The sequence below is a fragment of the Hominimerdicola aceti genome (genome assembly GCF_025567495.1).
GTDB classification, from domain to species: domain Bacteria; phylum Bacillota; class Clostridia; order Oscillospirales; family Ruminococcaceae; genus Hominimerdicola; species Hominimerdicola aceti.
In genome coordinates, this window is the sequence record NZ_JAOQJZ010000001.1 from 403701 (window position 1) to 447747 (window position 44047).

A 44047-nucleotide genomic window follows, 5' to 3' on the forward strand; every position below is an offset into this window, starting at 1 on the left:
TCAAACACATATACTTATATTTTCTATGATAAGACAACAGTTTCAAGTTCAAAAACATACAGTGTAAAGTTTATCTACTCTGCAAGCGACCCTGAACCAACGCTTCGTGGTAAACAGATAGATACTAAGTCTGTCAAGGCGGGTACAGTTTATAAAGCTCCACCTTCTATGTCATCAAGAACAGGTTATGGCACGCCTTATTGGGTAGACAGCAAGAATAACGTTGCTGATTTTACAACAGGCGTAACAATAAATAAGGATATGGTATTCTCCTGTGTTTATCCGCCTGTTGCACCGAAAGCCCAATTTAATGTAACGTTTGAGAATATCAACGGTTCTACATTTACAACAACAAAAGTCTATGATGGCGACTTTGCAAATGACCCGGGAATTCCAACTGACATGGATACTATAAAACAGGATTTTGTTAAGTGGGTATACAAATCAGATAACTCAAAGGGTCTTACTGATGTTTCTATTACAGATAGCTCAGTTGTTTTCGTTCCAGTTGTACAGAACAAGCATAAGGTTGAGTTTAAATTAAATGGTTCTTTAATAAATGCCTCAACTATTTATGTTTCTGATGGACAGTATGCAACTTATCCAGGTGCTATCCCTGTTCCGTCAGATACAACAAAAATATTTGATAAGTGGGTTGTAGAGGGTAAGAGTGATGATATCAGTTCTACCCCTATAACATCTGACACTGTTTTTGTAGCACAATTCAAGGATAAACCAACATTGCCTAGTGGTTCATCGAGAATAAAGGTTCATATTCTCACCAAGCCTTCAAATGGTAATCATATTGTATGCAGTGGTAATCCTGTTGATTTCGAGGTGACAGGTCAGGTTATTCGTACTTCAACATATTGGGGCAGTTATATGAATGATCAGTTAAAGGTTGGTACGGATTTGGAAATACTTTTCTACAGTGATACTATTAATCTTCAGATAGGTTGGACCAGTGCTACTGTAAATTTAACCAATAATGGTGGAGAATATGAATACTGGTTTAAAGATGATAAGCTTTATACTAGTGATCCATCATAAATTTTAGTTTTCAGCGGCTGTATATTATTGTACAGCCTTGCTGAAAAAATCCCCTTAACAGAAAACTTCTATTAAGAGGATTTTTTGAGCAAAAAAATTCCGCAGTATCAAACTGCGGAATTTGTGCAATTATCTTATTATCAGCATTGCTTCGTTCATCATCTCGTTAAGACCAGTAAAGTCCATGTACCATGAACCGATCTGCTCTGAGTACAAAGCTGCAACAGCAATTCCTATGGAGAGATATGGACCAAATGCAAATACTGAATCACCGCTGCGGTGCTTCTGGATAAGTCCACCGATCGAGCCTGTTATCAGTCCGATAAGAAGCGCTACCAAAGCACCCTGCATTCCGAGAAACAACCCTGCTGCTGCCATGAGATATACATCTCCCATGCCCATTGCTTTCTCATGTGTGATAAGACAAATAATAAGCAAAGGCACGCTCACAATGAAAAATCCGATCAAGTGTGACTTAAGCGTAAGTCCCGTCTGATCTTTGCAGAAGATGTATTCCGCAACACCAAGCAAACCTATGAATATCACAACATATGTGTTGATAAGCTGAGTGTCCCAGTCCATGAAGAATACAACGATAAGAGCAGAGAATAACAGACAGACAAGTGCTGCACGAAGCGGATTGAAAATTCCATTAAAATGGTAGAATACCCATAAGTAGAGCAGTGCGTTCAGCGTTTCAACTATAGTGTATCTTGCCGATATCTTTGCACCGCAGCTTCGACACTTTCCACGAAGTATGCACCAGCTTACTATCGGTATCAGGTCACGCCGTTTGATCGGCTCACCGCAGGTCATACAGTGAGAATTTCGCTTGATAAGACTTTCATTTTTCGGCAATCGGTATATGCAGACGTTAAGAAAACTGCCTATGCACGCTCCGAAGATGAACACAAATACATAAATGATTATGTATGATAAGGTTAAATTATCCACAGTGATCCTCCTTTGGATTCATTAGTTAATATATTAATTTTATCATACTTTCATGAAGATTACAATAGATAATATGATTTTTTTGCGGTTTTTGCACCGCAGCAGACGTTTCCGCAGCGTCGGATCCCTAAATCAATGCGGAGGATTGGAGTAATATATATGAGAAACGGCCCTATCGGTCAGTATCTGGTACAGAAAGGTCTTATAACTGAAGAACAGCTTCAGGAAGTTCTTGCCAAACAGAAGGAGCAAAAGGGAAGACTTTTTGGTGATGTCATTATTGACATGAAGCTCGTTACCGATGTTCAGTTCTGTCAGGTCCTTGCCGAGCGACTTAATGTGTCTTATATCGACCTTGATAATACTGAGCTTATGCCTGATATCGTCAAGAAGATACCGGAGGCAACTGCAAGAAAGTATAACGTCATCGCAGTTAGCAAAATAGGCAAGCGTATGACCGTTGCAACTAATGACCCTATCAACTTCTATATCTTTGAGGATCTTCGTGTTATCACAGGCTGCAGCATAACACCTGTCCTTGCCACAAAGTCATCTATCAACCGTGCAATCGGTAAGATGTACTCAGAAGGTCAGGTTAACTCCGTTGTTGACGAAGCTACAAAGCAAAAAGAGGAAGAGCTTAACCTTGAAGAACTCAAGGATATCTCCGAGGAGAGAATCGAGAACGCTCCTATCGTTAAACTTGCTACCGCTATCGTCGAGAACGCCCAGCGTCAGGACGCAACGGATATACATATCGAGCCATTCAAGGATAAAACCGTTATCCGTATCCGTGTAAACGGCGACCTTATTGAGCTTATGACCCTTTCCGCCGCACTTCATACTTCGCTTGTTACCCGTTTCAAGATCTTGAGCGGCATGAATATCGCCGAAAAGCGTATCCCACAGGACGGTCGTATGTCACAGGTCGTTGACGGCACAACTCTCGACCTCCGTGTATCTAACCTTCCAATGGTGTACGGTGAGAAAGTCGTTCTCCGTATCCTCGCAACAGGCGATATGTCCCTTAGAAAAATTACCGACCTCGGTATGACAGATTATAACTATAAGAGATTTGAGGCGTGCCTGAAAGTGCCGCAGGGTGTTGTACTTGTAACAGGCCCTACAGGTTCAGGTAAATCTACCACACTTTACGCCGCACTTGGCGAAATATCTAAACCAAGCAACAACGTTATCACTGTCGAAGACCCAGTCGAGAAGAAGATAGAGGGCGTAAATCAGTGCCAGATAAACGAAAAGGCAGGCATGACATTCGGTGCAGCCCTTCGTTCTATCCTCCGTCAGGACCCTGACATCATAATGGTCGGAGAAATGCGTGATACCGAAACTGCTGAGATTGCTATCCGTGCCGCTATTACAGGACACCTTGTTCTGTCAACACTTCATACCAATGACGCCGCTTCTACTGTAACAAGACTTGTGGATATGGGCGTTGAGGCATACATGGTCGCAACCTCACTTATCGGTATCGTTGCTCAGCGTCTTACAAAGGTGCTTTGCCCTGAGTGCAAAAAGCCTAGAATGTCAACTGAGGAAGAAAATGAGCTTATGGGTCTTGACCATTCAGTACAGGTGTACGACCCATGTGGCTGTCCAAAGTGCAATAACACAGGATATAAGGGAAGAACCGCTATCCATGAGATACTTCTCGCAACACCGTCTATGCAGGCTCTTATCACAAGGGGAGCAAAAGCTGACGAAATTCAGGAGCTTGCAAAGAAAGAGGGCTGTCACCTGCTTCGTGACAACGTTTCAGAGCTTGTTCAGCAAGGCAAGACCTCAATGGACGAACTTATCCGTGTAACATATGCTGTATAAAAAAGAAATATATGGAGGTAAATTCTAATGGCAATCGACATTAACAAAATTCTTGATGAAGCAAGAGCCCTTGGCTGTTCCGACCTGCACTTCACCGTAGGTATTCCGCCGATAGTTAGACAGGGCGGTAACCTGAGAAAGCTTTCCTCATATCCTGATATGACCGAGATCGAAATTCTCAAAATATGCGAGGATATGTGTACAGATAAGCAGCGTCAGTCTATCAAAGACCATATTGATACCGACTTTACATATGTATCTTCAAGAGGTTTCCGTCACCGTGTAAACGTGTATCGTCAGAGAGGAAACACGGCCATCGCTCTCCGTCTTTTGAGAAACGATATCCCGACCCTTACCGACCTTGACCTGCCACCTATCCTTGCAGAGTTCTCAATGAGACCTCGTGGACTTGTGCTTGTAACAGGCCCTACCGGTTCAGGTAAGTCAACAACTCTTGCCGCAATGATCGACCATGTAAATATCCATAAATCAGCTCATATCATCACTATTGAGGACCCTATCGAGTATATGCACGCTCATAAGAGATGTATGGTAAACCAGAGAGAGATCGGACCTGACGTACCGAGCTTCTCACTTGCTCTCCGTGCTGCTCTCCGTGAGGACCCGGACATTATCCTCGTAGGAGAAATGCGTGACTTCGAGACTATCGAAGCTGCTGTTACCGCCGCTGAAACAGGACATCTTGTTATGAGTACACTTCATACAACGTCCGCACCGTCAACTATCGACCGTATCATCGACGTTTTCCCTGCTCACCAGCAGCATCAGATCAGAACTCAGCTTGCTTCCGTTCTTGTAGGTATCTGTACTCAGACACTTTGCCGTACATTCGACGGCACAAGCCGTGTAGCTTGCTGTGAGATACTCAACGCAACAGACTCTATCAAAGCTATGATCCGTGACGATAAGGTGCATCTTATCGGTTCAGCTATGCAGACAGGTAAAGCAACAGGAATGCAGACCATGGATCAGGAGCTTGCAAAGCTCGTTCGTTCGAGAACGATCTCCATGGACGTTGCGCTTGAAAAGTGCGTAAACCCACAGGATCTCAAGAGATTTATCGCAGGCGGAGCTTAAACTACAATATTAATAATAAAGAGCGTTTTTACTTTCTCGGTAAAAACGCTCTTTTTGTATGTTTTTTCAGCCCTTGACCTCACTGTCCTTGTGCCATACGTTGTTGTAAAGAAAAACAAGCACAGCCATTGCAATGATAATGAAATATCCAAGAAAGCTCCAGCCATCAGGAATATCTCCAAAAAGGAAATATCCCAAAATCGTGGTAAAAATCAACTGCGAGTAATCATAAACCGATATCTCCCTTGCAGGAGCGTGAGTGTAAGCCGCAGTTATAGCGAACTGTCCGCCTGCCGCACCTGCGCCAGCTCCCAATAAACAAAGTATTTGGAAAATCGTCATAGGGTGGAAATCTAATATTAGAAATGGCAGGGTGAACAAGCAGGAAAATCCCGAGAAGTATGCAACTATCACCGCACCATTTACTCCATGCTGTCCTAAGTATCTTACGCAAGCGTAAGCAAGTCCCGCTCCCATTCCTCCTAGAAAACCGATAAGGGCAGGGAAGAAGTCCACATTCTGAAAACTCGGCTTGATGATAAACAAGCTTCCTATAAATGCACAAATTACAGTGAAGCCCTGAAAGAAAGTCAGCCGCTCTTTAAGGAAAATAAAAGAGAAAATGATAACGAAAAATGGTGACATTTTGTTTAGCATGGAAGCGTCAGACAGCACAAGATGATCTATGGCATAGAAGTTTCCAAGCATTCCTAGCGTGCCAGCAAGCGCCCTCACAAAAATGACCGCATTGTTCTTTTTGCCCTCAATGTGAAAGCGTATGTGATTTTTCTTTAGCACTCCGATAGCGAAAAACAACGCCACAAAGTTTCTGAAAAAGGTCTTTTGCACCGTCGGTAAGTTTCCTGAAAGCCGCACAAATGCGAACATGAATGCAAACGAAAAAGCCGACAGAATAATGTAAATAATAGCCTTGTATTTACTTTTCATCTCTGTCACCTCCGTTCATGTAAATGTGTTCACGCCTCAGCTCTTTTATAAGCTCGCCAACGTTCCAGCTTTGATTGTGTGCCGTGACAATGGCTTTTAACTTCACCGTAGCTTCTTTTTCCCTAAGCTTTTTCAGTATAGGGTCAAGGCTCCTGCCGTCAATGCCCGAAAAAATAAGGCATTCGTCCATGATGTCTTCGCCCTCTTTTTCAGACCTGACAAAGCCCTTGAAACCGCAAAGATATCCAACCTGCTGTCCCATTATCTCATTGTCAAAGAAAACAGCATCCGCATTTTCGCTTTTAGCAATATCTTCAATGATATCACGCTTTTGTGAACTGATATTTATGCCGATTATCTTTTTCGGTATAGCACTTCGTATTCTTGACTTCATAAAATTACTCCTCAAATCGTACTATCTATATTATACCCCGATCTCATATTTTCTTCAAGAGCAAATATACAGAATTTTCACCCTCATTTGCCCCAATTTTATGTGTGAACGCAAAAAAACGCCCCGATCTCTCGGAGCGATGATTTTATTTAGCAATCAAAGTTCAATAATTACCTTGCCGCTGAAGTTAGGAGCAATTTCAACAGTCTTGTCTGTGTTAGCCACAGCGATCTTGAAGCTTGCCTTTGTGTCAGTGTATTCGCACTCGATCTTGTTGCCGTGTCTTGTAGCAGTCAGCTCGAATACCTTGTTTGCCTCAGTGTCATAGATAGGGCAAACTGCACTCTTGCCGTCTTCAAGCTCGTAGATAGTGAATGTTGTACCCTCAAGATAATCATACTCTATCTGTCTTTCAAAGTTGCCGTATGCAATAATGCTGTTTGGCTTAGCAAGAGCAGGTATCTCAAAGTATGAGCATTTGTGCTTATACCACTTGCCGCCCTCAAGAACCTTGCCGGTGATAATATCTGTCCACTTGCCCTCTGGAACATAGTATTCAGCGATACCCTCGTCATTAAGAATAGGAGCAACAAGAATGTTGTCGCCGAACATATACTGTCTGTCAAGCGTCAGGCAAGTTGGGTCGTCCGCAAAGTCGATGACCATTGCTCTCATTACAGGTACGCCGACCTCGTGTGTCTTGATAGCCTGAGCCCACAGATAAGGCATGAGCTTGCCCTTGAGCTTTGTGAAGAAGCGCAGAACGTCGCAGGACTCCTCGTCGAAGAGCCATGGCACTCTGTATGACTGGTTACCATGCAGTCTTGAATGTGATGAGAACATACCGAACGCAGCCCATCTCTTGTAAATGTCAGGTGTAGCAGTAGCTTCAAAGCCTGCCATGTCATGTGAAGTGTAGCCGAAGCCTGAGATACAAAGTGACAGACAGCCTCTTACAACCTCGGCCATTGAGTTGTAGTTGCCTGAGCAATCTCCGCCCCAGTGAACAGGGAACTTCTGACCGCCTGCTGTAGCAGAACGTGCGAACAGACAAGCCTTGTTCTCTCCAAAATATTCTTTCAGTACGTTGAATACGCACTCATTATAAAGATATGTGTAGAAGTTGTGCATCTTGATAGGGTCAGAGCCGTCATAGTAAACAACATCTCTTGTAGGTATTCTCTCACCAAAGTCTGTCTTGAATGTGTCAACACCCATTTCGCAGAGCTTTCTAAGATATCCTGCATACCACTTGCAAGCCTCAGGATTAGTGAAGTCAACAATAGCCATACCAGGCTGCCACTCATCGCACTGGAATACAGAGCCGTCAGTTTTCTTGATGAAGTAGCCGTTCTTCATACCCTCGTCAAAGAGCTTTGAACGCTGACCAACATATGGGTTGATCCATACGCAAGTTTTCAGACCCTTGTTTTCGTGAAGTCTCTTGAGCATTGCAGGTGGGTCAGGGAATTGTGACTTGTCCCACTCAAAGTTACACCACTCAAAGCCCTTCATCCAGAAGCAGTCAAAGTGGAATACCTGAAGAGGAATATCTCTCTCAGCCATGCCATCGATAAATGATGTGATAGTCTCCTCATCATATGTTGTTGTAAATGAAGTTGTGAGCCACAAACCAAATGAGAATGCAGGCGGCAGTGAAGGCTTGCCTGTAAGGTCAGTGTAGCCCTTGAGTACGTCAGTGAGGTTAGCACCGCCGAATACATAGTATTCAAGGCTCTCACCTGGAACTGTCATGGATACCTTAGAAACAGTGTCAGAGCAAACCTCATATGAAACCTTGTCAGTGCTGTTTACAAATACACCATAGCCCTTTGAAGAAAGATAGAATGGGATAGACTTGTAAGACTGATCGGAACAAGTGCCTCCGTCAGCGTTCCATATCTCAACGTTCTGACCGTTCTTAGTGAATGTTGTGAATTTCTCGCCGAAACCGTAGAAATATTCGCCAACAGAAGTGTCGAACTGCTCTCTGATGTATGTTCTTGTAGGATCGGCAGGGTAGCTCCAGAATGTGTCGTCGAGCTGTGTCTGAAGTCTTGCCTGCTGCTTGTAAGCATTCTCAAAAATAACGCCTGTCGATCTCCAGCCACCACTTGTGAGTTTCTTATCCTTATAATAGTATGTGAAGCTCCAGTTTTCTTTAGAAACAACGAGCTTTGTGTCGCCTGTAACAAGTACGGCTTCCTTGTCTGTAACAGTTACCTGTGGCTTGAAACCCTTGTCCTCGAGAACAAAGTGCGGACCATTGTCAACATGACCCTTGTGGTGTGTGATGCTTACCTTTACGCAGTTCTCCTGAGTTGAAGTGTAAGCGATCTCAAGGTTGGCACTTCCGAGCATCATAGCTCTGTTGTATACAACGAAAGGTGTTGCCACAACGAGGAATCCGTTTTCGATCTCTTCGATCTCGAAAGCCTGATTTGCATAGTTTACTTCGTAGCCTCTCTGGTTGAGCCAGAAACCGTCAGCAAATTTCATGTAATAAACCCTCCTGTAAATTTAAAATAGTTTTCAGAATATAAAAAAATGAAAATTTTATCGGGAAGTCCGTTCCTCCCCCTTTATGTATATTTTATAGCATATTTGCCTAAATTGCAATAGTAAAAAAGTGATATGTGCAAGTATTTTAATGGATTGAGCATATTTTAATGTAAATATTTCATGAATTGATATTTACATTATATAAATTTATTAAGATATATGTAAACCTTTACACAATACCCCAAAAAAAGCGGACGACATAAAAGTCGTCCGCAGAAACATCATATTCTTTATCAATTTTGCAAACGGGACGTCGAGGGCGCCGTCCCCTACATATTGCCCCGACTACTCAATACTAAGAAATTCATCAGGTATGTAAGACAAGCATTGCTGCACGCTCTCACGAGTGAAGCCCTCTACATAATTCTTGGCAAACAGCTCATCAGTGTATTCCGCATAAGGATAAACAGTGCAGTTGTACCAATCGCCATAGTATGAATCACCCTCAAAGTGCGATATTATCGGTATCGCCTTAACGTTCTCGAATGTCACCTCATTGGTGTCAGGGTCTTTAACAACATTAAGCTTGCCAATAAGTCCTACAAGCGACTTTGTGTCATACATAGTGGAAATAAAGTTGCCCAAACCGTAGTAAACGAACGCCTGTCCGCCCTCAGGCTTGTCAAGATATCCGCAAGTGCTGATAGTGTGCGCCTGCGTGCCTATTATCAGGTCAGCACCCCACTCCACAAGCTTAGGCGTTATCTCCGTCTGCTGTTCGTTAAGCTCGTTCTGTATCTCTGTGCCGTAATGACATGAAACCACAACAACGTCTGCCATTTTGTCAGCCTCTTCTATCTGAGCCTTTATCTTGTCCTCTTCATCAAGATATATCACCTGAGCACCATCACCGCTGAGATAATTGCCGTTGGTGTGTTCCATATATCCCAGAAAAGCAAATTTTATGCCGTTGACTTCCATGGTTTTGATAGTGTCAGCGTCCTCCTGTGAACGATAAGCACCGTAATGCACAATGCCCTTTGTGTCCCAGTAATCAAGAGAGCTTATAAGCCCCTCTTCACCCTGGTCGAGAACATGATTGTTTGACATAGAAACCACATTGAAGCCCATGTCAACTATTTTGTCGCCCACAGCAGTTGGCGACGCGAACATAGGATAGCTTTGTGGTTCAACGCTGTCTGTAACAAGCGTTTCCTGATTGATTATAGCCACATCAGTGCCTTCTATGTACTTTGTAACGTGTTCATAAGCCTGCGTGAAATCATATTTTTCACCACCGCCAAGCTTTAGCGCCTCATTATAAATGTTGTCGTGTATAAGGTTGTCGCCCACGCAAACCAGCGAGCAGGTGTAGCTTGGCTGTTCCTTTTCTTCTTCCTTCACCTCGACCTCTTTTTTACTGGAGCTGTCCTCAGTTTTTTTGACTTCCGCTTTGCTCTCGGTTTCGGTCACTGTCAAAGCGTTTCCGTCAAGCTTGCTCGCGTCAAGCTTACCGCATGATACAGCACTCAGCGACAACATCGCCGAAAGAGCCACTACTGTGATCTTATTGTATAAAAGTCTGTACTTCATATAAATTCCTCTCATAACATTTTAAAAAAAATACAAATTTACTTATAGTTTAATTTTAACACATTTTTAAATAATAATCAAGTCGAATTTTCAAAATGTCGGATGCTTTATGTTGACCTGCATACTATAGTGCATTATAATGAAAATATAACAATTTGTACAAATGTTTGTTTATGTGTACAAAAATTTTCCCCACAAGTATTAAATTGTATGCTATAATAAAAGAACATAGATAAACTTGTATATCTAAAAGGAGGAATGACCATGGAATATTACGCACACACCCGTGAGGACGGTGAAAGGCAAACTGTAAAAGCCCACCTTATAGGCGTAAGCAAATTGGCTGAGGACTTTTCAGTAGATCTTTTGAAACCCCTTGCGAAAAAAGCGAGCCTGTATCACGATATAGGTAAGTATGCTCTTAACTTTCAGAAACGGCTTGATGATGACAAAGTAAAATTCAGCCACGCTTCCTGCGGAGCGATAGAGTATAAAACACTTGCAGATAAAAACGATTGTTTCGCACCCCTTATGGAGTATTGCATCGCAGGACACCACACAGGACTTATGGACGGCGGCACAGTCGCAGACAACTCTGACAGCCCGACCCTAAACGGTACACTAAAAAGAGCAGACGAATATACAGGCGATAGTGACTACAGTGCATATGCCTCTGAAATAGAATTTGCCACCCTAACTCAGGAAGAAATAACACCGCCATTAAATGAACTGCTTTCTACAAAAGACCCCACCGAACGTATCGAGCGTTACGCCTTTTTCACCAAGTACGTGTTCTCTTGCCTGACAGACGCAGATTTTCTCGATACCGAAATATTTTGCAATAAAAATGTTGAACGTGGCATGAGCGGTGATTTTGAAAAGGCACTTTCCATTCTTAATGAGCGCATGAAAAATATGCGTTCTGAAACCAAATTACAGCAGGCACGAAGCAGTATACAAAAGCAAGCTATAGACCATTGTACAAAAGACAGCCACATATCCGTCCTTGATATGCCAACAGGCAGTGGCAAGACCCTTTGCAGTCTTAAAATAGCCCTTGAAAAAGCCGTTGAAAGCGGCAAAAAGCATATCATATACGTTATCCCATACACAAGCATTATAGAACAAACAGCCAAAGATTTCGAGGAGATGTTTCGTGACGTTCTCCCTGTCCTACAGCATCATTCAAACTATTCCTATGACGGCAATACAGAGGAAGAAAAGAAAACCGCAGAGAAGCTCAAAAGGACCTGCGAAAATTGGGACGCACCACTTATAATCACCACAAGCGTGCAATTTTTCCAATCCATATACCATTATAAAGGTTCAGCACTGCGAAAGTTCCACAATCTCCGTGACAGCGTGATAGTTTTTGATGAAATACACCTTATTCCAACAGAACTTCTTCGCCCCTGCCTTAAAGCTGTGGGCTATATAACAAAGTATCTTAACAGCGAAGCCCTTTTTCTCTCCGCCACAATGCCAGATTATTCTAAGCTTTTTGATAAGTTCCTGCCTGATGTGAACTATAATAAGCTTGTTACCGACCGAACCAATTTTAAGTATTTCAAGAAATGCGAATATAAAGACATGGGCAAAACCACTCTTGAAACCATTGCAGAAAATGCCTCTCGGTGTAAAAATGCCCTGATCGTTGTGAATACCAAGAAAACAGCGGCAGAGCTTTATAGCCTTGTTCAAGGTGAAAAATATCACCTTTCCGCCAATATGACCCCAGCCCACAGAAGCCGTGTCATAGAAGTAGTAAGAAATAAGCTTGAAAATGGCGAGCATATCACAGTAGTTTCAACTTCACTTGTAGAAGCAGGCGTTGACCTTGACTTTAACACAGTTTTCCGCCAGCTTTCAGGATTAGACAGCATTTTGCAGGCAGGGGGCAGATGTAATCGTGAGGGTAAAGATGACAAGGGCTATGTGTACGTTTTTGACATTGACGAAACATATCGCAAGGGAAGCGACCTTGCCATGAGAATTAACAAGACTAAAGGTTTACTGGAAAAGTACCAAGACATAACTTCCTATGATTGTATTAAAGAATACTACGACGGCATTTTCGACTTCAACCAAAGTCGTATAGCTGAAAACTCTATTGCGAAATATAACGAACAAAGCAACTCATTCGACCGCCAAGGCTTAATGTCACCATACAGCATACCATTCCGAAGCTACGCAATGCAGTTTGAATACATCTCCGCCGACACTATCTCTATCGTTATCGACGATCCTGACGACCAGACTTGCCATGAACTTGTTGAAACCTTGCGTAATGGTGATATGTCAGTAAGAAGAGCATTGCAGAAATATTCAGTGTCTGTCTATATGAATGTTTTCAAGGATCTCTATTCTCAGGGTGTTCTCAAAGATCACGGTACAGGCATATTCATTCTTGAAAATCAAAGTTATTATAATAATGAAACAGGTTTGGACACCCAAGCCGCAATGCAGGATTATTTCATCTAAAACAAATGGCAGGCTGCCACCAAGACAGTCTGCCACTTGCTGCATTCCATATCGTATCGAATACGAATATTTTTCAACTCACATATGCGTAAAGCATAGACAAGTATATTATACAAACATTATTTTAAAAAGTCAACTTTTTTATACCACAAACCATTGAACGTGGAATTGTGAAATATGCCTAAAATCCGACACTTTTTTTATACATGAAAACTATTGACATTTTATTCATAATGGTGTATCATATATATAGAACGAAAAGCAATGTATCAAATACTAATATAAGTTTAAAAGGAGTGATGTAAAAATGAGCTATGGTTTTAAGATCATCGTGACAGGTGACTACGCTTGCTTCTCAAGACCTGAAATGAAAGTTGAACGGGTGAGTTATGACGTACCCACCCCAAGCGCATTGGAGGGACTTATCAAATCAGTATATTGGAAGCCTGCCGTGCGCTACCAAATAAACAAAATAGTGGTGTTCAACCCTATCGAGTTTACCAATATCCGACGAAACGAGGTCAAAGATAAGCTGCTGTTATCATCAGTGAAACAGCAAATGAAAGGCGGAGGCTCAGCGGAGATGTACACCTCGGAGATACGAAGTCAGCGTGCGGCAATGGTGTTGAAAAATGTGAAATACGGTATCGAGTTCACGTTTGAGCGCACCTATCTTAAATCAGACCACCCAGACGAATCTGATGAGAAGCATTATAACATAATGCTCAGACGTCTCGGAAACGGCCAGCATTTCAGACAGCCATGCCTTGGCTGCCGTGAATTTGCAATAAAGAGTATTGAACTTGTTGACGACTTTGACCTTACGCAGATAGCACCGCAAAATATGGGTGATAAAGACCTTGGCTTTATGCTTTACGGCATGAAGTTTGAGGACGGAGGCAAGCCTGTCAATAATGATTGGAATGACCCTAAGTTTTCTGACAAGGCCGATGCAGTTTTCTACCGTCCGCATATGATAGACGGTGTTATCGATGTTGCAAAATACAGGGAGGAGATTAAATGCTGATTAAAGCCTTGTGCGATTACAGTGCTTTGCAGGAGAATAAAACTCCTGCAGGCTATTGTAAGCAAGCCATACACTTTGAAATTCTTCTTACCCCCGAGGGCAAGATAGCCGCAATAAACGATTTGAGAGTACCCCGAATTATTCCTCTGAAAAATAAAAAGACAAAAACAGTCTATGATTCAGTAATGGAACAGCTTCCTGTAAGAACGCAGAAACCGGGCATTGACAAAAACACGATCGAACACAGACCACTCTACATATTCGGTCTGAACTATGATAAAGGAACTTTGACCCCTGCAGACGCTACCAACAAAGCGGCAAAATCACACAAATGCTTTTGCGAATGGAATGAGAAGTTCTTTGAGAATATCGACTCACCTATTTGTAAAGCCTATCTTAACTTTATCCGTACATGGGAACCTGAGCAGGAGACCCAAAACCCACACCTTCTTGCCCTAGGCAAGGAGTATTCAAACTCCTACTATGAGTTCGGACTTGACGGATCACCTGAAACTAAGCTTCACAATGACAGCAAATTCAAAGCCGCCTATGAGGATTATCTCGCCCAGCTTAACGCCGACAGCGACAGTGACGATACCGAACTATCCACCTGTTCTATTCTTGGTGAGAAGCTCCCGCAAGCCCGTATCCATGATAAAATAAAGGGTATAGGTTCTGGAACAGGTAGTGTGCTTATATGTATGAAAGAAAAAGCCTTTGAGTCCTATGGCAAGAAGCAGTCCTACAACAGCAATGTTTCTGAGAAAGCCATGAAAATGTATACCTCTGCGCTTAATTCTCTGCTTGCTGACAGAAGCCATTACAAGACTTTTGACGATATGACAATAGTCTATTTCGCAATGAAGAAGAACGATGCAGAAGAATGCAATATGTTTGCCGGTATGTTCAGCGGATTTGAGGACGAATTAAATAAAACCGTTGTGACCGAAGCCGACCGAAACATAAACACTGTCATGACCCAGCTTAAACAGGGCAGGACAGCCGATATGCCATATGACCCTAACGTAGAATTTTACGTTGCAGGCTTTACCCCAAACAGCTCCAGAATATCCCAGAAGTTCATCTTCCACGATAAGTTCGGCAGGATATTTGACAATGTACTCAAACATCAGCAGGATATCTCATTTACTGAGGGTCAGCGCCAAGTAAGCATTGAACGTATCAAGCGTGAGCTTATCTCACCAAAATCGTCCAAAGAAAAAGTTCCGTCACCTCTCACCGCCGCACTTTTTGAAGCAATACTCAAAGGCACAAGATACCCTGACGAACTGCTTTCCACAGTAATAACAAGGGTCAAGACCGACAGCGACGAGGAGAACAACCATTTTATAAAACTCAATGATACAAGGGCAGGCTTGATAAAAGGCTGCATAAACCGTAAACAAAATAAGGAGGAGATCAAAATGTCATTAGACCTTGAAAACAAAAATCAGGCTTATCTCTGCGGAAGACTTTTCGCAGTGCTTGAAAAGATCCAGCAGGACGCTTCAGGCGGAGGACTTAACAGAACAATTAAGGACTCATACTTTGCTTCTGCGTGCTCAAAGCCGTCAACAGTTTTTCCAAAGCTGTATAAGCTTTCACAAAACCATATCAAGAAGCTTTCAAGCCCAATATTCTATAACAAACTCTGCGGAGAGATACTTGACGGACTTGACGGTAAATTCCCGTCTACACTCTCCCTTGACGATCAGGGCAGATTTATTGTAGGATATGCACAGCAGAATAAAGCACTTTACACCAAAAAATCAGAAGAATAAAGAAAGGACGAAATATTATGGAAAACGCAATCAAGAACAGATATGAATTTGTAATGCTTTTTGACGTTGAGAACGGCAACCCAAACGGCGACCCTGACGCAGGCAATATGCCTAGAACAGACCCCGAAACAAGCCTCGGTATCGTTACAGACGTGTGCCTTAAAAGAAAGATAAGAAACTTTGTAGAACTTACCAAAGAGGGCGAAGCAGGCTACAATATCCTTATCAAGGCAGACAAAGCCCTCAATACAAAGTTCACCGAAGCTTATAATACCCTTGGCCTTGCCACAAAGCAGAAAGGCAAGAATCCTGATGACGTTAAGCAGGCTCGTGACTATATCTGTCAGAACTACTTTGACGTAAGAACTTTCGGTGCAGTAATGAGTACAGGCGATGACCCGTGCGGCATTGTAAGAGGTCCTGTACAGCTCAACTTTGCAAGAAGTATCGACCCTGTTTTTGCTCAGGATATCACAATCACAAGACAGGCAAGAACAACAGAAGACAGACAGCAGAGCGGTGAGACCGAAATGGGCAAAAAGAGCATAATCCCATACGCTCTCTATCGTGGCGAGGGCTATGTTTCCGCAATGCTCGCTCAGAAGATAACAGGCTTTAGCGAGAACGACCTTGAGCTTCTTTGGACATCTATCATCAATATGTTCGAGCATGACAGAAGTGCCGCAAGAGGAAAGCTCTGTATGCGTAAGCTTATCGTGTTCAAGCATGACTCCGCCCTGGGCAATGCCCCTGCACATATCCTCTTTGACAAGGTGTCAGTTAAGCTCAAAGACGGCGTGACAACTCCAAGACATTACTCAGACTATGATATCTCCATAGATAAGGATATGCCTGAGGGCGTTACCCTAATTGAAAAGCTCTGATGAGCGAAGATGTAACTATCAATATCCGTGACATACAGCATTATATGTATTGTCCACGCAGGTTTGCTCTTTTAGAAGTTAATGACGACTGGGCTGAAAACGCCTTTGTCGTCAAAGCAAACCTCCTCCATGAGAACGTCCACAGCGGTGAGCGCAACTTTGAAAATAAGCGTAAGATCGTCCGAAGTGACGTGTCAGTGTATAACGATGACACTAAGTACAATATTTTCGGAGTTGTAGATTGTATCGAGTTCGTCCGTGACAAATGCGGCGACTATATAGATACCCTGGACGGCACATTCCGTGTGGAAATTGTGGAGTATAAACCCACCAGACCCAAAGCAGGGGAGTTCAATCAGACCGACGCTATACAAGTCTATGCGCAGAAGCTTTGCGTGGATAACGTGTTTCATTGCAATAGCCGATGTTTTCTGTACTATGCAGATGTGCGCAGACGATCAGAATTGCCCTTTGATACTCAGGGCGCAGAGTATGATAAAATGCTTTGCGACTATCTTGGAAAAATGCGTGAGATACTTGCAGCGGATATTATCCCAAAGCGTGTAAAAGGTCAGAAATGTTCAGGCTGTTCACTGTCGGATATGTGCTTTCCAAAAGTTAAGAAATATAGCGTGAAAAATACGATTTTCTCCATGAACGGAGGCGAAAACAATGCGTAAACTGCTCAATTCACTTTATATTCTCGAAGAAACTGCCTACCTCACACTTGACGGCGAAAACATAGTGTGCAGGGCAGAGGACAGCGAGAAGTTCCGTGTGCCTTTTACTAATATCGAGGATATCTATATTTTCAGCTATTCGGGCTGTTCACCTGCGCTTATGGGCAAGTGTGCAGAATATGGCATAGCCGTTAATTTTATTTCTCCTCAAGGTAAATTTCTCGCAAGAGTTCAGGGCAAAACAAAGGGCAACGTCTATCTGCGAAAAGAGCAGTTTGAGCTTTTTTCTATTCCTCAGCTCGACCTTATCAGGAATACTGTCGCCGCAAAGCTTTCAAATACACGTTATCTTATCAGACGTTCGCTCCACGATAACCCGGATATAAACAGTGACGGAGCGCTTACAGATTGTATAAAATATCTTGAAAACGGCATAAAGACTGTCTATGAAACTGCCGATAAAGATATCATCATGGGTATAGAGGGAAGCTGTGCAAAGGCATATTTTGATATATTTGACCGACTGATACTCCACCAAAAAGAAGATTTTTACCTTGCCAACCGCACCAAACGCCCACCCCTCGACAGAGTAAACGCCATGCTCTCGTTTCTGTATACTATCGCAATTTCATCATATACATCAGCCCTTGAAAGCGTAGGACTTGATAGCTGCCTCGGCTTTTACCACGCCCTGCGTTCAGGCAGAAGCAGCCTGTCCTGCGACCTTGTAGAGGAATTTCGCTGCGTGGTGGAGCGACTTGTGCTTACCATGATAAACTTGAAAATGATAAAGCCCGAGGACTTTGAAACTCAGGTCAGTGGCGCAGTATACCTCTCCAAAGAGGGCAAGAAAAAAGTCCTCACCGCATGGCAGGAGCGTAAGCGCACAAGCATAGTCCACCCATATCTGGGCGAAAAGATACAGCAAGGGCTACTCCCATATGTGCAAAGCTCGCTTCTAGCAAAATATATCCGTGGCGAGCTAGATGAGTACCCGAACTATTTGCTGAAATAGAGGTGATATAAATGATGACCTTAGTAAGCTATGATGTATCAACAACAGATAATAAGGGTAAAACAAGGCTGAGAAAAGTGTCGAAAGAGTGTCAAAATTATGGTCAGCGAGTGCAGAACAGCGTGTTTGAAATAGACGTAGACTATGGCACTTTTCTGAAAGTGAAAGATAAACTTCTGAAAATAATAGACCCAAAGCATGATAGTCTGCGGATATATTACTTAGGCAACAATTGGAAGCATAGAGTAGAACACTACGGCACCAAAGAGACCTATGACCCCGAAGGTGTCCTAATATTTTGACCAGCGTACCCCAAGTGATCCACAAATCCCTAGTAAGTTCGCATGAAAATGCCATGCTATTTGTGAACGCACAGTGAACAAAATCAAATTGATACCCATTAAATAAAAAAATAAGTCCGCATCACGTTGAGCAAGCACCAGATATACACAATATCAAGTGTCACGCTCCACGTGAGCGTGTGAGTTGAAATAAAGCTAAAAACTATTAAAAGGAGTATATTAAAATGTCACGCTCCACGTGAGCGTGTGAGTTGAAATAGAAATATTCAAGCCCTCAATATCAATGCTTCCAGTCACGCTCCACGTGAGCGTGTGAGTTGAAATTGATTAGCCATGGCATTGCTACGCACGGTGCGGCGTCACGCTCCACGTGAGCGTGTGAGTTGAAATAGATACAGGCGTTTGAGAATTCAAATGCCAATCGTCACGCTCCACGTGAGCGTGTGAGTTGAAATGATGATATGGTCGTCATGGCATTAACGGAACTAAAAGTCACGCTCCACGTGAGCGTGTGAGTTGAAATGGACGATATTTTAAAAGTTAAATTAGCGACTTCCCGTCACGCTCCACGTGAGCGTGTGAGTTGAAATATTCGTAGGGAAATAAGTTGAACGAGGTGTTACGGTCACGCTCCACGTGAGCGTGTGAGTTGAAATTTTGGCAAAAACACATATATAAATAATTGTATCATGTCACGCTCCACGTGAGCGTGTGAGTTGAAATGTATATGTATGTATGTGTATATGTATGTGTACAAAGTCACGCTCCACGTGAGCGTGTGAGTTGAAATGATTGCGTGACGTTTGGCAAGGTTGAGTATCTTGTCACGCTCCACGTGAGCGTGTGAGTTGAAATGATTTCTGCTTCCTTTTCGAGCTGTTTTGCCGCAGTCACGCTCCACGTGAGCGTGTGAGTTGAAATCTGCCTTTACCTCGTCAACGGCGTTGTTATACACCGTCACGCTCCACGTGAGCGTGTGAGTTGAAATTGTAATGAGTATTCCCTCAATTTTTCCACCGTACGTCACGCTCCACGTGAGCGTGTGAGTTGAAATTCATATCTTTACCCCACCATTCTCAAAGTTTTTGTCACGCTCCACGTGAGCGTGTGAGTTGAAATCCTTGTTGCAACGTCCAACAACAAGGTTATCGTGTCACGCTCCACGTGAGCGTGTGAGTTGAAATGTAGCCGTTGATGGGAACTATTATTTCCTTTATAGTCACGCTCCACGTGAGCGTGTGAGTTGAAATTGAGGACGGCAAAAAGTCATTTAAAGCTGGAATGTCACGCTCCACGTGAGCGTGTGAGTTGAAATGGCAAAAAGAAGAACAAAAGAGCAGATAGAAAAGTCACGCTCCACGTGAGCGTGTGAGTTGAAATGTCTATGGTTACGTCTTTATCGAAACAAAATATAGTCACGCTCCACGTGAGCGTGTGAGTTGAAATTTGCTCCAGTCATAGTTGAAATACTCTGCGGCAGGTCACGCTCCACGTGAGCGTGTGAGTTGAAATGTTGAGGGTGAGAAGTACACGATAATGTGTATGGTCACGCTCCACGTGAGCGTGTGAGTTGAAATGGCATTTGCAACAGAATTGAACGGCTTTATTTTGTCACGCTCCACGTGAGCGTGTGAGTTGAAATACCATAAACCTTATATACGAACATCTTATCTATGTCACGCTCCACGTGAGCGTGTGAGTTGAAATAGCTTCGGTTGTAAAATCTAAATATATTGTAGAAGTCACGCTCCACGTGAGCGTGTGAGTTGAAATTTGTCACGATTTGTAAATACTGCTGAGGTTTATCTGTCACGCTCCACGTGAGCGTGTGAGTTGAAATTATCAATCAGTTTACGGACGTAATTGTCAACATCGTCACGCTCCACGTGAGCGTGTGAGTTGAAATGGATTTGCATTGCATACCATGCAAGCGTCACGGTCGTCACGCTCCACGTGAGCGTGTGAGTTGAAATTTATATTAACAGGGTTTTGCTGCTTGATTGTTGTGTCACGCTCCACGTGAGCGTGTGAGTTGAAATGGTATCGTCACCTGTGTTATGCGGTATGCTCAGGTCACGCTCCACGTGAGCGTGTGAGTTGAAATTTTTTCTCAAATTCCGCATAAGGTCTGATGAATTTGTCACGCTCCACGTGAGCGTGTGAGTTGAAATATACAGCTTGTCAAAGAAGCCCTTGAATTCGCCCGTCACGCTCCACGTGAGCGTGTGAGTTGAAATTAGTTATTATTGCAGTTCTTTTTGTTGGTCTTATCGTCACGCTCCACGTGAGCGTGTGAGTTGAAATGATGATGTCGAGGACGGCGACTTAACGCATCTTGGTCACGCTCCACGTGAGCGTGTGAGTTGAAATGCATTTTTGATTTCATAAAATCAAAATTGTTGCCGGTCACGCTCCACGTGAGCGTGTGAGTCAATTTTCGTTTCAACGCAGGACTTATCGATATTGAATAACACAAGTAACCGCTTGACTAAGGTCGGGCGGTATTTTTATACCCAAATACTATACATTTTTCATGCGTTTTCCGTCAAATCCGCCAATTCACACCCCGAAATTTGTGCAAACAAATGATTTATAATTTAATTTGGCAACATTTCTGCAATTGTTGCATTTTTTCTGCAACAAAATACCCACTTTTCGTGTATAAGTAGAAGAGGTTTCACCACAAATCGGAAACCTTGCGGAGCGACAGTGTATGAGGAAACATTTTGTCAACGTGAGTTAGGTGAACACGATGAGAGGTTCTGATCGCACAGAAAAGCACTTCCTGCACTCCGTCTGAAGCTTGAAAATTGAATATTTATACCGACACACCTTAGCTATACCCCATGAGCATACTGCTAAATTTAATTGTTATAACCGCCTTTGTTGACATTATTCATATAAAATGGTATACTTAAAATAAAATTTATACATAATGAAAAGAGTAAATGTGATGAATAAACATACCACTATCGATAAGTCAACAGGCGAGAAAAAATGTAGCTGCTTTAAACGCTGCGGCGGCTGTCAGTTGGATAAGGTCTACGCCCAGCAAATAGAATGGAAGCAGGCAAAAGCCGATAGAATGTTGAGCCGCTTTTGCAGACCTCAGCAGATAATAACTATGGACGACCCCTATAATTATCGCAATAAAGTCCAAACTGTCTATAAGGTCAATAGCTCAAAGCGTATCGTCTCAGGAGTATATCAGTCCTCTACCCATAGCATGGTTATAACTGACGATTGCTTTTTGGAGGATATAAGAGCACAGCAAATAGTCGCTACACTTAAAGAGCTTATGGCTGACTTCCGTATCCTTCCATATAACGAGGAAAGTGATCAGGGCCTTCTTAAGCATACCATTATCCGTACCTCCCAAACAACAGGCGAGGTAATGCTCGTGCTAGTTACAGCTACCCCCATATTTCCTGCAAAGAAAAATTTCGTTAAAGCTATTACTGAAAAACACCCGTATATAACCACTATCGTCCAAAACGTTAATAAAGGCAGAGTTCCTCTTACTTTGGGCGACCGTGATATTATAATGTACGGCAAAGGCTATATCACCGACGAGATGTGCGGCTGTAAGTTCAGAATTTCACCTCATTCTTTCTATCAGGTAAACCCCGAGCAGACCGAAAAGCTCTATTCTAAAGCAGTTTCCTGTGCAGAGCTTAAAAAAGGCGATAGAGTTATCGACGCATATTGCGGAACAGGTACTATCGGTCTTATCGCTGCAAAAAGCGGTGCAGACGTGGCAGGCGTTGAGCTTAATGCCGAAGCCGTAAAGGACGCAGTTTCAAACGCCAAGCTCAATAAGCTTGACAATATCAGGTTTTATAATGAGGACGCAGGCGAGTTCATGACAAAGCTTGCGCAGGCAGGTGAGAGCTGTGATACAGTTTTCCTTGACCCTCCAAGAGCAGGTACAACAGAAGAATTTGTTGAAGCCTTGGGCAAACTCAGACCTGAAAAGATAGTCTACGTTTCCTGTAAAATAGAAACTCTCGAGCGTGATTTGAAGCTTCTTGCAAAAATAGGCTATAAAGCACAGCTTATCCAGCCCGTTGATATGTTCCCGCATACCACAGGTATCGAAAATGTGGTGCTTTTAAAAAGAAAAATGATATCGCTCACACCAAACAGAACACCTGATAAAAAGGGGGATAAAAAAATTGAACGAAAAGGTAAAACTTCTCACAGATAATATCGAAAAAGTTATCGTCGGCAAGACCGACTCTGTGCTTAAAATAATCACAGCCATGCTTTGCGGCGGTCATGTTCTTATCGAGGACGTGCCTGGAGTAGGCAAAACTCAGCTTGTATCAGCCCTTGCAAGGTCAGTGGACGGCAAATATAACCGTATCCAGCTTACCCCTGACGTTATGCCGTCCGATATCGTTGGCTTTTCTATGATAGACCAGAAAACTCATGAGCTTGAGTATAAAGAGGGTGTGGCAATGTGCAATTTCCTCTTGGCAGACGAAATAAACAGAGCCTCCCCAAAATCTCAGTCAAGCTTGCTTGAAGTCATGGAAGAACATCAGATATCAATTGACGGTAAAACTCATGAACTTCCGTCACCATTTATGGTGCTTGCCACACAAAACCCTGTGGAAACTTACGGCACTTATCATTTGCCTGAAGCCCAAATGGATAGATTTCTTATGAAGATATCAATGGGCTATCCCTCATATGATGATGAGCTTGATATTATGTCAAGAGCCGAAAGATCAGGCTTTGCAAAGAATATCCAGCCTGTCATGACCCTTGAAAACGTCCGTGAGCTTATGGGCTACGCTGAAAATGTAACCGCAGAGCTTTCTGTGAGAAAATATATCCTGAGCCTTGTTACCGCAACAAGAAATTCAGATTATGTAAAGCTTGGCGTTTCTCCCCGTGGAAGTATCGCACTTCTCAAAGCTTCAAAAGCCTATGCCTTTGTTCAGGGCAGAGGATTTGTCATGCCAGATGATGTCAAGGCTGTTATGCCTGACGTTCTTGCACATAGACTTATGCTTTCTCCAAAAGGCAAATCCGCCTTTGAAAATGAAAGGGAAGCTCTTGAAAATATCGCTCTTACAGTAAAATCACCTGACGCAATAGAGAAATAGAGGATATGACCCCATGAAAAATCTTTTAGGTTATCTTACCTGCGTGGCGGTGGCGATACTGCTTAGAGTTTATATAAACGGAAGCGGTGGTACGCTTGTGCTTTATCTTTTAGCTATAGCCTTTGTGATATCTCTTGCGGCACTTCTCATTACCAAGCGTAAACTTGTGGCAGCCATAAAGCTTTCCACAGAAATAAGTGCAAAGAACGAGGAGTTTGACGCTGACATAATGCTTTTAAATGCAATACGCATTATTCCCTCATGCGTTGTTGAGGTAACGGCAGAGTGTTCAGATAATATCGGTGCTGTAAGCCCACTTGAATTTAAAACTATCGTGGCAGGCGGCAGACAGCAAAGCGTCAGCGTTAAGCTGAAAACACGCTATGCAGGTCTTGGCACAGTGAAAATAAAAAGCATACGGTTGCATGACTATCTTGGAATAATCACCCTGCACCTTGACAGTTCACGTTATGAAAAAGCCGTGGGAAAAATAAAGATAATGCCGAATATCCCTGACACTGGCTCTCAAACAGAGCTTCTTAAAGCAACTTCCGAGAACGCTTCATTTGACGATAACGAAAGCGAATCAGATGAAAATGCACTTGGCCTTACAGGCGTTCCGGGCTATGACCACAGACAGTATGAGATAGGCGACCCGCTGAAAAGAATAAACTGGAAGCTTTCTTCAAAGCGTGACGAGCTTATGGTGCGCCTTGATGAAAAGGTCACGGCTTCGAGTCAGGCGTTTTTCCTTGATATACCAAGCGAAAATCATGACCCTATGTTTGCTATGAATATTGATAATATAGTCGAAGCGAGCCTTGCAATGCTTTCAATGCTTATCATGGAGGGCTTTGAGAGTGAGTATAATTATTATCTTGACGGCTGGAAAAGCATGAAAATAAAGCAGGCAGGTGATATAATAGAGCTTCAAAACGACCTTGCGGCAATAGCACCATATCCGCAGGAAAAGCGTTTTGCCTTTTCTCATGAGATAGGCAAGACAGCTCCTATCTGCTTCACAGCCTGCATGGCGACTTCTCAGGGGGAATTTTCTTCTCTTATAGAAGAATTTAACGGCTCTTTTGTAGTGACACGTCTTAGCGGCCTTGATAAGCAGACAGAAAATATGTGGCTTGTAGACGAAACTTTCGAGTTTCGTAAAATGACATAGGGGGTGTGGCTTTTGAATATAAAAACTGCTCAGATAAAAAACACCCTTGTGAATATTCTTTCAAAATATGCTTTGCCACTGCTCCTTGGAGCAGTGGTCATGAACATAATCTTTAAGACCTATCTTGTAGACAATGTCAGACTTTATACTTTTGGATATGTGGTCTATGAATGTCTGCTGTTCGCTCTTTTTGAGTGGCTGAAGCCGAAAAAAGTCCTGCGAGGTATTGTCTATACCGCCCTTATGGTGGCAGTGCTGTTTTTGGGCTTTCAGCTTCTTCGTGCTGGATTTGAACATTCTGGAAAATCATTTATCAATTGGTTTTATGTAAACAGGCAGGAGATAGGTCAGATAGATGAATATTTCTACTTTCTATTTGTGGGACTAGGCTTCTTTATCATTTCGGTGCTTTATTATTTCACCATTGTGCGCTATAGAAGCTTTGGAACGATGCTCGTTGTGCTTTTTCCGTTTTTTATTTACGGAAAGCGTGCCGACTCAATGGATACTCTTGACATAACCATAATGCTCACTGTGTTCATTGCACTTATGGTGCACAGCAGACTTGTTTCAGACGAGAGCAAGCATGACCTTGTTATAAACGGCTCTTATGTGGCGGCATCGGCGGTTTTCGTTACCCTTGTGGGTGCGCTTGCAATGCTTATGCCGACTTCCTCAAAGACATCTTATCTTGAAAAAAATAGCAACTTCTTTGATGTGAATATCAAAAGCAGTGGCACATATGACAATCTTAGTGATGAGTCTTCCCCAAGATTTGGCGCAGACGCAACGGGCGAGATACTTTTCAACTTCACCACAACCTCTGATGAACAGGTCATTTATCTCCGCAGACAATCCTTTGACCTTTTCAGAAACGAGAAGTGGGTAACAGACGATAGCTTCTACGATTTTGATTTTGACAAAAATGTTTATCTTTACGGTGACAACGAGGTGAACTCACCGAGCTATGTTTACAGCATAGCAAAGTCACTTGCAGATAAGGATTACACCAAGGATCTTGGCGTGGACAGGTCACAGTTTCCTGATGATCTGTTCAGTGAAAAGGCAGTCATGAATCAGTTCAGCGACAGCTTTGCCCCTAGCTATATCCCTGCTCCACTGATGATAACCCCAGGGGAGAACAACGTTTATATCAAAACAACTCACAGCGAGGTCTACAGACCATATGACACCGCAGGAAATAAGCTTGGCATTAGCTTTGAGTATATTCCTGAAACGGAGAGAGAAAGACAGGCTGCGGCAAATCTTGATATGACCGAAAATCAGTTCAAACTTCTGCTTTCTTATGGTTTGACAAACGGAGATGTCACATCAAATCAAGCGCTGAATATTTATAAGATATATGCGTTGTACACAGATGTTTCTGCATATGACGATAAAGGCGGAAAAATGGAGGCTCTTGCGAAAAACATAACGGAAAACTGCAAAAATGATTATGAGAAAGCTCAGGCGCTTGTGGATTATTTTGAGCAGAACGGCTATGTTTACGATAACGAGTATGAGCCTGACGATGAGTCTATCGCATATTTTCTTTTCACGAGCAAGCGCGGAAACTGCACAAACTATGCCACAAGCATGACACTTATGGCGAGAATGCTGGGACTTCCAGCAAGGTATGTTGAGGGCTTTGCAGCATATGAAAAGAATGAACGTGGAGAGTTTGTGGTAAGAGATAGCCATGCTCACGCTTTTGTAGAGGTCTTTATCACAGGCATTGGCTGGATGACTTTTGACCCGACAGTTCCGGGCTATCAGCGTGACTACAGTGCAAACGGTACGAACTTTGATGTTTCAACTTTTGTAAGCTATTTCAGCAGGATCGCACTGTTTATCGGTGTAGCGTTTGTGCTTGTGGTTTTCGTATTCCTTAACAGAATTATCGAGGTATTTTTCCGACTGTCACTTAAATTCAGAGATAACGGAGAAAAGGTCATAAGGCTTTACAGGCGAGTGGTAAGGCTTTTGACCATAGCTTCTAATGATAGGCTATCGGGATACACGCCTGAAATGATAAGAGAATATCTTGTTAAGAGGCGTGGAGTTGAGCTTGGCGGTCTTATAGATCTTTTTGAAAAGACCTGCTTCGGTGGATATGTTCCTGATGAAGCCGAGTGGAAAATGGTCTATGCAGATTACAAAGTACAATGGAAAAAGCTCACAAAGCGTGAGAAAACGACTTTGGAGCTTGATAAGAATATGTAATGAAATGGCTGTGCGGGAAAAATCACGCACGGCTATTTTTTTTCGTATGAAAAAAGGCTGCCGTATAAAACAGCAGCCTGAGAGTGTAAAAAATTTTCCGAAAGAGCAGGACGTCAAGGACGCCCACTGTATCTGATATTTAATTAAAGTGAAGCAAGAAGATCGCTCATTGCGTAAAGTCCTGCCGGCTTTCCACAAAGGAAAACGCCTGCATTCACTGCACCCACAGCGAAAACCTGCTTTGAATGAGCCTCGTGCTTGAGGGAGATGACTTCATCTCTGCCTGCAAAGATTATCTCATGCTCGCCAACAATAGTGCCACCACGGACAGAGTGCATACCGATCTCGGTCTTTTCTCTCTTTGCTCTTACAGAATGACGATCGTAAACATAGTGATACTTGTTGTCAAGCTCCTCGTTTATTGCGTCTGCAAGCATGATAGCAGTGCCTGATGGAGCGTCTATCTTCTGGTTATGGTGCTTCTCAATTATCTCGATATCATACTGAACGCCAAGAACTTTTGCGGCAGTTTTTGCAAGATTTGCAAGAAGATTGATACCAAGGGTCATGTTGAATGTGAAGAAAACAGGTATCTGCTCGGAAGCCTTGTGTATCTTCGCTGTATCCTCTTCTGTATAGCCTGTGGTAGCTATTACAAGTGCAGTGCCGTTTGAAAGGCAATAGCTGAGAAGTCCGTCCAGTGCGGAAGGGTGTGAGAAGTCGATTATTACATCAGGCTTTTCAGGCAGGTCGGCAGGCTCTTTTACTACAGGGAAGTCTGCATAAGCCTCGCCAAATTTGTCGATACCTGCGCTTACTGTGCAGTCGTCACGCTCTGATATAACATCATATATGAACCTGCCCATTTTTCCGCAGGCGCCACATATTGCGATCTTAGTCATTTATATCATTCCTTTTCTTTTTATTTATTGACCAGTATGTGCAGGAAAACGGGCGAACGCTGTTCGCCCCTACAGCACATCTTGAAATTTTGTTATAAACATAAAGGGCGAATTTCTCCGCCCTTTGTATTTTTTTTACTTGATAAGTCCGAGAGCGTTCATTGACGCTTTCAGCTTTTCTATCTTATCATCGCTCATTCTTACAAGCGGCAGACGACACTCGCCGACCTCAAAGCCCATAAGGTTAAGAGCTTCCTTGACAGGGATAGGGTTTACGTCGCTGAAAAGTGCCTTTGCAAAACCAAGGGTCTTGAATACCTTTTCTCTTGCTTCCTCATACTTTCCATCAAGGCAGAGCTGTGTGATCTCATGTGTTTCAAATGGCATACAGTTGGAAAGAACTGAGATAACACCCTTTCCGCCCAGAGCCATGATAGGAACGATCTGATCGTCGTTGCCTGAATAGATATCAAGGTCATCGCCGCAGAGAGCTGCCACCTGTGTTATCTGGCTGATGTTTCCGCTTGCTGCCTTGATAGCAACGATATTGTCTATCTTTGCAAGCTCACGGCAGGTCTCAGGAAGAATGTTCACACCTGTTCTTGACGGTACGTTGTAAAGAATGATAGGCAGTGTAACAGCCTTTGCGATAGCGGAGAAGTGTGCGATAAGTCCTGCCTGTGAAGTCTTATTATAATAAGGTGTAACACAAAGCAGAGCGTCAGCACCAAGCTCCTCAGCCTTCTTAGAAAGGTTTACGGCATACTCTGTATGGTTTGAGCCTGTGCCTGCGATAACAGGGATTCTGTGATTTGTCTTTTCAACAGCATAGCGGATACACTCGATATGCTCCTCATCTGTCATGGTAGCACTTTCGCCTGTTGTTCCGCAGATTATGATAGCGTCTGTGCCGTTATCGATGTTGAAATCGATAAGCTCGCCCAGCTTGTCAAAGTTGATAGAGCCGTCAGCGTTCATAGGTGTAACGATAGCAACGCCTGCACCTGTGAAAATAGTCTTTTTCATAAACAGCACTCCTTTCGTGCGTATATATGTGTTATATTAGTCAAAATAGCCCTTTGCTGCAAGAAGCTCAGCCAGCAGAACTGCTCCGCCTGCCGCACCTCTCAGTGTATTGTGTGAAAGGCAAACGAACTTATAGTCATACTGTGAATCTTCTCTCAGTCTGCCTATAGAAACTGCCATGCCGCCCTCAAGGTTTCTGTCGAGCTTAGCCTGTGGACGATCGTCCTCTGTGAAGTAGTTAAGGAACTGCTTTGGAGCGCTTGGAAGCTGAAGCTCCTGTGGAACACCGCTGAAATCTTTCCAAGCCTGAAGAATTTCTTCCTTAGAAGGTTTATTCTCAAATGATACGAAAACTGCTGCTGTGTGACCGTCGGAAACAGGAACTCTCAGGCACTGTGTTGTGATAGCTGGAGCTGTTGCGTCAACGATAACGTCGCCCTCAATATGACCCCAGATCTTAAGTGGCTCTTTCTCAGACTTTTCTTCCTCGCCGCCGATATATGGGATAACGTTGTCAAGGATCTCAGGGAAGCTTTCAAATGTCTTGCCTGCGCCTGAAATTGCCTGATATGTGCAGGCAAGAGCCTTTGTTACCTTATACTTATCCATAAGAGGTGCAAGAGCAGGAACGTAAGACTGGAGTGAGCAGTTAGACTTAACTGCGATAAATCCTCTCTTTGTGCCAAGTCTTTTCCTCTGTGAAGCGATTATCTCGATATGCTCAGGGTTTACCTCAGGAATGACCATTGGAACATCAGGAGTATGTCTGTGTGCGGAGTTGTTTGATACAACAGGGCATTCAGCCTTTGCATACTTTTCTTCAAGGGCTCTTATCTCGTCTTTCTTCATATCAACTGCGCAGAATACGAAATCTACCATTGAAGCGATCTTCTCAACGTCCTCCTCGGCGTTCAGAACTGTAAGCTCACCGATAGCTTCCGGCAGAGGCTCTGAAAGCTTCCACTTGCCTGCAACTGCGTCCTTGAGCTTTTTGCCTGCCGAACGTGGTGAAGCGGCAACGCATACTACATTGAACCATGGGTGTTTGTCAAGAAGCAGAGAAAATCTCTGACCTACCATTCCTGTTGCACCGATGATACCGACATTGTACTTTTTCATTATTAAAACTCCTTTTCCTGTGCCATGGTAACAATTTTCTTTGGCGTTATATACTAAAATATGCCGCTGTTCAAATGTTATTTTGCACAAAACATAAAAAATAAACAAATAATAAAAAAACTGGTTGAAAACCAGTTCATCATACAATATAATAAGAATGTTGACATAAAAATTTATGCCGATAGCACTCCACCATTTGTAATGATGACAACTGATAGTCTATTAAACTAACAGTCAGCAGGAGTGTTCCCGATACTCCGCTTCGGCAGTTTTACCTTTCTCATTTACCATAGGCGTTGGGACGCTGTTGTGTGGTGTCACACGAAAAATGATACTCATTTCAACTGCACCTCTATCTGTTCTGTTTAATGATAACAAATATTTAGCGTTCTGTCAATACATATAGATAAAAATATTTTAATTTTCTGTAAATTAATAAGTTTATATGAAATTAAATTGCTTTAAAGAATGCTGACAGTTGTTGGAATAAGGACTTTGAGAATGGTGAGAGTGGGACGTAGAGGACGCTGTTCCCTACATTATTTTAATTATTATATTTTAAATAAATAGGAGATATTTAAAATGCTTGATATTAACAACATGAAAAGATCGGATTTTTATTATGACCTGCCTCAGGAGCTTATTGCACAGACCCCTGTCGAGCCTAGAAATGCTTCAAGAATGATGAAGATAAACAGGCGGACGGGAGAGGTGGTACACGACCATTTCTATAATCTATGCAATTATCTCAAAAAAGGTGACTTGCTTGTGCTTAACGACTCAAAGGTGCTTCCTGCGAGGATATACGGCGAGCGTGAGGACACAGGCTCGTTCATTGAGTTTTTGCTTGTGGAGCAGAAAGAGAACATGGTCTGGGAGATCCTTTGCAGACCTGGCAAAAAAGCCAAGATCGGCACAAGATTTGTTTTCGGCGGTGGTAAGCTGAAGGCTGAGATAATTGATGTGTTGGAGGACGGAAACCGTATCGCACGATTTGAGTGTGAGGAGAATTTCTTTGCCACACTTGACGAGATAGGTCAGATGCCTTTGCCACCTTATATTACTGAAAAGCTGAAGGACAAGGACAGATACCAGACGGTTTATGCTCATGAGCTTGGCTCGTCTGCTGCGCCGACTGCCGGTCTGCATTTTACTGAGCAGCAGCTTGAGGACTTAAAGGCAATGGGTGTGAACATTGCGTATGTTACTCTGCACGTTGGTCTTGGCACTTTCAGACCTGTTAAGGAGGACAAGGTCCTTGACCATAAGATGCACAGGGAACATTATGAGCTTAGCCGTGAAACTGCAGACATGATAAACGAAACGAAGAAAAATGGCGGACGTGTTATTGCGGTGGGTACTACTTCATGCAGGACGCTGGAGAGCGTGGCGGCATTCAATGACGGAAAGATAGTTCCATGTGACGGTTACACGGAGATATTTATTTATCCTGGCTTTGAGTTCAAGGTGCTTGACGGACTTGTTACTAATTTTCACCTGCCTGAGAGCACGCTCATTATGCTTGTTTCTGCATTTATGGGATACGAGAACACTATGAACGCTTACAAGATAGCTGTGGAGGAGAAATACAGATTTTTCAGCTTTGGTGATTGTATGCTCATAATATCTGAGTGAGGAATTAAGGTATCGCCTGCGGCGATGATATCTCATTTCAAACTTTGTTTTACGGAGGTTTTTTCTATATGAATGACGTTAAGTCAGGGGAGAAAAAGCGGCTTTATTTATATGATAATCTGAAATTTCTGCTTATAGTGCTTGTGGTCTTGGGGCATTTGATAGACGACAGCACTGTCAAGCTTTTTGGTGACGGCGGCGGTGAAACAGGCGTACCGCAGGCAAAGGTTTTCAGCGGCGCATTTCTGTTTCTGTATGCTTTTCATATGCCGTTGTTTTTATTCATATCAGGACTGTTCAACAGGGGGCATGATGACGGCAGGAAAGTGCTTGGAAAGACGCTTGGATTTGTTGTTATCGGAATGTTAATGAAATGCCTGAATTATTGGTCGCAGGTGAGATTTCAGACGGATTTTGACAAGGAAAACAGTGATGGCGAGATTTTCTTTGACCTTTTAGGCGGCGACGGTGTATACTGGTATATGTTCGCAATGGCAGCGTTTATGGGGCTTTGCTATCTGTTAAGAAACAGCAGACCTTGGGCGGTGCTTACGGCGGCTATGGTGACGGCACTTTCGGCAGGGTATGACCCTAGCGTGGGCGATGAATATGAGCTGTCCAGGATAGTGGTGTTTTTCCCGTTTTACTACTGCGGATATGTGCTTGACCCTGAAAAGGTGGCTGAGTTTGTGAAGAAGTGGTATATGAGGGTGCTGTCCTTGGGAGTGATAGGCATTTGGGCTTATTTCTGCTTTGAAAAAACAAAGCTTGTTTATCCGCTGAGAATGCTTCTTACGGGAAGAAACTCTTATTTTTCCATATCTGAAGCAACGGACATGGATTGCACTTTTTTGAGCAGGCTTCTTGTTATGGGTATCTCGGCACTGCTTTGTTTGGCGGTGCTTGGTATTGGGCTTGATGTGAAGATTCCACTGATAACAAAGTGCGGCTCCAGGACTTTGCAGGTGTACTTCTGGCACAGGACTATTGTTTATATGCTCACATACTATGGTTATCAGGCATATCTTGCAAAGGCTTTTCCTGAACGTTGGGAGCTTTATTTGGCACTTACAGCGATACCTATTGTATTGGTGCTTTGCATAAAAATATTTGGTGTACCTCTGGATATGGTGCTTAAAGGAATAAGGGGCAGGAATGATATCATAAAGGAGAACGGAAATGGAAAATAACTTTTTTAAGAGCGTTATTGACGCAGACGATGCACCTGTGGTTATTTGTGACCTTGAGCATACAATAGTATATATGAACCCGACAGCGGTCAAAAGATATGAAAAGCGTGGAGGAGCGGCTCTTGTGGGCAGATCCATAAAGGGCTGTCACAACGGGGATTCTAATGATAAGATAGAGCAGGTCATTGCATGGTTCAAAAAGGATAAGGGCAACAACAAGGTGTATACTTTCCGCAACGAAAAGGAAAATAAGGACGTTTACATGATAGCTCTCAGAAATGATGAGGGAGAGCTTATTGGATATTATGAAAAGCATGAGTACAGAAATATTGAAACTATGAAGCTGTATGATATGGAATAGGCTGAAAAAAATAATTTATAAGGAGAATTTATGTTTACATTATTAAAACAAGAGGGTGCCGCACGCAGGGGGCAGTTTGAAACTGTTCATGGAACTATACAGACACCTGTTTTTATGAACGTGGGAACTTCGGCGGCGATAAAGGGCGGAGTTTCTTCCATTGATCTGAAAAACGAGCTTAAAACGCAGGTGGAGCTTTGCAATACCTATCATTTGCACGTCAGACCGGGCGATGACATTATATACAAAATGGGCGGACTTCACAAGTTCATGAACTGGGACAAGCCTATTCTTACAGACAGCGGTGGATTTCAGGTATTTTCTTTGGCCAAGCTGCGTAAAATCAAAGAGGAGGGCGTGTACTTCAACTCTCATGTTGACGGTCGCAGAATTTTTATGGGTCCTGAGGAGAGTATGCAGATACAATCGCACCTTGCGTCTACTATCGCAATGGCGTTTGACGAGTGTGTGGAAAATCCTGCTGAGCATAGCTATTCAAAGGCAAGCTGTGATAGAACGGTAAGGTGGCTTGAGAGATGTGTCGCTGAGCAGAAAAGGCTCAACGGACTTGAGGAGACTATAAACAAGCATCAGATGCTGTTCGGTATCAATCAGGGCTGTACTTATGAGGATCTGCGTATCGAGCATATGAAGCGCATAAGAGAAATGGAATACTGTTCGGGCTTTGCTATTGGCGGTCTGGCGGTGGGTGAGCCTACTGAGGTAATGTATAACATTATCGAAAAGGTCGAGCCTTTTATGCCAAAGAATAAGCCGAGATATCTTATGGGCGTTGGCACACCGACAAACATAATTGAGGCTGTTTACAGAGGCGTGGACTTCTTTGATTGCGTAATGCCAAGCAGAAATGCACGTCACGGAACGCTGTTCACATGGAACGGCATTATGCACATCACTAATAAAAGGTATGAAACTGACTCTAGACCTATTGACGAGCATTGCGATTGTCCTGCTTGCCGTAATCACAGCAGGGCATACATTCGTCATCTGTTCAAGTCTGAGGAGCAGTTGGGCGGCAGGCTGGCAGTTATGCACAATCTGTATTTCTACAACACGCTCACGGAGAAGATAAGAGAGGCTCTTGACGAGGGCAGATTTGAGCAGTTCAGAAATCAATACAGCTCGCTTCTTGCTTCAAAGTGTGAGGATTAACAAAATATAACGGTATGACGCTGTTTTCGGAAAATGCAAAGATGTTATTTTGTATTTTCCGAGATGGCGTTTTTTTGTTGAGTGAGGGCTATTTTATTTGATGAAAGCATGGGTTTGTTGCTTCGATGGGCGAACGCTGTTCGCCCCTACAGAAAAGGCGTGGTAGCAGGCGTAAAAAGTGTGGGTGCAGATAAAAATATAAGGGAAGTCAAGATTAAATGTAAATCTGTTTTTATACATTATACAGGGGGATTATATGAGTATTTTTGAGCTTTTTCTTACTGCGTGTGGACTTTCTATGGACGCTTTTGCGGTATCGGTGACTAATGGGCTTTGTGTCAGAAAGGGGAGAGTCAGGGGAGCATTGATGTGCGGTATCATATTCGGGCTTTTTCAGGGGATAATGCCTGCGATCGGCTATGCGCTGGGCATGAATTTTGCGGAATACATAGAGAGGTTCGACCACTGGATAGCTTTGATACTGCTTGGGTTCATAGGATTGAACATGATATGCGGTTCGGGGGACGATGAGATCCAGACAGGGGGCAGGCTCACTTTCGGGGCGGTGCTTGTGCAGGGATTTGCCACCTCTGTGGATGCACTGGCTGTGGGCATAAGCTTTGCGGCACTTGGTGTGGGCATAGTCAGGTCGGCAGCTTTTATATGTGTTGTTACGGCGGCCTTATCGTTCTGTGGGTTTATGCTTGGTAACAAATTCAGCGGAAAACTCAAAAGCAAGGCAAGGATAGTTGGGGGAGTTATTTTAATATGTATAGGGCTTAAAATATTTGCTGAACAGACTATATTTGTTTAAAACAATTTGCTTATTCACGTAAATATGTATCACATAGATATCTTTGTGAATTTTAATTTAACAATTACAGGTGTGTATGTTCATAAACAAGCCACAATATCAGTGTATAATAAATCTCGTGATTTTTAGACAAGTGTATAAATTTGCGATTGATGTACAAACTTATGATAAGTGTACAAAGTTATGATATGTGTATAAACTTGCGATAAGTGTAAGAATTAGTGCATGGTGACCGACAAGTTTATGGAAAGTCGGAGGGAGGAAAGGCTTTTTATATAGCTGGTTTTATGAAAAAGCTATTTATTTTTGATCTGGACGGAACGCTTGTAAATTCTATTTATGATCTTGGGGACGCCATGAATGCGGTTCTTGAGAGATATGGGTTTCCTGTGTTTGATTATGATACCTACAAGCATTTAGTGGGAAATGGTACTTTGAAGCTTGTTGAGCGGGCTTTGCCTGAGAAGCTGAGAAGTGAGGAGAACATCAAAAAGTATCATGCTGAGTTCTCTGAGGAATACAACAAGAGATGTGTGAACAAGACCAAGCCTTATGAGCATATCTGCGAGGTGCTTGACACGCTTCGCAATGAGGGCATTATGACGGCGGTGGCTTCAAACAAGCCTGACGGCTTTGTGAACTACATTGTAAAGAATATTTTCGGTGAGAAAGATTTTGACCTGATCGAGGGCAAAAAGGACGGTGTTCCGACAAAGCCTGCGCCTGAGATAATATACAATATTCTTGGCACGCTTGGGGTCAAGGCTGAGGAAGCTGTGCTTATCGGAGATTCTGATGTGGACGTTATGACGGCAAAAAATGCGGACCTTGACTGCATTGGCTGTGAATGGGGCTTCAGGGGCAGAGAAGAACTTGAAAATGCAGGTGCGAAGTATATTGCGGAAGTTCCGCAGGACATAGTGAGCATTTGTCATGAGATAAACAGGATATAATTAAAACGGAGGATTTCATATATGAGTTTTGTAATGGCTGATTTTTACAAGAGGTTTGTTGACGAGGAGCTTGACAGCGAGGGCAGACTTAAAAGCTTTAAGCTTGACCTGCCTGAGAACTTCAACTTCTCATATGACGTTATAGACGAGCTGGCTAAGAACGTGCCTGATAAGGTGGCTATGCAGTGGGTCAACGAGGAGGGTGAGGAGCATATCTTCACTTACAAGGATCTTTCTGAAAAGAGCAGTCAGGTGGCTAACATGATGCTGGCACACGGAGTTAAGAAGGGCGATTTTGTTATGGCTGTTCTTAAACGTCATTATGAGTTCTGGTTCCTTGCTTACGGTCTTATGAAGATAGGTGCTATCCTTGTGCCTGCTACTTGTCAGCTCAAGAAAAAAGACTATGTTTACCGCTTTGACGCTGCTTCTATCTCTTATATCGTGGCAACTGCGGAGGACGATGTTCCTAATCAGGTGGATTCAGCTCTTGAACAGTACAGCGGCATGAAGGAGAAGTTTATCACTCACGGTGCTAAAGAGGGTTGGATAGATTTTCTCAGTGAAATGGACAAGTATCCAAAGACTTTTGAGAGGATCGAAACACACGTTACTGAGTCAATGCTCATGTATTTCAGTTCCGGTACTACCGGTTATCCTAAAATGGTACTGCACAAGTATTCACTGGCTGCGGCACACATTATCACTGCTAAGCACTGGCACCACCTTGACGAGAACTCACTGCACCTTACTGTTTCTGAGACAGGCTGGGCAAAGTGTGCATGGGGCAAGATGTTTGGTCAGTTTATCTGCGGTGCGACAACATTCGTGTATGACTTCGACAGATTTATTCCTGCAAACGTGCTGAAAGTAATTCAGGATTACAAGCTTACTTCTTTCTGCGCACCTCCGACAATGTACAGATTTTTCATCAAGGAGGGTCTTGAAAACTATGACCTTTCTTCACTGAAATATAGCTGTATCGCCGGTGAGGCTCTTAACCCTGAGGTATTCAACAAGTGGTATGAGTACACAGGTCTTAAGCTTATGGAGGGCTTCGGTCAGACAGAGGGCGCTGTGCTTGTGGGCAATCTTTACGGCATGGAGCCAAAGCCGGGCTCGATGGGTAAGCCTACACCGCTTTACAACATCGGTATAGTTGACAACGAGGGCAAGCCTGTTAAGGTAGGCGAGACAGGTGAGATCGTTGTTTACGCTAAGAGGGGCGAAAACCCTGCGCTGTTCAAGGAGTATTACAGAAACCCTGAGGCAACGGACAACGCTTGGAGATTTGGTATGTATCACACAGGCGACACTGCTTACATGGACGATGACGGCTACTACTGGTATGTTGGAAGAACGGACGACCTTATCAAGGCTTCTGGCTATCGTATAGGACCTTTCGAGATAGAGAGTATCCTTATGGAACACCCTTCTGTACTGGAGTGCGCTATCACGGCGGCTGATGACGCTATCAGAGGCAAGGTAGTTAAGGCTACTATCGTGCTTGCAAAGGGCTACACTGCTTCTCCTGAGCTTGCTAAGGAGCTTCAGAACTATGTTAAGCAATCAACTGCGCCTTACAAGTATCCTAGAATAGTTGAGTTCGTGGACGAGCTGCCTAAGACTATAAGCGGTAAGATACGCCGTGTTGAGATAAGAGAGAATGACAGCAAGAAGAATGGGTAATTAATGCCGATATGTAGATAAATGGGACGTCGCTTTTCTGTGAAACAGAAATTGCGCTGTTCCCTACGTCTAGGTGATGTAAAAAATTATAGCACAGCTCTTTTTAATGAGGGCTGTGCTTTTTTATTGGGTAAAGATGTGGCATATGGTTTGTTGCTTCGACGGGCGAACAGTGTTCGCCCCTACGGAGTTTTCAGAATATTTTATATTTTTTTGTGGCTATTTCAACTTCCGTGTTGATAAATGTAAACTTTTTTAGAAAGTATGATATAATATAGTATTGCATTAAATAAAAAAAGAGGGTGTAAAACTTGATCGATCTTGATGATTTTTGGTATATAGTCAGGTCGCAACATTATACAAAAAAAGAAATGGAAATAATATATGGCAATTTGGAATACGTTCCGCCAAAGCAAATAGATAAACTTTGGGATAAGGCTGTAGACAAATGGGGCGATTGGCAAGCTGCACAGCATATAGCTAAGAAATATGATGATGACGGATATCTTCGCAAGAAGGAATAGCATAAACAAAAAAATAAGCTGCTACAGAAAAAATCTGTGGCAGCTTATTCTATTCAGAACAGTCCTAATTTTAACCTATCAATATCAGCTCCTGATATCTGTTTGTACAAATCCATAAGATTTTGGATCATATTTAATGTCGAGCAGGTCGAAGGACCAGTTACATAATGTATTGTCGGAGAAAATTTATTATACGAAAAAATGGCTTTGGTTTTATAGGCTTGACCATACAGAACCTTTCCTCTTAGAATTTCAAACGAATAACCTTTCCCGTCTCTTGCAATATGCTTAAATGGTTTTGTTAATGATAATTGCTGGATCTTACACCTAAGTCTGTTTGTCATTTTTGAGCAAAGATCAAGTGTATTGAATCTGTCGACAAAAATACTTCCACAGTCTTTACACAAATGTTTGTGACCTCTTATCTTAAGAGCTGTATAATGTTCATTTATGTTGATATCCCTGACAAGTTTAGTATATCGACCGTAATTGACAACATTGCAGCTCCCGCATTTTGTGCATATCTTTGTTTCAATTTTAGGCGAAACAACAAAAAGATAATCACACTCATCTGCATTTTCACGCAGTTCAAGTATATCAAATTCATCAAGACAAAGCATATTTTGGTTGTGGTTTATAAGCACATTCTATCCTTTCATTACAATTTTTTCGTAGAGGACAAAGCCTAATTACTGAAGATAAGAGGCAACCATCGTTCAGAGTTGACATCATTATCTGAATTATCTCCTCACTCAAACACGCCCCCGTCAAGCTGTCCGCAGAAATAAAGATCATTCATAGTCGGCTCGCTCATAACAGCGTTAGGGGTGGGCTTTGTCTTTGAGATAGTCTTCGACTTTGTATCCTCATAATAAATGTTCTCGATAGGCAGCAGACCAATGTCCGCTTTCGGAATATCCCAAACCATACCCCTTATGTGCTCAAAAAGCACATCGGGGCTGTCATTTGCAATAACTGAGCCTTTATTCAAGATGATAAGATCGTCTGTTATAGTGTCGATGTCGGAAACGATGTGTGTTGAGATTATTATAATGCTTGTTTCTTTGAGCTTCACCATTATCCGCTTGAACTGCTCACGCTCAAATGGGTCAAGACCTGCGGAGGGCTCGTCAAAAATCAGTATCTCGGGGGAGTTAAGGATAGTCTGTGCAATGGCAAGGCGCTGTTTCATTCCGCCAGAAAATGACTTTATCTTGTCATCAAGATTTTCAGACAGATTCACAAGCCCCAGCACACGTCTTATCTCGTCCTCAATAAGCGGCTCAGGCATTCCTTTTAACAGAGCCGAAAATCTGAGAAATTCGTGGGCGGTGTAGCTTGGATAAAATGGCTGATACTGAAACTGAAAGCTCAGCTTTTCACGATATTTCTCGCCCATTTCAAAAACGTCCTGCCCGTCAAGGGTCACGCTGCCGCCCGACTTTTTTATCACGCCCGATATGCAGTTCATTATGGTGGTCTTGCCTGCGCCGTTTGGTCCAAGCAAAGCGTTTATGCCCGTATGAAATTCGCAGGTTATGCCCTTGAGCACCTGCTTTTTGCCGTATCTTTTGGATAAGTTTTCTACTCTTAAAACGCTCATATCATCACCACTCCTTATCGGTCAAAGCTTTTTTCATAATATCCGCTGTATCTCCATGCAGTCAGTCCGCTCAAAATCGCTGCAAGATATATGAATACAGCTACCGCTTCCGAACAATCAAAAGCCCTCATATAGTCAAGGTTGTTAAGCTGCCCATTTACGCTTGTGACAGCCGCAAACATATAAGGCGAAAGTGCTCCCACATAATGTGCGGCGGCGGACATGACCGCTATCAGCCCAGAGGTCAGCATAACATATTTTTTCACAGAGCGCACTTGCTTTGCCACAAGCACGAAAATGCCGTAGGTTATAAAAAGCGACATAAGCCTTGTGACATATAGCCATATTATTGTGCCTCTAACAGTTAGCATTAAAGGCGCAAGGTCAAATTGCCACACGCTTTGTAAAGATGAGGTGCTGTACTTGCTCTGATGTAATGTTCCGCTTATAATAAGGTCTGCAAAAAAGCTCAGTGTGAACATTATAAATATCGCCACTGATAAAATTATCTCCCGTGACTTAAAAAACGCTGACGAATTTTTAGATATCCTTATCTGCTGATCCATTCGTTTTTCGTAACTGTCCGCAACAAAAACACCCACAAGCAACAGCACAAATATCGGCATAATATCTACCGCCCGCAATTCGAGAAATTTCAAAAACGGCTCGTCATTTATCACCTGTGGTGTTGGAAATGCAGCGTAAAGTCGGCTGTTTTTCACAAGGTCGGTAGGTATATTAGCGTCTGTAAGACCCCTGCCTGTGCGAGCATAGTTTCTGATGCTTTCGACCATAAAACAACTGCGAAGCTCTGTTTTATATTTGTTCACGGCGGCTGTAATGTTATTATTATAACCGCTTGCGTAACTTCTCATCTCATATTCCGTTATGTATTCGTCACACTGTTCAAGGGTCTTATCTGCGGAATTTTCTATAAGTTCATTGTATATCTCCGCCGTTTCTTTGTTCATATATACAAGGTTATTAGAAGCGTTAAAGCTACGATACACAGCAAATTTAACGGAAGCTGAAAAAATTATCACTATGACAAAAAGCAGCCAGAATTTCTTTATGAGCCGTGAAGTCTGATAACTATACATACTTTTCATTATCCCACCTGCCTTTCAGCAAGGAGATATGTCCCTGCGACAAAAAATGCGGTCATGATGAATATGATAGCAAAATAAACAACGTATTCTCGTGCAGGTATTCCCCAGAAATTCATATAACCTGTGTCATTGAGCATATTGGTGTAATTGCCTGTTAAAATGTCAACGGCAGGATTGGAAAGACTTGTGGTTTTCAGATATAATGGTACAAATATTGGCACAAGACAGACAGCTCCTGCAAGTATGGTCTTTCTGCAAAGCATTGAAAGAAACATAACAATACTTGCGGTGAAAAGCGCATAAACAAGTTTTGCGGCAAATACTGCAACTAGATATCCGCCAAAGCTCATATTCGCCGAACTTAGTTCAAAACCGCTCAGATATTGCAATGGCATATCAAGTTTAAAGCCGTTTGTATCGTAAATAAAAAGAGTTATAATATCCACAGTGTAAATTATCAAAACAAGAATTATTACAGCAACAAAGCCGGTACAAAGCTTGAAAAGTGAGAATTTTCTCACGCCCGTTTTGGTTATTCCAAAGCTTTTTATCCTGCCGCTTTGTATCTCTGATGAAAAAATGCTGAAAAGAAGCAAATAAACGCCGAACGGTATCAAAATTTCCGATGACATATAGTTTTCAAAGCCGTCAGCGGCTCTGGTGTCAATGATATCGTCCGACTTTTTTAGGTCTGTTATCACGGCGTTGTAATCGCTGATGAGCTTGTCGGAAAGCTTCAAAGAATACTCATCCGTAACGCCACGTCTTGCATTTCGGCTGTAACCTCGCACACGCTCGGAAATGAGCTTCAAAGCATTTTGCTGGGAATATAGCTCTCCCTCAATAAGAGAAAACATACTGTCAAGTCCTGCGCCTGCTTGTGAATTTTTCTGAGAGAAATCTATTATCTTTTCCTCAAGTTCCACAGGCAATTCAGCCTGCTTTACACCGCCTGTGTTGTGGTTATTCTGATAGTCGTTTATCTCGTTGTTAAGAGCGTTTTGCTCATCAGCAAGCTTTTGAGCGTCTTGGCTTACAGTTTCCGAGCCGCCTTTAAGATAGGTCATGTATTTTTCGCCATAAGCATAAGAAGGTCTGAGTACAGATATCAAAAAGGCGCAGGAAAGCAAAGCCAGCAATAAGCTTATCAAAGCTGACTTCGCCATATCTTTTCTTATCATAAATCTGAGAAGTTTCAAATCGTCACACCTCAAATATCAAGCTCTTACATTTCTGACTGTATCTCTGCATATGTATCATAATCCCATTCGCCGTTTGAAATAAACTTGTGCAGTTTAAAATCTTTATCCACAAGATAAGCGGCTGTATCAGCGTCGGGATTATAGGTCGAAAGAAGGAAATAATCCTCACAGTTATTGAATATCGTCATATAGTCGATATACTCATAGCCGTAAAAATACTTTTCATTGAGCTTAGCATCATCAATTATCTTCTGCGGTTTATTATCGTTATCAAGATAATAAAGCACATACTGATACATTTTGCCATTATCATTTGGCTCACGAACAAGCACTATCATAGTGTTATTGAAATACTGAAAATATCTTACAAAAGATTTGTCTTTAAAAGTGCAAACTGTGTCACTTTTTTCATTATCCTCATTATACCTATACAGCTTGTTTTTGCCATTAGAGTAATACACATCTCCGTCGGCCGGATAATACATATACGGCGTATTTTCGCTTATCTGAGAGCCAACATCAATGCCTGTATCCTTGACGTTCTGAGGGTCTGAAAGTGGAGCTATAAATAGGCGGACTGTATCCGTCTTTGGGCAAAGCCTTGTAAAATAAAGCTTGCCGTCGCTTATGTAATAGGTATTGGCTTTTGTTATCTCGCTTTTGTCAGAGTTTTTGAGAGCGTATTTATATAGCGAATAGCCTGTGCTGAATCCGTTCTCGTCGGTCTCGCTCTTTTTGTATTTGCCCTCAACAAAATAGATATCTCCGTCTTTGTCCATAGACATACAGCCTAATATGCTGTCCTTTGGTGCAGAATACACTTCCGTGACTTCACCGCTGTTGTAATCCACTGTGACAATGCTGTAATCTTCTTTTTGCGTAGCAGAATTATACACTGACCTTACAGCGTATATAACGTCGTCATATATGGTATAGCAGGACAAGTTTGAATACTCTTGAAGCTTGACCTTTATCATTGCAAGGCTGTCGGATTCGATATCATATTCTGCAATGCCGTCATAGGTTTTGTAATACACAAAATTGTTTGCAAATGCAGTAGAAGAAGCTTCAGGACACAAAAGGTTTGTGGGAGAAGCAGAAAGTTCTTGTTGACCCTTTTCAGAAGAAACCGCCTTATCGGATTTTGTGCCAAGAGAAATGAAAAGTGTAACTGCAACTGCGGCAATTATAACTGCGGCTGTTGCGATAATAATTTTAGTTTTCATAATTCACACTCAAGTTCTATTATTGACTATCAACGGAAAGCGTTGTGCTGTAATTTCCGTGTATATTATTTTCATAGATATGCACGGTTTTTACAGTTTTGGACGTTTTGCATCCTGATAACTGAAATTTATGTTCTACTTTTCCGCTAAGTGTAGATGATGAGCCGCAACCATTCCCACCAACAGAAACACTTGCATAAATATAGCCTGCGTATGCACAATTAGGATTGTACACATTATTGTTATTGCTGGATGTTCTTGACCAAGCTTGACCAGCTACAGTTGAATTAGCTCTTGAACCTGTAACATAGCAGGAGATGTATGCGTTTGATCCGGAGCCACCTGTTGCCCTTCCATACTTTGCGGCTGAGTACGCACTAGCCCCAATAGCCATAGAACTCATCATCATAACAGCAGCACCCATAGCTGCGATTCTTTTTACGATCTTTTTCATATTAAACG

The 44047-nt window shown here is 42.7% G+C and carries 35 protein-coding genes, 1 CRISPR repeat array and 1 riboswitch (1 of these 37 running past the window's edge); of the genes, 22 read left to right on the forward strand and 13 right to left on the reverse strand.

The window, feature by feature from the left end; all coding sequences use genetic code 11:
• Positions 1–1050, forward strand: the 3' portion of a protein-coding gene (locus OCV57_RS02005; RefSeq protein ID WP_267300321.1) for a prepilin-type N-terminal cleavage/methylation domain-containing protein. It extends 768 nt beyond the left edge of the window; only the last 1050 of its 1818 coding nucleotides appear in the window; its start codon lies beyond the left edge, outside the window; it ends in the stop codon at positions 1048–1050.
• A gap of 129 nt (positions 1051–1179) precedes the next feature.
• On the opposite strand, the gene OCV57_RS02010 is transcribed toward OCV57_RS02005, so the two are convergent.
• Positions 1180–2004 carry a prepilin peptidase gene (locus tag OCV57_RS02010; protein WP_022286802.1) on the reverse strand — a complete coding sequence of 275 codons (825 nt, stop codon included), beginning with the start codon at positions 2002–2004 and terminating at the stop codon, positions 1180–1182.
• Between the two features lie 159 nt (positions 2005–2163).
• Between OCV57_RS02010 and OCV57_RS02015 the strand changes: the two genes are divergently transcribed.
• Together OCV57_RS02015 and OCV57_RS02020 are read left to right on the forward strand one after the other, a co-directional pair.
• Positions 2164–3843, forward strand: coding sequence for a GspE/PulE family protein (locus OCV57_RS02015; RefSeq protein WP_041337287.1), 1680 nt, complete (start codon positions 2164–2166; stop codon positions 3841–3843).
• 27 nt (positions 3844–3870) lie between these two features.
• Complete coding sequence (locus OCV57_RS02020) at positions 3871–4941, forward strand: type IV pilus twitching motility protein PilT (RefSeq protein ID WP_022286804.1); 1071 nt, start codon at positions 3871–3873, stop codon at positions 4939–4941.
• 66 nt (positions 4942–5007) lie between these two features.
• On the opposite strand, the gene OCV57_RS02025 is transcribed toward OCV57_RS02020, so the two are convergent.
• The 4 genes from OCV57_RS02025 to OCV57_RS02040 form a co-directional block, all read right to left on the reverse strand.
• Positions 5008–5889, reverse strand: coding sequence for a DMT family transporter (locus tag OCV57_RS02025; RefSeq protein ID WP_267300322.1), 882 nt, complete (start codon positions 5887–5889; stop codon positions 5008–5010).
• Positions 5879–6283, reverse strand: a complete 405-nt coding sequence (locus tag OCV57_RS02030) for a DUF3783 domain-containing protein (RefSeq protein ID WP_117857757.1) — start codon at positions 6281–6283, stop codon at positions 5879–5881. The genes OCV57_RS02025 and OCV57_RS02030 overlap by 11 nt, the downstream gene beginning before the upstream one ends.
• Positions 6284–6439: 156 nt before the next feature.
• Positions 6440–8782 carry an alpha-xylosidase gene (gene yicI, locus OCV57_RS02035; RefSeq protein WP_117857754.1) on the reverse strand — a complete coding sequence of 781 codons (2343 nt, stop codon included), beginning with the start codon at positions 8780–8782 and terminating at the stop codon, positions 6440–6442.
• Between the two features lie 348 nt (positions 8783–9130).
• On the reverse strand, positions 9131–10378 hold the full coding sequence (locus OCV57_RS02040; RefSeq protein ID WP_267300323.1) for a CapA family protein: 1248 nt from the start codon (positions 10376–10378) through the stop codon (positions 9131–9133).
• A 264-nt stretch (positions 10379–10642) separates the two neighbouring features.
• On the opposite strand from OCV57_RS02040, the gene cas3 reads away from it, so the two are divergent.
• The 11 genes from cas3 to OCV57_RS02095 all read left to right on the forward strand — a co-directional run bounded on the left by cas3 (position 10643) and on the right by OCV57_RS02095 (position 27059).
• Positions 10643–12859 (forward strand): CRISPR-associated helicase Cas3', encoded by a 2217-nt coding sequence (cas3, locus tag OCV57_RS02045; protein WP_267300324.1) that lies wholly within the window; start codon positions 10643–10645, stop codon positions 12857–12859.
• A 307-nt stretch (positions 12860–13166) separates the two neighbouring features.
• Positions 13167–13886, forward strand: coding sequence for a type I-C CRISPR-associated protein Cas5c (gene cas5c, locus OCV57_RS02050; protein WP_267300325.1), 720 nt, complete (start codon positions 13167–13169; stop codon positions 13884–13886).
• Positions 13880–15667: a type I-C CRISPR-associated protein Cas8c/Csd1 gene (gene cas8c, locus OCV57_RS02055; protein WP_267300326.1), complete on the forward strand. Its 1788-nt coding sequence runs from the start codon at positions 13880–13882 to the stop codon at positions 15665–15667. The genes cas5c and cas8c overlap by 7 nt, the downstream gene beginning before the upstream one ends.
• Positions 15668–15684: 17 nt before the next feature.
• Positions 15685–16551, forward strand: coding sequence for a type I-C CRISPR-associated protein Cas7/Csd2 (cas7c, locus tag OCV57_RS02060; RefSeq protein ID WP_117857742.1), 867 nt, complete (start codon positions 15685–15687; stop codon positions 16549–16551).
• Positions 16551–17231: a CRISPR-associated protein Cas4 gene (gene cas4 / locus OCV57_RS02065; protein ID WP_046441393.1), complete on the forward strand. Its 681-nt coding sequence runs from the start codon at positions 16551–16553 to the stop codon at positions 17229–17231. The genes cas7c and cas4 overlap by 1 nt, the downstream gene beginning before the upstream one ends.
• Positions 17224–18246, forward strand: a complete 1023-nt coding sequence (gene cas1c, locus OCV57_RS02070) for a type I-C CRISPR-associated endonuclease Cas1c (protein WP_117939090.1) — start codon at positions 17224–17226, stop codon at positions 18244–18246. The genes cas4 and cas1c overlap by 8 nt, the downstream gene beginning before the upstream one ends.
• A gap of 11 nt (positions 18247–18257) precedes the next feature.
• Positions 18258–18548, forward strand: coding sequence for a CRISPR-associated endonuclease Cas2 (gene cas2 / locus OCV57_RS02075; RefSeq protein WP_041337298.1), 291 nt, complete (start codon positions 18258–18260; stop codon positions 18546–18548).
• A gap of 159 nt (positions 18549–18707) precedes the next feature.
• Positions 18708–20985: a CRISPR direct-repeat array (repeat unit 32 nt; unit sequence GTCACGCTCCACGTGAGCGTGTGAGTTGAAAT).
• Between the two features lie 516 nt (positions 20986–21501).
• Positions 21502–22755, forward strand: a complete 1254-nt coding sequence (rlmD, locus tag OCV57_RS02080) for a 23S rRNA (uracil(1939)-C(5))-methyltransferase RlmD (protein WP_267300327.1) — start codon at positions 21502–21504, stop codon at positions 22753–22755.
• Positions 22724–23662: an AAA family ATPase gene (locus tag OCV57_RS02085; protein ID WP_117928188.1), complete on the forward strand. Its 939-nt coding sequence runs from the start codon at positions 22724–22726 to the stop codon at positions 23660–23662. The genes rlmD and OCV57_RS02085 overlap by 32 nt, the downstream gene beginning before the upstream one ends.
• Positions 23663–23675: 13 nt before the next feature.
• Positions 23676–24836 (forward strand): DUF58 domain-containing protein, encoded by a 1161-nt coding sequence (locus tag OCV57_RS02090; RefSeq protein WP_118123683.1) that lies wholly within the window; start codon positions 23676–23678, stop codon positions 24834–24836.
• 12 nt (positions 24837–24848) lie between these two features.
• Positions 24849–27059, forward strand: a complete 2211-nt coding sequence (locus OCV57_RS02095; protein WP_267300328.1) for a DUF4129 domain-containing transglutaminase family protein — start codon at positions 24849–24851, stop codon at positions 27057–27059.
• Positions 27060–27202: 143 nt separating this feature from the next.
• On the opposite strand, the gene dapB is transcribed toward OCV57_RS02095, so the two are convergent.
• The 3 genes from dapB to asd all read right to left on the reverse strand — a co-directional run bounded on the left by dapB (position 27203) and on the right by asd (position 30106).
• Positions 27203–27961, reverse strand: a complete 759-nt coding sequence (gene dapB / locus OCV57_RS02100) for a 4-hydroxy-tetrahydrodipicolinate reductase (protein WP_267300329.1) — start codon at positions 27959–27961, stop codon at positions 27203–27205.
• A gap of 135 nt (positions 27962–28096) precedes the next feature.
• A complete protein-coding gene (gene dapA / locus OCV57_RS02105; RefSeq protein ID WP_046441406.1) occupies positions 28097–28987 on the reverse strand; it encodes a 4-hydroxy-tetrahydrodipicolinate synthase in 891 nt (296 codons plus the stop codon).
• Between the two features lie 36 nt (positions 28988–29023).
• A complete protein-coding gene (gene asd, locus OCV57_RS02110) occupies positions 29024–30106 on the reverse strand; it encodes an aspartate-semialdehyde dehydrogenase (protein ID WP_022286925.1) in 1083 nt (360 codons plus the stop codon).
• A gap of 174 nt (positions 30107–30280) precedes the next feature.
• A riboswitch (Lysine riboswitch) is annotated at positions 30281–30469 on the reverse strand.
• A 219-nt stretch (positions 30470–30688) separates the two neighbouring features.
• Here asd and queA point away from each other — a divergent pair.
• The 8 genes from queA (at position 30689) to OCV57_RS02150 (ending at position 38445) form a co-directional block, all read left to right on the forward strand.
• Entirely contained in the window at positions 30689–31741 is a 1053-nt protein-coding gene (queA, locus tag OCV57_RS02115) for a tRNA preQ1(34) S-adenosylmethionine ribosyltransferase-isomerase QueA (protein ID WP_118123687.1), read from the forward strand.
• A 68-nt stretch (positions 31742–31809) separates the two neighbouring features.
• Entirely contained in the window at positions 31810–32931 is a 1122-nt protein-coding gene (locus OCV57_RS02120; RefSeq protein ID WP_267300330.1) for an acyltransferase family protein, read from the forward strand.
• Entirely contained in the window at positions 32921–33292 is a 372-nt protein-coding gene (locus OCV57_RS02125) for a PAS domain-containing protein (RefSeq protein WP_041337306.1), read from the forward strand. The genes OCV57_RS02120 and OCV57_RS02125 overlap by 11 nt, the downstream gene beginning before the upstream one ends.
• A 30-nt stretch (positions 33293–33322) precedes the next feature.
• On the forward strand, positions 33323–34465 hold the full coding sequence (gene tgt / locus OCV57_RS02130; protein WP_267300331.1) for a tRNA guanosine(34) transglycosylase Tgt: 1143 nt from the start codon (positions 33323–33325) through the stop codon (positions 34463–34465).
• A 256-nt stretch (positions 34466–34721) separates the two neighbouring features.
• Entirely contained in the window at positions 34722–35279 is a 558-nt protein-coding gene (locus OCV57_RS02135; RefSeq protein WP_041337308.1) for a manganese efflux pump MntP, read from the forward strand.
• Positions 35280–35566: 287 nt separating this feature from the next.
• Complete coding sequence (locus OCV57_RS02140) at positions 35567–36232, forward strand: HAD family hydrolase (protein ID WP_195551613.1); 666 nt, start codon at positions 35567–35569, stop codon at positions 36230–36232.
• 21 nt (positions 36233–36253) lie between these two features.
• Positions 36254–37921, forward strand: coding sequence for an AMP-binding protein (locus OCV57_RS02145; protein ID WP_256321452.1), 1668 nt, complete (start codon positions 36254–36256; stop codon positions 37919–37921).
• 311 nt (positions 37922–38232) lie between these two features.
• Positions 38233–38445: a hypothetical protein gene (locus OCV57_RS02150; protein ID WP_267300332.1), complete on the forward strand. Its 213-nt coding sequence runs from the start codon at positions 38233–38235 to the stop codon at positions 38443–38445.
• A gap of 748 nt (positions 38446–39193) precedes the next feature.
• Here OCV57_RS02150 and OCV57_RS02155 read toward each other — a convergent pair.
• From OCV57_RS02155 to OCV57_RS02175, 5 genes are all read right to left on the reverse strand, one after another.
• On the reverse strand, positions 39194–40048 hold the full coding sequence (locus OCV57_RS02155; protein ID WP_267300333.1) for an ATP-binding cassette domain-containing protein: 855 nt from the start codon (positions 40046–40048) through the stop codon (positions 39194–39196).
• Positions 40049–40062: 14 nt separating this feature from the next.
• Complete coding sequence (locus OCV57_RS02160; RefSeq protein WP_267300334.1) at positions 40063–41157, reverse strand: hypothetical protein; 1095 nt, start codon at positions 41155–41157, stop codon at positions 40063–40065.
• Positions 41157–42356, reverse strand: a complete 1200-nt coding sequence (locus tag OCV57_RS02165) for a hypothetical protein (RefSeq protein WP_117859672.1) — start codon at positions 42354–42356, stop codon at positions 41157–41159. Before OCV57_RS02165 ends, OCV57_RS02160 begins: the two co-directional genes overlap by 1 nt.
• Before the next feature lie 26 nt (positions 42357–42382).
• The gene (locus OCV57_RS02170) at positions 42383–43585 is read right to left on the reverse strand and encodes a hypothetical protein (RefSeq protein WP_267300335.1); all 1203 of its coding nucleotides are present in this window, start codon (positions 43583–43585) and stop codon (positions 42383–42385) included.
• A 19-nt stretch (positions 43586–43604) separates the two neighbouring features.
• Positions 43605–44047: hypothetical protein (locus OCV57_RS02175; RefSeq protein WP_267300336.1), on the reverse strand; the 443-nt coding region annotated here is incomplete at its 5' end.

What these genes read in the sequence shown, in the direction of transcription:
- OCV57_RS02015 (WP_041337287.1), top strand. Translation starts at nt 2,164, where the DNA reads ATGAGAAACGGCCCTATCGGTCAGTATCTGGTACAGAAAGGTCTTATA.
- OCV57_RS02020 (WP_022286804.1), top strand. Translation starts at nt 3,871, where the DNA reads ATGGCAATCGACATTAACAAAATTCTTGATGAAGCAAGAGCCCTTGGC.
- OCV57_RS02025 (WP_267300322.1), bottom strand. Translation starts at nt 5,889, where the DNA reads ATGAAAAGTAAATACAAGGCTATTATTTACATTATTCTGTCGGCTTTT.
- OCV57_RS02030 (WP_117857757.1), bottom strand. Translation starts at nt 6,283, where the DNA reads ATGAAGTCAAGAATACGAAGTGCTATACCGAAAAAGATAATCGGCATA.
- yicI (WP_117857754.1), bottom strand. Translation starts at nt 8,782, where the DNA reads ATGAAATTTGCTGACGGTTTCTGGCTCAACCAGAGAGGCTACGAAGTA.
- OCV57_RS02040 (WP_267300323.1), bottom strand. Translation starts at nt 10,378, where the DNA reads ATGAAGTACAGACTTTTATACAATAAGATCACAGTAGTGGCTCTTTCG.
- cas3 (WP_267300324.1), top strand. Translation starts at nt 10,643, where the DNA reads ATGGAATATTACGCACACACCCGTGAGGACGGTGAAAGGCAAACTGTA.
- cas5c (WP_267300325.1), top strand. Translation starts at nt 13,167, where the DNA reads ATGAGCTATGGTTTTAAGATCATCGTGACAGGTGACTACGCTTGCTTC.
- cas8c (WP_267300326.1), top strand. Translation starts at nt 13,880, where the DNA reads ATGCTGATTAAAGCCTTGTGCGATTACAGTGCTTTGCAGGAGAATAAA.
- cas7c (WP_117857742.1), top strand. Translation starts at nt 15,685, where the DNA reads ATGGAAAACGCAATCAAGAACAGATATGAATTTGTAATGCTTTTTGAC.
- cas4 (WP_046441393.1), top strand. Translation starts at nt 16,551, where the DNA reads ATGAGCGAAGATGTAACTATCAATATCCGTGACATACAGCATTATATG.
- cas1c (WP_117939090.1), top strand. Translation starts at nt 17,224, where the DNA reads ATGCGTAAACTGCTCAATTCACTTTATATTCTCGAAGAAACTGCCTAC.
- cas2 (WP_041337298.1), top strand. Translation starts at nt 18,258, where the DNA reads ATGATGACCTTAGTAAGCTATGATGTATCAACAACAGATAATAAGGGT.
- rlmD (WP_267300327.1), top strand. Translation starts at nt 21,502, where the DNA reads ATGAATAAACATACCACTATCGATAAGTCAACAGGCGAGAAAAAATGT.
- OCV57_RS02090 (WP_118123683.1), top strand. Translation starts at nt 23,676, where the DNA reads ATGAAAAATCTTTTAGGTTATCTTACCTGCGTGGCGGTGGCGATACTG.
- dapB (WP_267300329.1), bottom strand. Translation starts at nt 27,961, where the DNA reads ATGACTAAGATCGCAATATGTGGCGCCTGCGGAAAAATGGGCAGGTTC.
- dapA (WP_046441406.1), bottom strand. Translation starts at nt 28,987, where the DNA reads ATGAAAAAGACTATTTTCACAGGTGCAGGCGTTGCTATCGTTACACCT.
- asd (WP_022286925.1), bottom strand. Translation starts at nt 30,106, where the DNA reads ATGAAAAAGTACAATGTCGGTATCATCGGTGCAACAGGAATGGTAGGT.
- queA (WP_118123687.1), top strand. Translation starts at nt 30,689, where the DNA reads ATGCTTGATATTAACAACATGAAAAGATCGGATTTTTATTATGACCTG.
- OCV57_RS02120 (WP_267300330.1), top strand. Translation starts at nt 31,810, where the DNA reads ATGAATGACGTTAAGTCAGGGGAGAAAAAGCGGCTTTATTTATATGAT.
- OCV57_RS02125 (WP_041337306.1), top strand. Translation starts at nt 32,921, where the DNA reads ATGGAAAATAACTTTTTTAAGAGCGTTATTGACGCAGACGATGCACCT.
- tgt (WP_267300331.1), top strand. Translation starts at nt 33,323, where the DNA reads ATGTTTACATTATTAAAACAAGAGGGTGCCGCACGCAGGGGGCAGTTT.
- OCV57_RS02135 (WP_041337308.1), top strand. Translation starts at nt 34,722, where the DNA reads ATGAGTATTTTTGAGCTTTTTCTTACTGCGTGTGGACTTTCTATGGAC.
- OCV57_RS02140 (WP_195551613.1), top strand. Translation starts at nt 35,567, where the DNA reads ATGAAAAAGCTATTTATTTTTGATCTGGACGGAACGCTTGTAAATTCT.
- OCV57_RS02145 (WP_256321452.1), top strand. Translation starts at nt 36,254, where the DNA reads ATGAGTTTTGTAATGGCTGATTTTTACAAGAGGTTTGTTGACGAGGAG.
- OCV57_RS02155 (WP_267300333.1), bottom strand. Translation starts at nt 40,048, where the DNA reads ATGAGCGTTTTAAGAGTAGAAAACTTATCCAAAAGATACGGCAAAAAG.
- OCV57_RS02160 (WP_267300334.1), bottom strand. Translation starts at nt 41,157, where the DNA reads ATGAAAAGTATGTATAGTTATCAGACTTCACGGCTCATAAAGAAATTC.
- OCV57_RS02170 (WP_267300335.1), bottom strand. Translation starts at nt 43,585, where the DNA reads ATGAAAACTAAAATTATTATCGCAACAGCCGCAGTTATAATTGCCGCA.